This window comes from Gordonia polyisoprenivorans NBRC 16320 = JCM 10675 (assembly GCF_000241325.1).
In the GTDB taxonomy this organism is placed as follows: Bacteria; Actinomycetota; Actinomycetes; order Mycobacteriales; family Mycobacteriaceae; genus Gordonia; species Gordonia polyisoprenivorans.
Genome location: NZ_BAEI01000087.1, coordinates 1 through 57,129, shown reverse-complemented (window position 1 = coordinate 57,129; position 57,129 = coordinate 1). Strand labels below are relative to the sequence as shown.

The following is a 57,129-nucleotide window of genomic DNA, read 5'->3' as shown; positions in this document are numbered from 1 at the left end:
GTAGTTCTACAATCTTTGTATGTCCACAAGCATCTCCGCGGCGGAGCTGACCCCGCGCCACAAGATGATCATCCTGGCGACCTGTTGCATGAGCCTGCTGATCGTCTCGATGGACGCGACGATCGTGAACGTCGCGCTCCCGTCGATCCGCACCGAATTGCATGCGTCGGTGTCGTCACTGCAATGGGTCATCGACATCTACACGCTGGTCCTGGCCGCCCTGCTGATGCTCTCGGGCGCGACGGCCGACCGCTACGGACGCAAACGCATGTTCCAGATCGGGCTGACGATCTTCGCACTGGGCTCACTGGCCTGCAGTCTGGCACCCTCGGTGGCGGTGCTCGTCGTCGCCCGCGCACTGCAGGCCATCGGCGGGTCCATGCTCAACCCGGTCGCGATGTCGATCATCACGCAGGTCTTCGTCGAGCCCAAGGAACGTGCTCGCGCCATCGGCATGTGGGGCGCGGTGGTCGGCATCTCGATGGCGCTCGGCCCGATGATCGGCGGCGTGCTCATCGATCTCATCGACTGGCGTGCGGTCTTCTGGGTGAACCTGCCGATCTGCGCCGCAGCGATCGCGCTGACCGCGATCTACGTGCCCGAATCACGCTCGCCGGTGATGCGGACCCTCGACCCGATCGGGCAGGTGCTCGCGGTGATCACCCTGGCCGCGGTGGTCTACGGATTGATCGAGGGGCCGGTCCAGGGGTGGGGCTCTCCCGCGACCATCGCCGTGTTCATCGTTGCCGCACTGGCTTTCGTCGGGTTCCTGATCGCCGAACGGCACCACATCGACCCCTTCATCGATCTGCGGTTCTTCCGTAGTGTGCCGTTCTCCTCGGCCACGCTGATCGCGGTCTGCGCATTCGCGAGTTGGGGTGCGTTCCTGTTCCTGATGTCGCTGTACCTGCAGGACGTGCGCGGTCTGTCGGCGATCCAGACCGGCGCCATGCTGCTGCCGCCCGCAGTGGCGGTGTTGATCCTCTCGCCGCTGTCCGGACGTGCCGTCGGCCGCTTCGGCACCCGACCGTCTCTGGTGCTGGCCGGGATCGCCATGTTGATCAGTTCGGCGCTGATGACGACCATCGAGCGGGACACCTCGCTGGTGACGATCGGAATCATCTTCGCCGTCTTCGGCATCGGCTTCGGTGCGATCAACGCGCCGATCACCAACTCCGCGGTCAGCGGGATGCCGCGCCATCGCGCCGGCGCCGCGTCGGCGGTCGCCTCCACCAGCCGGCAAGTCGGAGTGAGCATCGGAGTCGCGCTGGCCGGCAGCATCACCGGCGTCGCCGCGTCCGGGATCGGGCCGGAGTTCACCGCCGACATGCACCCCATGTGGATCCTGGTGGTCATCTTCAGCGCGATCATCCTCGTCCTGGGTCTGGTGTCGACGACACGCTGGGGACAGAACACCGCCGCCGACGTCTCGGCACGCCTCATCGAACCGGAGACCGCCGATGTCTGACCACGACACCGATGCGACGACGACCGACAGTCTCGTCGACGACGTCTGGCAGGCGATGATCACCCTCGTCTTCGACTCCCGCGACCCGTGGCGGCGCGACGTGGTCGCGGCAACCGGCTTGCCGTTCAGCCGAATCCGGGTGCTCCGACGGGTGGCACAGGGACCGACGCCGCTCAAGGAACTCGCCCGCGCCGCCACCATGGATCCGCCCGCGGTCTCGGTGGCGGTCTCCGACCTCGAGTCGGCGGGCTACGTCGTCCGCAAGGTCACCGAGCAGGATCGACGGTGCAAGTACGTGCACCTGACCGATGCCGGGCGCGCGGTGCTCGACGTCGTGGCGGCCGTCCCCGATCCGGCTCCGCCACAACTGCGTTCACTCGACGCCGATCAGCTCCGCCGCCTGCGTGCGGCGTTGGGTCAGGGAGTCGAACCCGCGTCGCCCGCCTGATCGCCTGCCGCACGATCGTCGAGGTCGGGCCGGTGCATCCGGTGACCGACCCCCACGATCGCCAGGCACACCAGTGCCGCCCCCACCCCGAACAGGAACATCTCCGGATAGGTCAGGGCGCCGAATGTCTGTGAGAGCCAGGCCAACACGGCCGGGACCGCGAAACCCAGATAGGTGACGCCGTAGAACACCGCGCTCAGACCCGCCAGGTCCTCGGGACCGGATATCCTCTGGACCTCCAACAGCCCCGCGATCATCGCCATGCCGTATCCACAGCCCAGCACGGTCGCGGCGACGAGGGACAGCCAGATCGTCAACACGTGAGCGGCCAACGCCGCCAAGCCCATTCCGATCGCGAGCACCACCAGGGCGCTGACGACCCCGCGGACACCGTCGGGGTCGTCGATGCGGCGCCCCACCGACTGGATACCGAAACCGGCGGCCAGTCCGAGGACACAGCACAGCGCGGCGAAGGCGATTGGCGCACCGGACGTGCGCACCGACATCAACGCCGGGATCACCGCATATGCCGTGGCACACGCACCGAACACCCACGGCGCCACCGGTAACACGACGAGCAGAAACCGTCGGTGCCCGGCCGACGGGATCTTCAGATCGTCGACGAGCCGCCCCGGATTCTGTTGTCGCTCGCGGGTTTCGGGAACCCGCAGGATCAGCAGCACGGCGATGGCGGCGATCGAGATGTTCACCGCATAGGCCAGCACGTGCGGCCACGGTGCCCATTGGGCGAGTGCACCGGCGACGCCCGCGCCAACGCCGAAGCCCGCGGTCAGGCTCATGGCGCCGCGTCGAGCGCCTGCGGCCGCACGGTCACCGGCGCGGACGCTGAGCTCGGTGATCCAGCTTCCGCCGACCGCCATCGAAAGTCCCAGGGCCACACCGCTGAACACCCGCCCCACCGACAGCAGCGCGATCGAATGGGCGCCGAACGCCAGGAGCAGCGAGCCGAGTGCGGCGAAGATCGGTGCGGGCAACATCAGTGGTCGGCGACCGAGTCGATCCGAGAGCGGTCCGCCGATGAGTAACGCGGGCACGATGCCGAGGACATAGAGGAACAGCAGCGCATCCACGGCCACGGCCGAGAACTCGCCGCTCTGGCGGTACATCACCAGCAGTGGCGTGAATTCGTTTCCGCCCCAGGCGGAGGCGAACACCGCGAGTGCGACGGCCGGCCAGGTGGCGCGGCGTGCGATGCCCTCGGGAGCGGTGGTCGATGTGGTCGTCAGGGTCATCGCGGATCCCCCGGCAGGTCGTGGACGTCACTGAGGTGACGGCGCAGCGCGGCGTCGAAGCCGTCGGCGTCGCGGCGTTCGATGAGAACGAGGAGTTCGGCGTGGTCGGCGAGGATGCTCTGCGCGATCGCCGGGTCGCGGCGCACGCTCGTGGTGGTCATCCGGCGATGGCGTTCGCCGAGGCCGGTGAAGAAGCCGGCGAGCAGCGCGTTGTCACCGGCGGCCACGATGTGCTGATGGAATTCGGCGTCGACCCGCGAGAACCGGGCGATGTCGTCGTGTTCGACGAGCCGGTGCTCCTCGAGATTGCGGCGCAGCGACTCGACGAGTCGTGTCGTCGCCGAATCGGCGGCGACCACCGCACGCACCGCATGGCCCTCGAGAAGTTGGCGGGCGTCGACGACGTCGCGGGCATCGCGGTCGGTCACCGGGACAACGAGGGCCCCACGTTTGGGATAGAGGCGCATCCACCCCTCGGCCTGCAGACGCAGGAAGGCCTCGCGGACCGGGGTGCGACTGACCTCGCAGCGCTGGGCGACCTCTCCCTCGCTGATCAGCTCGCCGCCGGAGATCTCGTTGGTCAGGATCAGTTCCTTGACCTCGTCATATACCCGATCGGAGGCCGAGGCAGCAGACGAATACAACATAGACACAAGTTGCATGCTAGCCGCCGGACCACAGCAGCCACCACCGATTTGTTGCCTGGATCACCGCACCCGGACCACTGTGACCGGGGAGTGATGCGCGAGTGGGAGACTTTCAGTCATCCCGCGGCCGGTCCACACGACCGCGCGGTCCACGCGCCGGATCGTCATCGTCGCCGATTCGCGCTCACAGCCGGTGGCGTCGTCGCCACCCGAGCAGGAGGACATGACCGTGACGAGCACGGAAGACAACACCGCACACCGCATCGGCGAACCGACCATCGCCGATCATCCGATCACCGACGAGGAGATCTTCCTGGCCCACGTGGGCGGCAAACTCTCGGTGGAACTGCGCTCCCCGATCCAGACCCAACGAGATCTGTCGATCGCCTACACCCCCGGCGTGGCCCAGGTCTCGCGCGCGATCGACACCGAAGCCGAGCTGGTCAACAAATACACCTGGACCGATCGACTCGTCGCCGTGGTCAGCGACGGCTCGGCGGTCCTGGGGCTCGGCGACATCGGTCCGCGCGCATCGCTGCCGGTGATGGAGGGCAAGTCGGCGCTGTTCCGGACGTTCGCCGGGCTCAACTCGATCCCGATCGTCCTCGACACCAAGGACCCCGACGAGATCGTCGAGACGCTGGTGCGTCTGCGCCCGAGCTTCGGTGCGGTGAACCTCGAGGACATCTCCGCGCCGCGCTGCTTCGAGATCGAACGACGCGTCATCGAGGCCCTCGACTGCCCGGTCATGCACGACGACCAGCACGGCACCGCGATCGTCGTGCTCGCCGCGCTCAAGGGCGCGGTCCGTTTGCTCGACCGCGGGCTCACCGACCTGCGGGTGGTGATCTCCGGTGCCGGCGCCGCCGGCGTCGCGTGCGCCAACATCCTTCTCGCATCCGGGATCTCCGACGTCGTCGTGCTCGACTCGAAGGGCATCGTGTCGGAGGGCCGCGACGGTCTCAACGAGTTCAAGGAGGATCTCGCCGCGCGCACCAACCCACGCGGACTCGTCGGCGGTGCGGCCGAGGCGCTCGCCGACGCGGACGTGTTCATCGGGGTGTCGGCGGGCACGATCGACGAGAGTGTGATCGCGTCGATGAACGACGACGCCATCATCTTCGCGCTGTCCAACCCGGACCCGGAGATCCACCCGGAGATCGCCGCCAAGCACGCCGCGGTCGTCGCCACCGGGCGCAGCGACTTCCCGAATCAGATCAACAACGTGCTCGCCTTCCCCGGGGTGTTCGCCGGGGCGCTCGACGCCGGTGCCACCCGCATCACCGAGAGTATGAAACTGGCTGCCGCAGAGGCGATTCTGTCGGTTGTTGCCGAGGACCTCGCGGTGGACAAGATCGTGCCGAGCCCGCTCGACCCGCGGGTCGCACCGGCAGTGGCCGCGGCCGTCGCGGCAGTGGCGAACGCCGAGGACTGACCCACCGCACCGGCAACTCGCCTGTTTTCAGTCATTTCGAAAGTAGCCTCGGCCCAAAACCCCAGGTCGCGGGTCATGAGCTACTCGGCAGATGACTGAAAACAGGCGACCGCGCGTGATTCAACGGCGAACGCCGGCCGATCAGTCGGATTTTTCGCGGTCCTGCCACGTGCACAGGCAGATCTCGTTGCCCTCGGCGTCGGCGAGCACCCAGAACGACGGAGCGTAGGCGTCGGTGACCAGGTGTCCGCCGGCGTCGATGGCCGCAGCCATCCGTTCCTGCACCGCATCGTGCGGAAGCCATAGGTCGACGTGCATCCGACTGCGTTGCGGCCGTGGCGAATCCATCTGCTGGAACCAGACCGCGGGAAGAATGCCGGTGGGGTCGACGAGGTCGAGCGTGTCGTCGGGGTCGTCGTCGTAGCCGAGGATCGTCTTCCAGAACGAACGGATCGCGGTGATGTCCAGAGCGTCGATCGCGAGTTCGAAACGCGCGGGCGGAGCGGCGAACGGTTCGAGATCCATCTCGCGGGCGATGTCGGCGATCCGGTTCGCCAATGCGACGTCGGCATCGGTCATCCGATGCTCAGTGTGCGTGGTGAGGGACAGGTGCACCGACCCGTAGCGCAGATCGATGTCGGGATGGTGGTTGGCCTCCTCGGCGGCGTCGATGATGCGCGCGACGAATCGCCCGCCGGTCACCATGTTCCGGGTCCGGTAAGCCACCTGCAGGGCGTTGGCGATGACCCGCCACGGGTCGGCGACGGCGGCGGTGACCTCGGCGGCGGTCAGTGGGGTGTAGGAGTTGTCGCTCATTACCCGACCATACGGCCGATCACCGTTGACGAACACCGTCGTTTCGGGCATCGCCGGGATTACGCTGCTCTCATGCTGATCCCGGCCCGGCTGATGCCACGGATCGTCGAGGGAGAGGTCGACCTGGCCTTCCGTCGGTGGTCGGCGCCGCGTCTGCATCCCGGTTCGCGTTTCGTCAGTCAGGGTGAACTCATCGAGGTCACGTCGGTCGAGCAGGTCACCGATTCCGAGATCTCCGACGCCGACGCACACCGCGCCGGTTTCGACACCGCCGAACAGGCACGTAAGGCCTTGCGCCGCACCGATGATCCCGTCTTCCGCATCGGCTTGCGGCACGCCGGTCCCGACCCACGGATCGCCTTGCGCAACGATGCCGCGCTCTCCGCGGCCGATCTCGCCGATCTGCGCACCCGCCTGGATCGGCTCGATTCCCGCGCACCGCACGGCCCGTGGACGCGAGAAGTACTGACGCTCATCGCCCGTCGACCGGGAGTCGTGTCCACCGAACTGGCCGCCGAGGTGGGCCGTCCGCGGCCGGATTTCAAGCTCGACGTGCGCAAACTCAAGAAGCTCGGACTCACCCACAGCCTCGAGGTCGGCTACGAGTTGTCACCGCGGGGTGAGGAATTCCTTCGTCGCGAGTCCCCCAGCGAGTAGGTGTCGAGCCCATAATCGGATCCATGCCCTCGCCGCCGCCGGCCCGCTACCTCCTGCGTGCCAAGGAACTCGTCGACGCGCGGTTCGCCGAGCCGCTGACCGTCGACGACATGGCAGCCGCCGCCCGACTCTCACGCGCACACTTCTCCCGCGCATTCACCTCGGCCTACGGCGAGACCCCGCACGCCTATCTGCAGACCCGACGACTCGAACGCGCGGCGTCGATGCTGCGCAACACCGATCGCAGTGTCACCGACATCTGCATCGCCGTCGGGGTCCGCAGTGTCGGTTCGTTCACGACGAGCTTCGCCCGCGCCTACGGCAAGACCCCGACCGCCTATCGCGCGTCGTTCCCGCCCGCGGGCGATCAAGCCCATGTGCCGGCATGTGTCCTGCGCGTGTTCACCCGGCCGGCGCCCACCTCCCGCACGGCCGACCCGAACACAGCACAGGGGAAGAAGACCACGCACACCGCGGACTCCTAGGCTGAGATCACTCGAGAACCACCTCTCGACGAGCACCAACCAGGAAGGCTCACATCATGATTCGCATCGCCAGCGCTCAGCTCTGGGTGCACGACCAGGACGCCGCACTCGACTTCTGGACCGGCAAGGTCGGCCTCGAGGTCCGCCAGGACGTGACGATGCCCGAGATGGGCGGCTTCCGGTGGCTGACCGTCGGCCCGCCCGGACAGGACGACGTGTCGATCGTCCTGATGGCCATCCCTGGTCCGCCGATGATCGACGGCACCACGCAGACCGAGATCGCCGATCTCACCGCCAAGGGCTTCGCCGGCACCATCTTCCTCACCACCGACAACTGCCAGGCCGCCTACGAGGATCTGTCGGCACGCGGCGTCGAATTCACCGAGGCACCGGAGTCGCGGCCGTACGGCATCGATGCGGGCTTCCGTGATCCGTCGGGCAACAGCGTGCGGTTGACCCAGATTTCCGAGCAATTCGCGGCGTCGTAGGCGTCATACTCACACGATGACCACACGTCATCGGGCGCGGATGCGGACCCTGATCGTCGCGGCGGCGGCACTTCTGGCGGCAGTGGGCGGGGGCGTCCTCGGCGCCACCGCGGCATCGGCCGCCCCGTTTCCGGTGACCACCGACGTCATCGCCGCACAGGCCGCGGGCTATCTACGTCCGGCGACCACCTCACCCCCGGGCGCCGGCCTCGACCACTGCACCGACCGCCACGGCCGAGATCCGGTGATCCTGCTGCACGGCACCGCGTCGAACCAGCTCTCGGCGTGGGCCTATCTCGCTCCGACGCTGGCCAACGCCGGTTTCTGCGTGTTCAGTCTGACCTACGGACAGACGCCGTGGAGCGCGAACATCGGGGCGCTGGCCGACAAGTCCGAGTCGACGCGCGAGGTGGCGTCGTTCATCGACGCGGTGCGCGCACGGACCGGCGCGACGAAGGTCGACCTCGTCGGGCACTCGCAAGGTGGGGCGATCGCGCAACTGGTCACCCAGGTGCCCGGCAAGACCGATCAGATCGCGACGATCGTCGACGTGTCGGCGCCCAACCGCGGGTATTCGAACTCTCCATGGGCGCCCCGGACCGCCCCGCCGCCGACCGGCCAGGGCGACAACGGGCCCCTGCACCCGGGAATCCGCTACGTCAACCTCGCCAGCACCCACGACGAGGTGGTGTTTCCGCTGGCCAACGCACTGATGGACCCGGCGCCCAATGTCACCAACATCGTCGTCGAGTCGGTATGTCCGCACTCGGTGGTCGGGCATCTGGGGATGATCTACTCCCCGACCGTCGGCGCCCTGGTGCAGGGCGCCCTCGATCCGCGGCGTCCGGTGCCCGTGCCGTGCGGCGCGGACTTTCCCGCCTGATCCGAGGCGGTTTTTGTTCGGCGCCCGCGACTCGCTACACTCGTCAGCGCTGCCTTGCGCAGCATGCCGCCCTAGCTCAGTCGGTAGAGCAATTCACTCGTAATGAATAGGTCAGGGGTTCGATTCCCCTGGGCGGCTCCACAACCAGCGGTGTTTACCGATTCGGCTCCCCCGGATCGGCACTGACCCACCCTTTACCCACCCGGAACCGTGCCCGACCGGGATCTTTTGCGAGCCGCTACCGAGAGCGTCCGCGTGCTCATGCGCCGGCGCCAGGCGAACGCGATGGCCACCAATCCGGCGTGGGTGCCACCGGACCCCGAACTGATGGCTCTCGCCGTCGAGGTCGACGACCGATGACCACCACACCCAGGCTCGTCCCCGTCAGTGAGGCGAAGGGCAAGCTCTCCGAGCTTGTGCGTGATGCCGATGACGAGAACGTGCTCATCATGAACTACGGTCGGCCGGCGACTCTACTCATCTCGGTCCGTCGATTCGACGATCTCATGGAGTCACGATGCCCCTGGACACGGTGATTGCCGAGCTCGGCCTGAACGACTGACCGAACGAAAAGAGCGTCCCACCTCAATCGAGGTGGGACGCTCTGAACCTTTGTCGACCCACCGTTTACCCACGGAAACGAGCAGAAACGCCGGAGCGCCGGGATTACGTGGTGTCGAGGGCGACCGCCACCGGGAACGGTGATTCCACCGTCACCTCGCCGCTGTGCTGGTCACCGACATACCCATTGGGGCCCAGCGTGAGAACGGTGATGGTGGCCGGGGAATCAAGGTCGACGATCCAATAGTGGGCAATGCCGGCGTCGGCGTATTCACTGCGCTTCATCACGTGATCGGTGCGTCGCGAGCCCGGCGAGACAACCTCAACGGCCAACATCACCTGGTCAGCGGTAATCATCGAGTCATCGGCATCGGTGCGCCGGACAATCACATCAGGAATCCGCACCGTTGCCGGCGTGGCCGCGTCGATGACCACCTCGACCTCTTGCAACGCCTCGAAGCCGTCCGGAAGCTGCGCGGCCAACTGCTGCCACAACCGGGACGCCGCGCGGGAATGTGCGGGGGTGGGACGGGGAGACGCGCCCGCCAGGCCTTCCTGAAGCTCGACCCGCCGCTCGGGTGTCTCCGGCAACGCACGCCACTGCTTCAGCGACATCAGCTGGGGATACGCGGAAGCGGTCATACCCAACGATTCTAGGCACGGCAGCGGCTCTCCGAGGCCCCTCACTACAAGCTCTCATTGGCCGCTTCGTCGGCGCGTCGCGCAAGCGATTCATCGCCGTTATCCCGTCGAGCGCGTCCGAGGCGGGCTCGCGGACGTAGGCCGATTCCCGGGCCAGTGCGCCGTTGAACCGCTCCACCTTCCCGTTCGTGCGAAGCGTGTAGGGCTTGGTCGGGCTGTGCCGGGACCGACGTCGCGTCAACTCCACCAGTGCCGAGTCGCCACGTCGACCGCCAGCAGGACGATCAACGCGGCGAGCACGATGAGGATCGGCCACAGCGGACCTTCGTCGCCACTCTGGGATGCCAGGGGTCGGTCGTCCGGCCGCCAGGGCGGCGGGGGCGGGAAGGTGGACATGTCCACGGCGATGGCCGCCCCAGCCGTTCCGCGATGAACCCGACATCTGTCAGTCATGGTGTCCTCCTTACCTTCTCGTCGTGACGATGTTCGCCATATCTTCTAGCATTCGTTGGCGAAGATCGCTAGCACTATTCGGTCCGTGGTGCTATTTTGGTGTCGACAGCATCCTTTGCCGCCGGAGGTGAACGATGACAACTGTTGTAGGAGAGCAACTCTCGACCGACTTCGACGCGGGCGAGAGCATCCGGACTGCGACCAACGCCCGTCCGGCCGCAGGCTTTTGCCGTCCAATTCTCGACGAGAGCATCGCCTGGTCGGCAGCGGATCGGACGTGGTTGGTGCGGCACGGAATCGAGGTCTGTGAACTCCCTCGTCCACGTCGGCTCGACCGGTCGGTGCACGCAGAACAGCGCGTCGTCCGGTCGCGTTCAGGCGAAGCAAGTCACGAACTCGCCGGTCTTGGCGATGGGCGCAGGCCCGACCGGCCGTCACCACATCAACGTGACCCTCCGCGCCGACCGCACACCACGACAACCGTTGTCCGACAGAGGAGGTGGTTATCGAACAAGGTCCGAGACGAACACATCAACCAAACATGACGCGCGACGACCGGGTCGCTCACGACACACTGTTTCCGACACGGCTCCGACCACTCCCCCACGGAGTTGGCGGGCACCGCCCTGATGGGCGAGCAGGACACGGACGTGACCGATCCGGTCGTCGCCTTTGTGTTCGGCGGGGTCATGTGTACCGGGCGGGGTCGTGGTCCGATCGCACGCCGGGCCTCGCCCGAATCCGGGCGCGGTGCACTACGCTTCGGCTCATGCGACACGTCGAATCGCCGGTTACGCCGACCACGGAGTGTGCGTGGACATCGTCGCGATAATCCTGTCGCTCGCCGCGGCACTGCTGTTCGCGATCGCATCGGTGCTCCAGGCCGCCGGCACCCGAGGGCTGCCCGACGACGGCGCCGTCGGTGCCGGTTTCTTCGTCGCCCTCTTCCGACGCAAGACGTGGCTGGCGGGTATCGCCGCCGACATCCTCGGATTCGTCGTCCAGGCCTGGGCCTTGGCGGTCGGCAGCCTGATGCTGGTGCAGCCGTTGCTGGTCACCGCGTTACTGTTCGCCCTGCCGATGGGCGCCTACTCCGAACGTCGGATGCTCACCGCGCGCGAATGGACGTGGGCTGCACTGTTGACCGCATCACTGGTGGTGTTCATGCTGCTCGGGCAACCCACCGAGGGCATCGACGATCCGCCGTTCGGCGACTGGATCATCCCGCTCGCCGTGATGATCCCCGTCGTGATCGTCTGCGTGGCAGGCGGCTCACGACTGCCACACGGCACATGGCGATCACTCACACTGGCCATCGGCGCCGGCGTCCTCCTCGGCCTCTCGGCACCGCTCACCAAGACCGGGATCGCCGCATTCCGCGACGGGCTACTCGACGGACTCGCCAGTTGGGAGTTCTGGGCGATGGCGGTCACCGCGACGCTCGGCACCCTGTGGCAGCAATCCAGCTATCAGGCCGGCGACGTCCAGACCAGCCTGCCCGCGGTCACCGTCCTCAAACCGATCATCGCAATGTCGTTGGGACTGACCATCTATGACGAGGCCCTCCGCGTCGGAAACGCGGGCGACATCGCGATCTTCGTCGCCCTCGGCGTGATGCTGCTGTCGACGATCATGCTGGGTCGGCTCTCGGCTCCACCCGAGGCCGCACCGTCAGAGGTCGAGTACCGGCCGGCCCAGTGAGCGCAACCCTTATCGACTGTCGGTACAGCCGTGCGTGTCGCCCCGCCGACGCGCACGGAACGCCGAACTCGCCAAGTCCCACACCACGTACACGACCATCGCGATGATGGCGAAGACCAACCCGTCCTTCACCGACTCCCAGAAGGCCTGATGGGTGAACGTCAGATCGATGATCGTCACCGCGACGAATAACAGCAGCGCCGCCTCGACGATTCTTCGAAGATCCCCCGCGTTGGTCATGCGGCGATCGTAAGGCACCGCATGGGCGATCAGGCTGCGGGCTGCTGCTGATCGCTCACAGTGGAGGCACCGGTGCCGCCAGTCGTCGCGGACCCTACCGCCGGTGAGCTCGACGGCGTCGACGAGGACGAGTCGTCGGTGATCGGTGCCGTGTTCGCGGCACCCTGGTCACCCGTGGCACCGCCGGCCTGATCACCGGCGTCGGCCTGCCCGGACGGGGTCGTCACGACCGGCGCGGGTGCCGGCGTGTCTTGGTGCGGTGCAGTCTGATCCGTATCCGTCGAGCCGGTGGCACGAGTGGTTTCGCCGGCCGCGGGAGCGGCCGCCGGGATGGTCGAGGTGGGCGTCCCTGCGGTCTGTCCACCATCCCCGGCATCGCTTGTCGCGGTATTCGCGGTGGACGCGTCATTGGTCGGAGAGTCGCCGGCCGACACGCTCATCAGCTCGGGCTGCACCGACCGCAACGCCGACACCGGGACCGTCGCGCTCGTCGGCGACGCAGAGATCAGGTTGCCGGTGTTGAACGCCGGGATGGTGAACAGATCGAAGAAGTTGAACGACGAGACGTCGAAGGTCGGGATGATCTGCTGAAGCGACGTCGGGGCGCCGAGCGTCAGGGTGGGCAGGCTCAGGTAGTTGACGTAGTCGGGGCCGTTGGTGCCGTGTGCTTTGAACGTTCCAGGGAACAACACGAGCGACGAACCCAGCCAGGAAATCTGTATCGGGCCGGTGTATCCGTAGTCGCTGGTCAAGGCGAGGTTGGCGCCAGAACCGTTCAGCGTCAGACGCAGAAAATCGTCGGCGAGGTAAATCGGATTGCCGGTCAGAGCGTCGACCACGACCTGACCCAGCCGCGAGCTGTCAGACAGGAGGGTGAGCAGCGAGGCCGGGTTGGTCAGAGCGAGCTCTACGCGACCGTCAGGCTTGTCGTACCGAAGGTCCACCGTCGCTGCGATGTTCGCACATGACCCTGCGGTTGAGGAGTTGGCCACTGCGAGGCCGCCGAAGCAGAGAATCACGTCTTGAGGCAAAAGGCTCTCAACAGAGTCAGCCAGATTCAGTTCCTCAAGGAGATCGTAGATAAAGTCAGGCAGGTAGTTCTCGAGATCGTGCACACCTGCCGTAGCCACCGCTATCCCGAGCACCGCCAGGGCGAACGTACTGTTACTACCACCGAGCGCTGCTCCCGCTGCCAGACCCGGGCCTATTGCAATCGTGGTCGAGTTGCCCACTCTGGAGTCGTACCACTCGAGGAACTGCTCAGTGAGTCCCTCTGTCAGGATAGTGCTGTTCAGCAATGCTTCAATCGCATCCCGGATCTCGCCGGCTGGGTCCAGGGAGACCCCACCAAGAGCGCTCGTCGACTCGATCCCCAGCGCCGCGATCACCTCATCCAGGGTCGCGGTCGACCAGTCGTGGATGCTCGCCAGGCCGCTGGTCACCTGCGGAATCGAGGCCTGTGCCTGGCCGTCACCGAAGGCCAGACCGGCTGTCAGGGTGGCCGACGCCGCAAGGGCGGTGGCACCCAAAGCCACACGGCGGGTGGCGGGTTCGCGTACGAGGCTGTGTCTTCCCATGGATCGGCTCCTTCAATCCGGTGTGCGGTTGGAGAAGGAGCCCCCCGACTTCCCCGTCGTGCACCGGCGACATTAATCCAGACAAACCACCCTCAAGCGTCAAATGGCAAAATCTCTCTCAGGATCGTCTGGCCGGGCGACAGATCGAAACCCGCTGGGGACAGCCGACTGTGGCAGGATTACCTCGGGAATCCGGCCACAGATGATTCAGTTTTCTCTCAGTTTATTCACAGGTATGTGGACGTCAGGCAGCGAACACCTCCAAGCGCCGGGACTGCTCCACCGACGAGTAGTGCGACGCGTCGCCCTGGAGAATCCGGCTGCTCTGGCCGTGGATGTCGACGGGTACGTCACCGGCGAGTGTGATCCGATGCAGTTGACGTTTCTGGTCACCGAAGTCGGAGATCCCGTAGTGCTGGGTGGCGCGGTTGTCCCAGATGACCAGGTCACCGTAGCTCCAGTTCCATCGGAAGGTGTTCTCCAGCTTGGTGATCCGATCCTGCAGTAAGTGGTAGAGGTTCGCGAACTCCGAGGCCTTGAGTCCACGGAACTCCTTGGCGAAATGCCCCAGGAGGAGACTGCGCTCACCGGTTTCGGGATGCACGCGCACCACGGGATGCAGGGTCTCGTACTCGGTACTGGTGAACTCGGCGTAGTGCTCCTGCTTCTGGACGACGTCGATACCGCCCGACGGCTCCTTCTGGCTGACGTAATCGTAGAGGTTGGAGTGAGTGGCCCAGAGATTCTCGACGAGCGCCCGCAGCGGCGTGGGCAACTGCTCGTAGGCGGCGACCGTGGAAGCCCATGTGGTCGCACCGCCGTAGGTCGGCAGCACGATCGGGCGCAGCAGCGACGCCTTGGGGATGCGGTCGACGAAGGTGACGTCGGAGTGCCAGCTGTTGGCGGCTCCCTCGATCGTCAGCAACTGGTCGCCGCGAGAGGTGACCGTCGGATGCGGCGCGGTCGGCTCACCGAGCAGCGAGGCGAACGCATACTGACTTGCATCGTCGAGATGTTCCTGCCCCGAGAACGCCACCACCTTGTTCACGGCGAGAGCGGTGCGGATGGCCTCGACCTGCTCGGTCGAGACGTCCCCACCGAGGCGCACACCGTCGATCTTGGCGCCGATATGCTCCCCCAGCTTGGTGACAGTGATGCCTGCGTCCTGGTAGAGCTGTTCGGCGGCGGCCGCGCGGTCGGTGCGGGCATCGATTTGAGCCAATGTCATTGCGATCACCTTTCGTTCGTCGCCACCCACTCTCCGTGGACGCGCGGCGAACACGCATGATCTGGCTCAGGGTGATTCCAACCTTCATGGCCGCCGACGGATCACACCCGCGGAGTCAGCTCGACAATCGCGATGGGACGCGTGGTCTTGCTCTGATACTGCGCGTAGCGCCCGTTGTTGACGTCGTCGACGAGGTCCCAGCGTCGGGCGTAGTCGGGGTCGTCCGGATAGGTGGCGCGGGCGGTGACCGGAACATGACGACGGCCGACCTGGATCTCGACGTCCGGGATGGCCTTCAGGTTGGCGAGCCATGCGGGCGGGCGCGGTGATCCGCCGTTGGAGGCGACGACGAGATAGGTCTCGTCGTCACGGGCATAGGTCAACGCCGTCGTCCGTGGCTGCCCGCTCTTGCGTCCGGTCATGTGCAGCAGCAGGGTCGGGTTACCCATCAGCAGACGGCGCCCGATCAGACCATGACTGTGCTGGTAGATCCACTGATGCGCCTTGAGCACGGTGACGAACAGGTCGGTCGACACCGACACGAGGGCGCTACCTACTTCGGCTCGTCGACCGGCGAGCCGCCACCCTCGGTGTCGTCGCTGGCGGTCGCGCTGGCGTCGTCGGACTCGTCCTCGTCCTTGGCCAGCGGGTCATAGCCGGGGACGCCCTCGAGCACGGTGAGTTCGTTGTCGATCGCGGCCTCGACCGCCTTGGCCTCGTCCTTGATCTTCTTGATGAACTCGGACATGTCGTCACTCCTCGTCACAGTTCGCCCGGGCCGCGGTGCACCGGGCAGACCTTCAGCGTATCGGAGCACGCCCGGTGGGCGGATTGTGACGCCCGGTCGACGGGATATGGCGCCCGGTCGATGGTCGTTGATGGTGCGGCGTGGCGGATGCGGAGGCGGCTGGTCTCGAGACCTGTTGCGGTGGTGATGATTCCGGTGCCCGTGGGACCGGATACTCACCGGTGCAACGGGTCTCGAGGCTCCGTCGCTATCGCTCCTCCGCACCTCGACCATCGGAGTGGGATGGTCGGGTGTCGGGCAGGAGTGATCGACCATCAGGGCGGGATGGTCGGGTGTCGGGCGGGATCGAGCGGGGGGATCAGGCCCGCTTCAGGGTCGGGTCCTCCTCGTAGACCTCCTTGATGAGCGACATGTCGAAGATCTGCTCGGGCTTGATCTGGTAGCCGGCCTTGGCAAGGGCTTCGATGTTCTCGGCGATCAGCGCGTCGGTCATGGTGAGCAACCCGTTGGCCTTGGTGTCGTCGGAGACGACGAGGGTGTTCTGGGCGGTCGCTTCCTTGACCTGTTCGGCCTCATCGAGACCAAGATCCTTGCCGTACTTGGTGACGGCGAGTTTCGCCGAGCCCGCGGGATCGGCGATGGCGTCGTACCACCCCTGGATATCAGCCTTGAGGAAGGCTTTCAGCTTGTCGCGCTCGTTGTCGATGGTCTCCTGGCGCACGACGAGGGTTTCGGCGACGAGCGGTAGGTTGAAGTCCGCGAAGAGGAACGCCTTGTTCTCGAAACCCTGCTCGGCCAACGTGATCGGCTCGTTGGTGATGTAGGCGACCCAGCCGTCGACCTCACCCTTGGTCAGCGGGGTGGGATCGTATTGCACGGTGATCTTCTGGACGTCGGATTCGGTCAGCCCGTTCGCGGTGAGCAGCGCCTTGAAGACGTTCTCGTTGGAGGCCTGCACACCGATCTTCTTACCCTTCATCTCCTGCGGGGTGTTGATGGGCTTGGCCGCCGAGGAGACGATGCAGAATGGATTCTTCTGGAAGGTCGCCGCAACGGTTTTCAGCTTCGCCCCCTGCAGGATGACCGGAGCGGTGAGCTGTGGGGCGGTCATGCCGATCCACACCTTGTTCGACGTCAGACCCGTCTCCACCCCGGTACCCGCACCACCGCCGGTGAGCAGTTCCGGCGTGCCGACGCCCGCCTTCTGGTAGTAACCCTTCTCCAATGCCCAGTATTCGCCGGCGAATTCGATGTTCTTCTGCCACGACAGCTGCACCTTCGGGTTGGTCGACGACGCGCCGCTGCCGCCCGAGCTGCCGCTGCTACAGGCCGACAGCACACCGGCGGCGCCGAGCGCACCCGCTGCCCCACCCGCCATCAGCGTGTAACGAAGAAAGGATCGGCGGTCGAATCCGGCGCTACGACCGGCGGTTCCGCGCTGAGGTGTGTGGTGCTGATTCATGGTGTGGTGTCCCCTCTTTCCGGGCTGTCCCGGGTCTTTTACCTGTTGGTTACTCCCGGGGCGGCAATGGCCCGGGACGGTGGTTCGATCAGTTCTCGCTCATGCCCATCTGCCGCAGCACCACCGTCTCGATCACGCCGACGACGGCGTAGACGACGATCGACGACACCGTGATCACCACGACCGATGCCCACAACTGGTCGTAGGCTGCGGCCGGAAGGGCTTGCTGCAGAGTGGCTCCCAGACCCTTGTTGGTTCCGAGCCACTCGGCGACGGTCGCGCCGATGAACGCGCCGGGCACCGACACCTTGGCCGCGCTGAACAGTGCGGGCACCGCCGACGGCACGGCTGAGCGCCGCAGCGCGGTCCATCGACCACCGCCGTAGACGGCGATGACGTCGTCGAGGTGCCTGGGCGCGTTGGCGAGCCCGGTCATGATCATGACCAGTGCCGGGAAGAATACGACGATTCCACCCATCACCGCGACGACCGCGACACCGCGTCCGACGACGAGCGTGATCAGCGGGGTCATCGCGACCAGCGGCACCGACCGCAGGAGCATCGCTATCGGCATGAATGTCTGTGCGGCCGGACGATATACGACGAACAGTGCGGCGGCGAGCACGGCGGCGATCATGCCGGTGACAAAACCCACCGCCGCATCCTTGAGGGTGATCCACAGGTCGGCGAGGATCTGGTGACGCGAATCCGCCGCGTCGGGTGCGGTGAAGAGATATGCGTAGACGTCGGCCGGCGTGCGTCCGATGATGGGCCCGATGTCGGGGAATGCCAAGAGGAACAACCACCAGATCACCAGGATCAGGATCAGCGAGGCGAGCAGCGACCCGAGGAATCTCGCGACCGCCCACAGACTTCCCGCTCCGGCGCTCATCCGAGCACCGCCAGACCCGTCGACCACCGCGTGACGAACCGCGCCACCACCGCGACGATCGCGTAACCGATGCCTGCCACCAGCCCGGCGAGCAACGCGATCGCCCACACCTGTGGGATGTCACCGGCCTGCTGGGCGATGATCATTGCCGGTCCGGCACCTTGCTCGGGCATAGCGAGGAACTCACCGAGCACCGCGCCCAGCACGGCGGCAGGGGCGGCGATCTTGATGGCGGCCAACGTATTCGGGAGCGCGGCGACCGAGCGGACCCGCCACAGCTGCACGAGACGTCCGCCGCCATAGACCCGAACCAGATCAAGACTGCCCTTGTGCGGCGAACGCAACCCCGACAGGGTGCCGATCATCGTCGTGAAGAACACCGAGATCGCCGCGAGGAACACGATCATCGTCTGCACCTGCGCGAAGGCCACCTGAACGATCGGCGCGACGGCGATGATCGGCGTGCAGTAGGAGATGATCGCGAGTTGGGTGGCGAGACCCTCGACCGGCGGCACGACGATCACCAGCACCGCGAGCGCGATCGCCAGCGCGTTGCCCCAGAGGAATCCGCGTAACGCGAGCGAGATGGTCGCCGAGAAATTGTCGACGTAGAACGCAGAACCCTTGTCGCCGATGGCCGTACACACCGCCCACGGGGTGGGGATGGTGCCGTGGAACCACTGCAGGGCACCCGCCATCCACCACAGGAGAATCAGACCGACGATGCCGATCGCGCCCGCGGCCCACCGGTCGGCACCCGCGCGCGACGCCGAGATGCTAGCCACCCACAGCCTCCGTGGCATCGACGGCCGAATCGGCGTCCTTCGCGCCGAACAGCAAGCCCGAGAGGTGATCGTGAATCGCGTGGAACTCGGGTGTGCGCATCATCTCCGGGGTCCGGGGGCGCGGCAGATCGATGCGCACCGTCTCGATGACGCGTCCGGGCCGTGGACTCATCACCGCGACCACGTCGGAAAGGAACACCGCCTCGGCGATCCCATGGGTGACCATCAGTGTGGTGGCGGGCTTCTCGGTCCAGATCCGCAGCAATTCGATGTTGAGTCGTTGGCGGGTCATGTCGTCGAGCGCACCGAACGGCTCGTCGAGCAACAACGCGGTGGGGCGCACGACCAGCGCGCGGGCGATCGAAACCCGTTGGCGCATACCGCCGGAGAGCACCGCGGGTTTGGCCTTCTCGAATCCCGTGAGCCCGACGAGTTCGATGAGGTCGGCGACGAGACCGTCGGCGGCGGGCATGCGACCCACCTGCAATGGCAGCTTGATGTTCGACTCCACCGACCGCCACGGCAGCAGCGCCGAGTCCTGGAAGGCGATGCCGAGCTCGTGATTGCGTTGCAACTCCTTCGGGCTCTGCCCGTTCATCAGTACCGTCCCCGACGTCGGGGACTCCAGCCCCGCGAGGATGCGCAGAACCGTGGATTTTCCGCAGCCCGAGGGCCCCAGGAGAGACAGGAACTCCCCTTCCGAGGTCTTGAGGTCGACCTCGGCGAGCGCGGTCACCGTCGACGATCCGCGGATCGTCCGAGTGGTGAATTCCTTGGTGAGTCCGGTGATGTCGAGTCCGGTGCCGGGTGGGCGCGGCGTGGCGGGAACCATGCGACGCCACATTAGGAGGGCGTCGTTTCTGTCGGGTTACCGACGCGTAACCGAGTTCGTCCACCTGAACGACGCACGCCCCGTATTCAGGTCCCCGTGCCCTAGCGTGTGAGCCGTCGCAGTAGGAGGGGAATCAGCAGGAGGGGAACGATGAACGCACCGCAGCACCATCCGGGCCAGCCGTATCCGCAACAGCCGTACGCGGGTCCGCCACAGCCGTACCCGCAACCACAGCCATACCCGCAGCAACCGTATGCCGGGCCGTACGCGGGTCAGCCCCACCCGCCGGGCGCGTACCTCGCTACACCGCCGGGCGCGCACCGCGCTACACCAACGGACGCGTACCGCGCTACACCAACGGACGCGTACCGCGCTGCACCAACGGGCGCGTACCGCGCGGTCTTCAAGCGGCACACCGGGATGGTGGTCTTGGCGCTGACCAGCCCCACACAGACGGTCGGCACCTGGCCCGAGATCCGCAAGGCCTTCTGGGCGGCACAGACGCACTGCCTCACGCTGGGCTGGTGGGGCATCATCTCGTGTCTCGCCTACAACTGGATCGCGATCTTCGGCAACATCTCCGAACTCAACCGGGTCCGCGAACTCGCCAAGCGCAACGGCGACGTCTGAGCGAGGGCCCGATCGCGCGGACTCACACCCGTTCGGTCGCACGCATCGCCAGCCCGATCCGTGCGACCATCGCATCGACGGCGAACTTGGGTTTGACGTTGACGTCGAGCGCCTCGCGGCATTCGAGCACCGCCTCCACGCATCGCAACAACTGTTCGGGACTGGCATACGAGGCCATCGGCCGCGTGGTGTCGTCGGTCTTGTCGGGGTGCATCGCGGTCACCTGGGCGCCCATCGACAGCACCAGAGCGTCGCGATAGAGGGCGGCAAGGTCGACCAGAGCCCGATCGAGGACGTCACGACCGACCCGTGTGGCGCGTGACTTCTGGCGCCTCTCCAGTTCTTTCAGTGCCCCGGCGCTCCCGCGTGGCGCACGGGCGGTGCCCTTGCCGGTTCCGCCGGCACCGAGGGCGGTCTTGAGTTCCTCGGTCTCGGCCTCGTCGAGTTCGGCACTGATCGCCTTGGCCGCGGTCTCGGCCGAGCGCACGAGATCCTCGGCCGCCTTGTACGCCGTCGAGTCTCGGGTGGCCGCCCGCGCGATCCCGAGCGCCGATTCCCGTTGTGCGCGGGCGTCGGGGTCGGTGGCCAGGCGCTTCGCGCGCCCGATGTGGCCGCCACAGACCGACGCCGCCCAGCGGGCCGCCTCGGCGTCGATGCCGTCGCGATCGACGAGCACGCGCTCGATGTCGGCGGTCGACGGCGTGGTCAAGGCGACGTGACGGCACCGCGAGCGCAACGTGACCGAGATGTCCTCGGGATCGACCGACGGGGCGCACAGCAGGAATACCGTCCGCGACGGCGGTTCCTCGACAACCTTCAGCAGCGCATTCGCGGCCTGCTCGGTGAGCCGATCGGCGTCCTCGACGATCACGATCTGCCAGCGGCCCGTGCCCGGACGACGCGAGGCGACCTGCACGATCTCACGCATCGAGTCCACCGACAGGCTCAACCCCTGCGGCACGATGTTGCGCACGTCGGCGTGGGTCTGCGCCATCACCGTCGAACAGGCGCGGCACTCGCCGCAGCCGATGACCTCGGGGTCCTGACATTGCAGTGCCGCGGCGAAACAGGTCGCGGCCACCGACCGGCCGCTGCCGGGCGGTCCGGTGAACAACCAGGCGTGGGTCATCGACGACCGCGCCGGATCGCCGAGATCCTCGTTGCCGTCGGCCTCGCCGAACATCGACACGGCGCCGGCGGCGTGCTCGTCGAGTCGATTCGCCAGGCCACGTGCCGCGCGGGCGGCGTCACCCAGGTCGGCGATCACCGCCTTTTGCCCGATCATCCGGTCGAAGACATTTGTCACACCCTCACCCTAAACCGCACGTCGGACACGTCCGATTCGTCGACCGCGTTTAACAATTGCAAGCAGCCAGCTACCGTGGTTGACGTGATTGAGCGTCGGTCGTGGGTGTCAAAAGCCCTGCACACGGGGAAGTGGCTGATCCGCACCCCGTGGCCGATTCTTGCGCTCGACATGCTGCGTGCCAACCTGGTCGGCGCGTTGTTCACCTTCGCGTTCCTGCGGTTCGGGATGCCCGCGAGCGACTCGTTCCGCTTCGACGAGATCACCACCCTCAATCAGGCGATCTTCGCCGCCTACCTCGTGGTCGCCATGATCGTCGGCGCGGTCTTCAGTATCCAACTGTCGTTGCCGGTGCTGATCTGGCATCGGCGCCGCACCCGCCTGGACAACGAGGGCGCCCGGCGGCGGGCGTTACAACTGCCGATGCTGCTCTCGGCGGTCAACGTCGGCATGTGGCTGGTCGGCGGCATTCTGTTCACCTGCGTGAATCTGACTGTCTCGCACCGGGATGCGTTCATCGTCGCGATGGCCAGCTTCATCGGCGCACTGGTGACCTGCGTGCTGAGCTTCCTGCAGTTCGAGAAGGTGCTGCGGCCGATCACCGTCGCGGCGATGGCCAACAACCCCGACAACGCGATCGCACCGGGGGTCACCACCCGCATCACCGTGTTCTGGGTGATCAGTGTGGTCGCCCCGATGCTGGTCATCGTCGGCCTGATCACGATGCAGCGGCTGAACTTCATCGAGACCGACGCCGCCGGGCTGCAACGGCCGATCCTGTGGATGGCGTTGGCGTCGTTGGCTTTCAGCCTGCTCGCGATCGTGCGGGTGGTCGCGGCGATCAACGACCCGATCAAACAATTGCGCCGTGCACAGTCGAAGGTGTCCGCGGGCGATCTCAACGCCGCGGTGAAGATCTACGACGGATCCGACCTCGGCCTGCTGCAGGCCGGTTTCAACGACATGGTGGCCGACCTGCGCGAACGCCAGCAGTTGCGCAACCTGTTCGGCCGCTACGTCGGTGAGGACGTCGCGCGCCGGGCCATCGAGATCGGCACCGAACTCGGCGGCGAGGAACGCTATGTGGGAGTGCTGTTCGTCGACATCGTCGGCTCGACGCGCCTGGCGGTGAACCGGCCCCCGCGGGAGGTCGTCGACATGCTCAACGAGTTCTTCCGCGTCGTGGTGGCGGTGGTCGGTAGGCACGGCGGCTTCGTCAACAAATTCCAGGGTGATGCCGCGCTCGCGATCTTCGGTGCGCCCCTGGACCTCGAGGACTTCGCCGGTCGCGCACTGGCATCGGCACGCGAGCTGCGCATCGAGCTCTACCGGACCCTCGGCGACACCGACATCGGCATCGGGGTGTCGGCGGGCAAAGCGATCGCCGGGCACATCGGGTCCGAACAGCGCCTGGAGTACACCGTCATCGGCGACCCGGTCAACGAGGCGGCCCGGCTGACCGAACTCGCCAAGGACGAGCCCACCCGTGTCCTCGGCTCGGCGCGTGCGGTGTTCCTGGCCTCGCACGAGGAGGCCGAGTACTGGGAGATCGGCGAAGGCGTCGAGCTGCGCGGCCGCGGCATCGAGACGCTCCTCGCCCGGCCGCGGGTGGACCCGATGAACACGAGTCCGATCCCGGTCACCGAGGTTCGCTAGCCGGCTCCCGGCCACGCCCGGCCCGTCGTCCGGGGCGGCCGGTCAGGTGGCCTCGGCGATGGCTTCCAGATAGCGGGCCACGATGGCGAGTTCGTCGCCGTCGAAGCGCTGGTTGAACTCACGCATCTGTGCGGTGATCCCTTCGTAGTGACTCACCACCTCCGGGACCCGCTCGGCAATCGCCGCGATCTCCACCCGACGACGATCCGTTTCGCTGGGTGTGCGCCGGACGAAACCAGCGTCGACCAGACGGTCGATCACCCGGGTGACCGTGCTGCCCGGCAAGCCGGCCGCCCGGACCACCTCGCCCGGCGACATCGGGCCGTCGTGGCGGGCGATGAGTCCGAAGGTCTGCAGGTCCACCACGTTGAGGCCGAGTTCGCGGGCGACCCGCTCGTTGCGCAGCACGGCTCCGCCGATCAGCACCTGGAGCGCCGTGTTGATGCGTCGCTCGATGACCTCTTGTGCTTCCTTCGGCATCGACCTACTCTTTCCGTATCAGAATATTTCCGCTTCGGAATAATCTCCGTGTGGTAGCTACTACTCGAGGACGGTCACCATGCTCTCTCACGTTTCCCCGGAGCCGTCGACGACCATCTCCCCGCGACGACGCACCCTCGCGATGGCCGTGCTCATCGGTGCCTCCTTCATGGACCTGTTCGACGTCACCATCATGCAGGTCGCACTGCCCTCCATCCGCAACGACCTGCACGCCGACGCCGCACAACTCGAATGGATCATCGCCGGCTACATGCTCGCGTTCGCCTCGATGCTGATCACCGGCGGCCGACTCGGCGACGCCATCGGGCGACGACGAGCCTTCCTCATCGGGGTCGCCGGGTTCACCCTCGCGTCGCTGGCCGGGGCATGCAGCCCTGATGCCGATCTGCTCATCGTCGCCCGCGTCGCCCAGGGACTCTTCGCCGCGGTGATGGTCCCGCAGGGCCTCTCGACGCTGCAGGCGCTCTATCGGCCGCGCGAGCGTGCCCGCGTCTACGGCATGTTCGGGGCGATCTCGGGGATGGCCGCGGTCGCGGGTCCGATCCTGGGCGGGGTCCTGGTCAGCGGCGACGTCGCGGGACTCGGCTGGCGGTCGGTGCTGCTGATCAACGTGCCGGTCGGCATCGTGCTGCTGGTCCTCGGTCGCGCGTACATCCCGGACACCCGCGACACCGAGCCGGCCGATCGTGACCTGATCGCCGTCGCGCTCTCCGCGGGCGGCGTCGTCGCGGTGCTCTACCCGATCGTCGAGGGACACACGCTGGGCTGGCCGGCGTGGTCGTGGGCGGTGATGGCCGGTGGCGTGGTGTTGCTCGCGCTATTCGTCGTCCGCCAGCGAGCCGTCGCGCGGGCCGGCCGGGCACCACTGCTCCCGGGACGTCTGTTCGCCAACCGGGGCTTCTCGGTCGGCCTGGTGGTGCAGACGGTGTTCCAGGGCTCGATGAACATCGTGACCCTCACCTTGATGCTCTACGTGCAGTCGACGCTGGGCTATTCGGCGCTGAAGGCCGGGATGACGATCTTGGCATTCGCCCTCGGCGCCTTCGCCGGGTTCGCGATCGCCGGCCCGTTCGCCCGCTTCGGCCGGCACCTGATGTTCGTCGGTGCGCTCCTGCAGTCGACCGGCACCTTCGTCACGCTCCTGATCGTGCTGCACGAGGGCGCTGCGCTGACTCCGTGGGACATCGTCGCACCACTCGCGGTGATGGGCGCCGGTCTGAGCATGCTGGTGATGCCGCTGGTCGAGGTCGCACTGGCCCTGGTACCTGTCCGGTGGGCCGGGGCCGCGTCGGGTGTCTTCGCGACCTTCCAACAGCTCGGCGCCGCCGTCGGGATCGCGGTGGCCGGCACCACCTACTTCGCCGTGCTCGGAACGGATCTCGCGGTGCCGCACGCGGCGCACGCCTTCGCGGTGACCGCGGCGCTCGGCGCGGCCGGCTACCTGATCGCGGCATTCGCCTCACTCGCACTGCCCAACCGGGAGCAGGTCCTGGCCCACGAGGAGGCTGTCCGGGCGGCGATCGAAGCCGAAGAGGAAGGGCTCTCCGCGATCTGACGACGGATCAGGTTGCGCACGAGACCAATTCACCGCACCGCGCGGGTCGCGGCCCGGCTGATCCACCGGATCGCGACCCGGTGAGACCGGATCAGTCGTCCTGTGTGGTCTTGTTGGCAGTCGTCTTCTTCGCCGCAGCCTTCTTGGCGGGCGCCTTTTTCGCCGCGGTCTTCTTCGCGACGGTCTTCTTGGCGGCCGCCTTCTTCGCCGGGGTTTTCTTCTTGGTGGCCTTCTTCACCGGGCCGCGGGCACGACGTTCGGCCAGCAACTCCATCGCCCGTTCCGGCGTGATGCTGGCGACCTCGTCACCCTTGCGCAGGCTGGCGTTGGTTTCGCCGTCGGTGACGTACGGGCCGAAACGGCCGTCCTTGATCACCATCGGCTGTCCGCTGACCTCGTCGTTCTTGCCGAGTTCACGCAGCGGCGGAGCGGCAGCGGCCCGGCCTCGACGCTTGGGCTCGGAGTAGATCTTGAGGGCCTCGTCGAGGGTGATGCTGAACAACTGATCCTCGCTGGTCAGCGACCGCGAGTCGGTGCCCTTCTTCAAATACGGGCCGTAGCGGCCGTTCTGGGCGGTGATCTCCTCGTTCGTCGCCGGATCGACGCCGACCACGCGCGGCAACGACAGCAGCTTCAGCGCGTCGTCGAGCGTGACGGTGGAGATGTCCATGGTCTTGAACAGCGATCCGGTCCGCGGCTTGGGGCCCGCGGCCTTCTTGGCGGTCTTCTTCGCAGCGGCCTTCTTGGCGACCGCCTTCTTGGCAGCGGTCTTGGTGGCCGTCGAACCGCCGGAGGTCGACCCGCCCGTGTCCGCCGGGGTGTCGTCGAGCGGGACGACCTCACCGTCACCGGCGCCACCACCGTCACGCGGGGTGGGCCCGGCCGGGATCGTCGCCGGCGCGCCGGCCGAGCCGGAATCGTCACCGTCTTCCTCGGCGGGCAGGATCTCGGTCACGTACGGACCGAATCTGCCCTCCTTGACCACGATTTCGTGCCCGGTCACCGGATCGGTGCCGAGTGTGCGTCCCTCCTGCGGGGTGGAGAACAGCTTCTCCGCCACGGCGAGGGTGAGCTCGTCAGGGGTCATGTCGGCGGGCAGGTTGGCCCGCTGCAGGTCCGGTTCGGCGTCGGCGCTCGCGGCGACGTTACGTTCGAGGTACGGACCGAATCGTCCGACGCGCACGTAGACCGGTCGGCCCTGCTCATCGTCGAACAGGCGGATCGAGTTGACCTCGCGGGCGTCGATCTCCTCGAGATTGACCCCGACGAGCTTCTTCAACCCCCCGTGCTTGGCGATTTCCGAGCCGGCTATTTCCGCGTCATGCTCGGCATTCGCGGCCGAATCACCGAAGTAGAACTCGGTGAGCCACCGGGTGCGGTTCTCCTGACCATTGGCGATCTGATCGAGATCATCCTCGAGCGACGCGGTGAAGTCGTAGTCGACGAGGCTCTCGAAGTAGGCCTCCAGCAAGCCGACGACGGCGAACGCGATCCATGAGGGCACCAGCGCGTTGCCCTTCTTGACCACATAACCGCGGTCCTGGATGGTGCCGATGATCGAGGCATAGGTCGACGGGCGACCGATGCCGAGCTCCTCGAGCACCTTCACCAGCGACGCCTCGGTGAAGCGGGCGGGCGGGTTGGTGGAGTGGCCGTCGGCACGCAGCTCCGAGGCGGTCAACGACTGGCCCTCGGTCAGCTGCGGCAGGCGGTTCTCGGCGTCGTCGGCCTGGCCACCCGCCTGATCGTCAACGGTCTCGACGTAGGCCGACAAGAAGCCCGGGAAGGTGATCGTGCGCCCGGACGCGGCGAAGGTGCATTCCTCGCCGCTGGTGGCGGTTCCGGTGATGCGCAGGCTCAGGGTGGTGCCCTTGGCGTCGGCCATCTGGCTGGCCACCGTGCGCTGCCAGATCAGTTCGTAGAGACGGAATTCGTCGGTCTCGAGCTGCCCGGCGACCTGGCCGGGCGTGCGAAATGTCTCGCCGGCCGGGCGGATCGCCTCGTGAGCTTCCTGGGCGTTTTTGACCTTTCGCGTGTACTGCCGCGGGGTCGGGTGAACGAAGTTGTCGCCGTACAGCTCTCGCGCCTGCGTGCGAGCGGCGTTGATGGCCGACTCGCTCAGCGTCGTCGAGTCGGTACGCATGTAGGTGATGAAGCCGTTCTCGTACAGGCGCTGCGCGATGCGCATGGTGCGGTCGGAGGAGAACCGCAGCTTGCGGCCGGCTTCCTGCTGCAGCGTCGAGGTCATGAACGGCGCGTACGGACGTCGGGTGTAGGGCTTCTCCTCGACCGAGGTGACGGTCATGTCGGCGCCGTCGAGGGCGCCGGCCAGCGCGGTGGCCCGGGACTCGTCGAGGACGATGACGCCGTCGGCCTTCTTCAGCACGCCCTTCGGGGTGAAATCACGGCCGGTCGCGACGCGCGCGTCGTCGACGTTGACCAGGCGCGCGGAGAAGCTGCGCGGATTGGATTTGTCCTCCTGCGACCCGCCGGCGTTCATGGTGGCGTCGATGTCCCAGTACTCCGCGGAGACGAACGCCATGCGCTCTCGTTCACGCTCGACGATGATGCGGGTGGCCACCGACTGCACACGGCCCGCCGACAGCTTCGGCATGACCTTCTTCCACAGCACCGGGGAGACCTCGTAGCCGTAGAGACGGTCGAGGATGCGGCGGGTCTCCTGGGCATCGACGAGATCGATGTCGAGGTCGCGGGGGTTCTCCGCGGCCGCCCGGATGGCCGGCTCGGTGATCTCGTGGAACACCATCCGCTTGACCGGGATCTTCGGCTTGAGCGTCTCGAGCAGGTGCCAGGCGATCGCCTCCCCCTCGCGGTCACCGTCGGTGGCGAGATAGAGCTCGTCGACATCGCGCATCAGCGACTTGAGTTCGGTGACCGTCGACTTCTTGTCGGGCGAGACCACATAGAGCGGCTCGAAGTTCTCGTCGACGTTCACACCGAGCCGCGCCCAGGACTGGCCCTTGTACTTGGCCGGGACGTCAGCGGCGCCGCGCGGCAGGTCCCGGATGTGTCCACGGGAGGACTCGACCACATAGTTCGACCCCAGGTACCCGGCGATCTTGCGCGCCTTGGTGGGCGACTCGACGATCACGAGTCGTCGGATCGCTTTGCCGCTCGTGGGGCTTGTGGTGCTGGTCTCGGCCAACGGGGGTCCTTCGCTATCGAGTCGGTCTTCGGGCGGATGATTGTGCCCGGAGCCGCTCTTGTTCGTTCAGTGGGTTTGTACCTTATAGATAGCGCCTATTGCACATCCGAATTCCCGGCAAGGTATACCCGAAGGACCGGACATCTCGAATTCTTTCGATGAATCAGCTGGTCAGACGGCTGTGAAGCATGCATCACATTTCGGCGTCATCGGTGTCACCCGATACGAGGACGCGACGGTCGCGGGCACCTCGGCGATCAGCCGGCACCGGGCCACTCGCGAGCCGTCGCACCGGGTGGCGGCGGGCCGACGTACTCGGCCAACCGCGCCAGCCGGCGACGCCCCACACGGAGCGCAGGCGCCCCGATCCGGTTGCCGACGAGGGTCGGCGCGATACCCACGCGCATCAACGCGGTGGCGAGCACCGGATGCGATTCCGGGCAGTGCGCATCGAGCCCGAGGAGGTACTGTCCGGTCGGATCGGTGCGGCCGGCTGCCAGCACCCAGAACCGCAACGCATGCGGTGTCGGGACCCACGCGGTGGGCATCGTCTTGACCGCGCCCGTCGACCAGCGGCGGTGCAGTTCGTCGAGACGCGGGCTCGGCGCGGTGCGCGCCAAGGGATTGCCCTCTTCGGAGGTGATGACCTCGGCGTCGAGCCCGATCGTCCGCACCTGCGCGACGATGGCATCGGCGCGCCACCGATCGCCGACGACGACCGACACGCGCGTACCGATCACGTCCGCCCCGGCATACACCGGCGCCGACTGCCCGGGACCGGCGAGCAGACCCGCCAGGTCGTCGATCGCCGGTTCGTCGGTCTCCGCCGAGAAAAACGCCAACTGACCCACGGTTATGAGACTACTGCGCCGCGCAGTACCAGTGGCCTCGCCCGTCACACGGGTCGCAGGACACCCCGGCCGGGCAGAGAAAACCGCTCCCGGTCTGGATGACCAGACCGGGAGCGGTTAAGACAAACCTCTTCGCGTTGCCGCGAGGTCGCCTATCAGACGGCGCGGACGCCCGTCGCCTGTGGGCCCTTCGTGCCCTGCCCGACCTCGAACTCGACACGCTGGTTCTCTTCGAGGGTGCGGAAACCGGATCCCTGGATCTCGGAGTAGTGGACGAACACGTCGTCGGACCCCTCGTCAGGAGCGATGAAGCCGAAGCCCTTTTCCGCGTTGAACCACTTCACAGTTCCCTGTGCCATTACTGCAATCCTTCACATTCATTCGATCTGACTCCGATACGAGATGTACTCGCACCGTGGCCGGTTCTGACCGCCATACCTCGAAGAAACCCCGGTGAACCGTGGACGCGGTTCGGTGAGGGAATAACTCAGTACCACGGCTGCAACCCGATTCCCCCGATCACCGCAGTGACGATGCATCGGAAGAAGCTGCGGCCGCACATAGTCAATCACGTCTGGCACCGATGCGATAGTCACAGGAACCAGTGGGAACGAAAATGTGGACGATTTCAGCTGATTGACATCAGGCAGTAACATCTGCACGGACGTCGCGCCAGAGCGCCACATATCGATCCGGTCTCGAATTCCCGTCGCAGAGCACGAGAACCACATTCGACACCGCGCGACACAGAAGACAACAAAGAGTTATGAGCCTGCACACCTTCGGAACCGAACTCCTCCGCCGCTCCCTCGCCGGTACCGAAGCGGACTCTGGTCCTATCACGCACCTGTCCGTCATCCCGTCGCGCACAGCGACTTTCACTGACTGGCCGGAATGGGTCGACGAGAACGTGCGAGAGGCATTCGAGGCGGACGGCATCACGAAACCATGGATTCATCAGGCAGCCGCAGCCGAACATGCACACTCGGGTCGGCATGTGTCCATATCCACGGGCACCGCATCGGGAAAGTCGTTGGCCTACCAATTACCGATCCTGAATGCACTGCTCACCGAACCACATTCCACCGCACTGTATTTGGCGCCCACCAAAGCGCTCGGCGCCGACCAGATCCGGGCGGTCTCCACACTGACCGCCGGACGCGGACCCTTTGCACACCTCGCGCCGTGCGCCTACGACGGCGACACCGATCCGAACATACGACATTGGGCACGCACGCATTCCCGGTGGATCTTCACCAATCCCGACATGCTGCACATCGGGATACTCACCGGCGTGCTCTCCGGTGGCGGCGGCTCGTCGGCGGGCCCGGTGCGCGGGCAGTGGCGGCAATTCTTCCGGCACCTGCGATACATCGTGATCGACGAATGTCACCACTACCGTGGGGTGTTCGGGTCACACACGGCGCTGGTCCTGCGACGGTTGTTGCGACTGGCACGAGCGTGCGGATCGAATCCGACGGTGATCGCCGCGAGCGCGACCGTCGCCGACCCGGCCGCCGCGCTGTCCCGGCTCATCGGCGAACCGGCGGTCGGGGTGACCGAGGACGGATCACCGCGTGGCGAACGCACCATCGCCCTGTGGGAGCCCGATTTCGTGCCGGGAATCAGCGGCGAGAACGACGCGCCCGTCCGCCGATCCGCAGGTGCCGAATCCTCAAGACTACTGGCCGATTTCGTCATCGAAGGCGCACGCACACTGTGCTTCGGGCGCAGTCGGCGCGGCGTGGAGATCACTGCACTCGGCGCCCGTGATCTGTTGGCGCACAGCGCTCCCGAGCTCGTCGACAAGGTCGCGGCGTATCGTGCCGGGTATCTTGCCGACGACCGACGCAAACTCGAACAGGCCATCTCCTCCGGCGAACTCGTCGGCGTGGCGACCACCAACGCACTCGAGCTCGGCGTGGACATCAGCGGCCTCGACGCGGTCATCATCGCCGGGTACCCGGGCACCGTCGCATCCTTCTGGCAGCAGGCCGGGCGCGCCGGTCGTCAGCGCACCTCGGGCGACGCGCTCGTGGTGCTCGTCGCCCGTGACGATCCGCTCGACACCTATCTGGTCCATCACCCGCAGGCACTGCTGGGCACACCGGTCGAGGCGCCGGTCATCGACCCGACCAACCGCTATATCCTTGGCCCCCACCTACTCTGTGCGGCAACCGAATTCCCGTTGCAGGACGCCGAGATCGAGCAATGGCGCGCCGGCGAGCTGGTCGCCGACCTCGCTGCGCAGGGGCTGCTGCGCAGGCGCAAGGCCGGTTGGTATGCCGCGCCCGGGGTGGATCCGCACGGCGACATCGACATTCGCGGTGGCATCGGCGGACAGGTCCTGATCGTCGACGCGACCACCTCGGAGTTGCTCGGCACCGTCGACGCCGGACGCGCCCCGGCCACCGTGCATCCCGGTGCCGTGCACATCCATCAGGGCCGCACCTACGTCGTCGACGAACTCGACCTCGACGATGGACTGGCGCTCGCCCACCCGGAGGAGCCGGACTGGACGACCTCGGCCCGGGAAACCACCGAGATCACCATCACCGACGTCATCGCCGCCACCGATCACGGGGCGCTGCACACCGCGTTGGTCGACGTCGACGTCACCCACCAGGTCGTCGGCTATCTGCGCACGCTGCTCTCCGGCGAGGTGCTCGACGCCGTCGAACTCGACATGCCACGTCAGACACTGCACACCCGCGCGGTGATGTACACGCTGCCGCCGGAGGTACTCGCTGCCGAGGGGATCGACGCGACCCGACTGCCCGGCTCGCTGCACGCCGCCGAACACGCCGCCATCGGTCTCCTGCCGCTGATCGCGACGTGCGACCGCTGGGACATCGGCGGGCTCTCGACCAACCTGCACCCCGACACCGGATTGCCCACGGTGTTCGTATACGACGGCTATCTGGGCGGCGCGGGGTTCGCCGAACGCGGCTACACCGAATTCGCCGCCTGGATCGCCGCCACCCGCGACGCCGTCGCCGACTGCGGCTGCGAGAGCGGCTGCCCGTCCTGTGTGCAGTCCCCCAAGTGCGGGAACGGAAACGACCCCCTCGACAAGGCCGGAGCGATCACCACCTTGTCGCTGCTGTCCGCGTTGCTCGTAGGCTGAGGTGAGCCCGGGTGGGCGAGCAGCAAGAACGGGGGTGCGCCATGCCCACGACCTCGGCCCACGGATCGGCCCGGGATATCCTCTCGGGGTTGCGCGCCCGGGAATTCGTCTCGGCACTCATACTCACCGACGACAGCCACGGCGATGAGGTGCTCGACGCCGTACACGCACACGCCGCCGCCGACGGCCTGCCGGTCGTACGCCTGAGCGCAGAGCCCACGACCGGTACCGCTGCGTCGGCGCCCCGCCCGGGTGACATGTCGGCGCTGCGTGGGCTGGTGGACCAGGTACTGGCCTCGGCCGAATCGATCACCACCGAGCAGCGCAGCGCACTACGCGTCGCCTTCGGCATCGAAATGGGCCCGCCGCCGACCCGACTGATGCTGTGCACCGTCATCGTGTCGTTGTTACATGCCTGGGCAGGTGAGCATCCCGGCGCACTGCTGTTGATCGATCGCGCCGACCGCCTCGACCCGTCCAGCGCGGACATCCTCGCGCCGGTGATCCGACGACTCCGCCATACCGGTGTGCAGGCCGTCTTCTCCTCCGCCCCCGGCGACACGGTCTTCGACGATCGCCTCGCCGAACGGATCTGGCCCGATGAGCCCCTGCCGCCTCCTGCCGATGCCGAGAACCGCACCGCGCGAACAGGTGTGGACTTCGACGAGTCCGTCGTGGCCGCCCGTGCCGCAGCGTCCGACGATTCGGCGAGCACCACCGCGTTACTCGCGCCAACTCCCGCGCACAGCCCGTCGGGGCTGGAACATGCGGTGGCCGAAGCATTCTCGTCATTCGCGCAAGGCCACCCGACAGGACCGGTGTATGCAGCCCTATTGTCTGCGGTGACCGCGCATCACGATCACACGGATCGACGTCTCGTCGATGACGCGGTGTGGTTGCTGACCTTCCTCGAACAATGCACCGGCGACGGAGCCCGCGACGGCCTTCGCGCGGTGCTGAGATCACTGCCCAATGCGCCGGTCTGGACACGGATCGACGGGCGCATGCAGCTCGCCGAGTCGCCCGACGCTGCGGTCGATCAGGCCGATCGTCTCGTCGATGATCTCGCGGTGGCCTCCGACCCGACCACCGTCCTGCGGACCGCGTTCGTCACCCGGACACGCCATCATCGCTTCTGGTGGCGGGATTCGCTCGTGCGGGTGCTCTCCGATCCCACCGCCACACCCCCCACCATCGCGGCGGCCGCCGCCCTACTGAGCACCGAGCGTCTCACGGCCGGCGACTGGACCGTCGCAAAGGATCTCGTCGCGCGGACCCGGCAGATCGCGGACGGACTCGGATATCGCATCCCTGGCACCGAATGGGCCGACCACACCGACGCGCTGCTGGCCGCCTACCGTGGAGACGCCGACGCCGTCGATGTCGCCGTCTACCGGATGTCGCTGTGGGACAATCCCTCCGGGATCTTCATCCGGGGTCGAGCCGCCCAGGCCCGAGCGGTGCTTGCCCTGGGTGCCGGCGCCGGACAACGCGCCCATCGACTCTTCGGTCAGGTCGCTGCAGACGGGAACCACACGGCACTGATCGACTCCGATGCGCGGATGGTCCTCGACGTTGCCCAAGCCGCGGTCGCGGCATCGGCCACCGCCGACGTCGCCGCCCTCATCGAGCGACTCACCGGCGACGACAAGGGTATGCCGCTGCGGCGGCTGGAGCCGTTGCTGCGCGCCGGGGCGCTGGCCGTACTGACTTGTCGGCGTAGCGATTTCGAGCAAGCGCTCGCCGTACCCGACGCCGACCGACGTCCGTTCGATCTCGCGCGTATCCGCCTGTCCTACGGCGTCATGCTGCGCAGCCGCGGTGATCGCGCGGCGGCCCGCCACGAACTGCGCAGTGCGGCATCGATCTTCCGCGGGTTACGAGCGCGCCCGTGGCTGGCACAGGCGGAGGAGGAACTCCGCCGGCTCGGCGATGCGCCCGGCGCACGGGCGACCCTGACCGACCTCACCCCCATCGGCCTGCGCGTTGCCGAACTCGCCGCGTCCGGACTGAGCAACCGGCAGATCGGCGAACTGCTGCACCTCTCGCCGAGTACAGTCGGCACCCACCTGTCCTCGGTCTACGCCACCCTGGGGGTGACATCTCGTGCGGCGCTGCGCGATTCACTCGGTCGGGATGCGGGCCCGGGCGGCTGAGGCACCGATTCCGAGCGCTTGCAAGGCATCACGCAGCCCGCCACGTGAACCAATACCCAGCTTGACGTACGCATGGTGCAGATGATTACCGACCGTACGCGCGGAGATCCCCATCTGCACAGCGATCGCCTTGTTGCTCATGCCCGATGCCGCGGCCTCGGCGATGCGCAGCTCCCGATGGGTCAACCCACCCGCGATGGGTCCACCCAGAACCTCACGCGCGACGATCGTCGTATCGAGTTCGGCCCGCACCAGCTCGACCCACTCCTGACACCCCAGCTCGTCGAAGAGACGCACCGCGTGCGTCAGGGGCTCCCGCGCGTGGGCGACGGCATGGTTGCGGCGCAGATGGGCCCCGAAGGAGTACTGGATTCGGGCGACATCCATCGGCCACTGTGACGCTTCGGGCACCGCCAACGCCGCCTCGAACAGGTACCGCGCGGCCGCACCGGTGAGCACCAGCGCTTGCGCGGCGAGGTGGATCATCCGGCAGCGGGGGGAGATCACGCCGAATCCGTTGCGCGTCATGGCCTCAACGTGCACTCGCGCCAGATCAGGTCGTCCGACCTGCCGCGCGGCAAGGACGACGTCGAGGTGCGCCGACCGCGACGTACGCCAACCGGCACCGAACTCACCGATCGGGCCGATCGCATTCGCGCGCTCGAGGACCACGGTGGCATCGGAACGTGAGGCAGCAGAGGCCAGCTCGGCACGTGCCGCCTGCTCCACGACGCGGTGCGCACGGCGCGGGATGGCCCATGCCGTCATGCGGCGGACGCATTCAGAGATCACCACTGCCTCACCGACACCCGCGGCACACCGGGCCCGCTGCGCATCCACACCCCATGACAGGAGATTGAAACCCGCAGACCCCCAGCGTGTTATCGCGTGATCGAGACGCTGCTCGGCACGGGCGAAGTCACCGCGGCCGACGTCGTCGTCGGCGAGCATCAGCGTTGCCCAGATGGCCGGCACGACCGGCCCCCGATCGTCGGCGAGTTCGATCAGGCGCTCGAGGTGATGTGTCATCGAGGCCACCCGATCCACCGTGGCCGCAGCCTCGGCGACGAGGATGATCGCCGTGGGATCGGTGTGGTCGTCGACCATGCCGATGGCCGCCTCAACCTCGTCGGCACGCACCTCGCCGTCGAGTAGCCCGAAGGCGGCGCGGCGTGTGAGGCGCCCAGCCCGCGGGGCGCCGCCCACCGCGTGCAATGTGCGCCGGTATGCGCGCAACCAATCGTCACGCCCGGAAAGCCAACAGACCCAGCGCAGTTCACCGATCGCCTCGGCGAGCAGCGGGTCGTCGGGGGTGCCGTGGCCGTGGTCGACGATGGCCTCCTCGAGGAGCCGATGGGCCATGTCGAGGTCGGTGAGCATCCCTCGGGAGGCGACGGCGGCGATGGCGAGAGCACCGTCGAGAGTGCCGGCCACCGTCGGATCATGTAGGCGCATCTCGGTGACGAGCCGCGACGCGACGGCGAGATCGACCGATGCCGCCAGATAGGCCGCCCGGGCCAGCCGACGCGCACGCTCGGCGGGTCTGGCGTCGATGGTGGCCGCGGCTTCGAGACCGTCGATCGCGCCGCGCCAATCCCCCAGGTGCCGCGTTGCCTCCGCGGACGCCTCCCGCATGGCAGCCCGACGGGGCACCGACGCGATCGCGTCCACCGTTGCCGGTTCGGGTATGCCCTGCACGGCCAGCACCGCGCCGAGCGACCGGTGTGCGAGATCCCGTTCGGCACGGGTGGCGCCGTCGGCGATCATGCCGAGGACCACCGGATGCAGGCATCGCATCCGGGTCGCACCGACGAGTTCGACCAGCCCGTTGCCGAGTGCGGGCAGTGCGGCCACCAGTGCGTCACGTCCACCGAGGACGTCGTCGAAGTCGCCGATCGGGCGGTCGGGATCGATCGCGTGCATCCCGAGCAGCAGCCGGGTATCTGCGGGTAGGTCCGCGATGGTCTCGGCCATATGCCGCGCAAGACGCGAGGTGAGGGCAATCTGTGCCGGTACCGGCTGCAGACCGCGGCGTTGATCTTCGGTGAGGCTGCGTGGGATCTCGCGGACCGCCAACGGATTTCCCAGGGACGCCGCGAGAATCGCGCTCCGCAACCGTGGCTCGAGAGCGGGATGACCGGCGTCGAGCAGGCGACCGGACTCGGCCTCGGTCAACGGTCCCAGTGCCAGTCGGGTGCCCAGGAGCGGCGCCGCGCGCCCCGCTTGCACGGAAGTGATGATGGCCAGTCGTGACAATCGCCGTGCGCCAAGGTCTTCGACGACGCCGGTCGACTCGGCGTCCAGGCGGGTGAGATCGTCGATCACCAGTAGTGTCGGGCGGTGGGCGAGGTGGTCGGCCAGAAGGGCGCTCACGGCATCGGCGACCTGCCGACCGTCCGGCGACGGACCCGGCGCGAATCCGAGAGCGACCCGCACCGCGAGAGACCCCGTCTGCTCACCCGCCCGGGATAGCAGTAGAGGTAACAACAACTGGTGGAGTCCGGCGTAGGGCTCGGCCGATTCGTCGTCGGCGCCCGAAGCGGCCAACACATCCATGTCCAGCGCAGTGGCACGACGTACGGCCACGTCCAGCATCGTCGTTCGGCCGGTGCCGGGGCCGCCCACGATCGTGAGGGCGCGGCCGTCGCCGGAGATGCCCGATGTCGCGGCGAGCAACACATCGTCGATGCGGTCGATCACTCGCCGGCGGCCGACGACTCCGGCGTCCCCCGACAGCGCCGACTCGTCCTCACTCACCGGTCATTCGTAACACGAAGTATCCCGCGTACTGCGCGGATTGCGCGGTGCCGCAAATCCACCGACCGGATGCTCCCGCCCCGGGACACGGGGCGGGAGCACCAGCCGGTCGGGGCGTGTCAGGAGCCCGACGCGCCCTGCGCACTTCCGGCTCCGGCCGGCGACGCCGTCGCACCCGAAGTGGTGTGCGGCCCAGTCTGTTGCGGCCCACTCTGCTGCGGCCCGGTGGTGGCCGTCCCGCCCGATTGTGCGTCGGCGGACGCGGACGGCGTATCCCCGGACCGGGCACCCGCAAACTGGGCACCCTCAGACTGGGCACCCTCAGACTGGGCACCCTCAGACTGGGCGCCCGCGGGCTCGTCACTGCCCGTCTGCGAGTCGGCCGGTCCGCTACCCGTGGCGCCGCCGCTCGACCCGGTGCTCGCGGTCTCCGTTGCCGTGGCCGACTCCGGGGCCGTTGTCGAAGGTGCCGAGGCCGACTCGGACGGGGTGGATGCCGCCGGGGTGGATGCCACCGGGGTGGATGAGGGGTTGGATGACGGGGCGGGTGTGGCGTCCGCGGAATTCGCGCGCGTGTCGAGGGTGACCGCGGTGGTCGACGCCCCAACCGGAGCCCGCACGGCACTGATGTCGGTGGGCGAGGACGACGCGAGCGTGCGGGATACCGCCGATGAGGGTGCCGCCGGCGGGGTCAGTGCCGCAACGATGGTCTGCTGCAACGTTTGCCAGCTCTGCAACGAACCCGGCAGGATGAGCCGTCCGTCGTCGGTGAACGACCCCGGATTCAGCAGGCCGCCGGACTGAACGGTCAACCCGTTCAGTCCCACCAGGGGTGCGAGGCTCATCCCGTATCCGCCGTTGAGGATTCCGTCGAGCACGACCGCCGGTGCGCTGACCACGGCGTCGAGCGCCTTGGCCGGGTCGGCTGCCTGCACCGCGTCGATCACGTTCTGCACTGCCTGCACCAGTGCTCCACCACCGCTGAGCACCGGACTGAGCGGGACGAGTGCACCCGAGAGAATCATGTTCGGTAGCTGGTTGATGACATTCGCGAGGTTCTGCACCGGACCTGCCAGCGCCTGTTGGATCGCCGGGATGATCGGGCCGGACACCAGGTCGATTCCCGCGGTGATCGGCAGGATCGCCGCGGTCAGCACGGCATTGACCGCCGAGACCAGATCACCCTTGGCGAACCCCTCGGCCGCCTGCGCCAAGAGCTGCGGCACCTCGGTCTTGATCACTTCCAGCGCCGCGGGACCGAAAGTCCCCAGCGCCGATCCGAGAGCGGACAGATTGGCCTGCTGATTGCTGAGGATCTGCTCGAGGATCGGGAACGCTCCGGGCACGGCCCACTCTCGGGACGCCTCGAAGTTCGCCACCGCATCGGCAATGACCTGCTGATACATCTCCAATCCGGTCAGCTTGATCGACGTCGCCGCGCTGTCGATCGCATGGTGCACGTCATGGGTGATGGCCGGGGCGCCGGTGATGGCGAGTGGGGTGATCGCGATCGCCGCAGCGCCGACGAGCGCGATGCCGGTGGTCAGTCGTGGGCGCGGTCGCGTCGTCGTGACCTCGGGACTGCTGAGTGCGTGCACTGTCTTCTCCTCTCGGAACTGATGAATCGAAACGGGGTGGAGAACGACCGGAACGTCGTGGCCGACATGGCGACCGCCGTTCTTACCCGCCGGTAGCTTGCGCCGCCTCGCGCTCCGAAGGAAACCCCGATCACGTTTTTGTGGCCATATGACTCATATCTCATAACGGTGGCCACCTGGCGCCGATACATGCGATATCACCGCAGGTCAGCACCCATCGAGCGGTCGACACAGAGCGTGGCGTGCGGTGTGCGGACGAGACACATTCCGGACAAATGACTCATGCGCTCACGGGCTCTGCCGGCCCTCGGAACCGGACTTCGCCCGTGTGAATCATCAAGGCGGCTATCGCAATACCGCGTCGGATCGGTCCACATCATGGTTTTTCGGCGATAATCGGTGGCATGCACGAGAGGGATGGCGAGCCCGACCGCGACGCCCGCGGCCTCGCGTCGGCGCGCACGATCCTGCGGCCGTGCCCGGTGTACTTTCTGCTCGCCCGTCCGACCCGGGAACCCGACCGGATGCCGTCGACGATCGGTGAGAGCGACGTGTTCTTCTCGGAGGCCGAGGCACTCGACGCGCTCGACATCCACTACGCGTGGGCGTCGGTGAGCCTGGAGGACCCGGCCGTGGCCGATACCGCGCAATGGTATCTGCAGAGCGCCATGGTAGGGCCCCGGATCAGCCCGTCACTCGGCGAGGTGTACCTCGCGATCTCCGAGGGCTCCTCGGGTGATACCTGGGCAGCTGCGGGCGGCTTCCTCACCGAGGGTGAGGTGGTGCACTGGGCACCGTTCGTCACCGCGGTGCGCCCGCGAATCCGCACCGCGTACGGCGACGGCGTCCTGGAACTGGCCTACCGCGGCGATACGTCGGTGTATTTCGGTCAGGTGTGGTTCGCGCCGATGCATTCGGTGCGCGTGTACCCGAAGCGGATCATCGTCGGCGACGACGCCATCGGTTAGGGCACTTCGGGGTTGGTTCACTCCGCCGGACCCGCCCGCGCCGCCGCGGACGCGTCGCGAGAACCGAAGAGCCCCAGCGTGATCGGCACGCCAACCTCGACGACGACGTCGGTGCCGTCGGTACGACACCGACGCAGCACCACCGCCGAACGCTGATCGTCGATCACCTCCCGGGCGGTTGCGCACGCATCTGCGTCACCGGAGACGTGATCGATGGCGGCGGCGAGGGCCGCGAGGTCGGCGGCCGACTGCGCCCGGTGTCGGGCGATCACCGCCGCACCGACGTAGACCACCATCACCAGGACCGACACCACCCCGACGATGACGCCGGCCGCGGCGACGGTGGCATAGCCACGATCGTCACGGGCAAGGCGCACTAGCATTTTCACGGCGTCACCCCCGGCGCGATGTCGACTTGATCGGAGCCGTCCGGCTCCTTGGCCGCCACCGCCCGGGCCGACATCGTCAGCCCGGGCAGCGAGAGCACCCGGTCGGTGACCGAGACGACGACCTTGCCGCCCTGCTCGCTCACCGTGATGGTCGCGTCGGCGCCGACCAGCCGGGCTCCGGCGGCCCGCGCCCCCGCGTCACCGGCTGCGGTCAACCGCGCGACCTCACGTGCGGCGTCGGTGCACCGGATCTCGGCGATCACCGCACCGATCGCCCCGATGCCCAGGATCAGGACCGCCACGATCGCCGCAATCGCATACGCCGCCTCGACGGTGACCATGCCCGCGTCATCGTCCACGACATGTCGCAGCACGCCACGTCGCGCCACGCCCCGACGCCGCGCGCCCATCAGCTCACCGAGGTGTTGAGGGCCTTGTTGATGATCCCGGTGAGTGCGGAAACGATGTCGTTGCCGGTGACGACGGTGTAGAGGATCGCACCGAACGCCGCTGCCGCGATGGTGCCGATGGCGTATTCGGCAGTGCTCATCCCCTCCTCGTCGCTGATCAGGCGCAGCGTTTGAGCGTTCAGCCAATCGCCGGCAGCGCGCAAGCCGCGCGGATTCTCGATGGGGTCGGCGTGGTCGGGAGAGCTTTGATTCACGGTGTGTGACATGGTTTTTCCTTTCGGGGTTCGAACGTTGCGGTAATTGGACGCAGCGGGTGGCGATTTGGCTCCCTCCCGGCGCATGTTTTTCTAGAGACCTCCCAGGGTCTGCGACGCGAGGCCGATGACCACGGGAACGATGCCCAGGCAGATGAAGGCCGGCAGGAAGCACAAGCCCAATGGCCCGCTAACCATCACCCCGGCCCGCTCGGCGCGGGCCAGCGCTTCGTCGTGGGCACGCCGGCGGACCTGTTCGGCGAGTTCGCCGACCCCGTCGGCCAGCGCCGACCCGGCTCGCGCCGACCGTCGGGCGAGCATCGTCAGATCCGCGAAACAGTCTGCGCCGAGGTCGGTCGACGGTGCCCGCGGCCGACGTCGCCGGGCATCCGGCGACACCTCGGGAGCAGCCCAGGCCCGGTCCGGGTCGGCGCCGAGTTCGAGGAGCTCGGCGGTCGAGGTCAACGGCCGCGCCAGGGACGGCGGCGCACTCGACGCCGCGACCCGGATCGCCTGCGCCACCGGCAGTCCGGCGCGCAGGCACACCGCGAGCAGGTCCAGTGCGGCCGCGGTGGCGAACGGATCCGCCCCGGGGTCACCCACCCCGAGGAATCGTGGTTCCCGGGTAGGCGGTGCGGGCAGATCGATCACCCGGTGGAGACGCCATCGCGCGGCCGGCCAGATCCAACAGGCGACGGCCACCAGGAGCACGGCCACGGCCTTCACCGGGCCTCCCTCTCGACCAGCGCGCCCTTGCGCAGACCGCCGCTCACGGTGCCACCACCTTCGCGGCGATGCGATCTGCCCAGAGCAGCCCACTCGCGACCAGAGCGGTACCGACGACGAGGAGGATTCCACCGAGCCCACCGCCCAGCAGGGTCGACAACGGTTGCGCACCGGTGGCCTGCCCGAGCGCGATGCCGAGGACCGGGAGTCCGGCGAGGACAGTGGCGGTGGCACGGGGACCGGCCATTCCGGCCCGCGTCCGTTCGACGAAGGCCTTGCGGGCCAACAGATCCGAGCGCACCGAGCCCAGCAGATCGGCCAGCGGCAGCCCGTGAGCCTCCGACGTCTGCCAGGCCACGGCGATACGCTGCCAGGATTCGTCGGCGCCGTGCGCTGCGGTCGGGTCGATCAGGATGCCACCTCCGAGCTCAGCGCGGCCGGCCAGCATCGACAACGCCGAGGCCACCGAATCCGCCTGTCCGGTAACGCCATCCCTGGTAGCGTCGGCCATGGCCGACATCTCCGCCGCAGCGGCCGCACAGGCATGGGCGGGTGGCGCACCGACCGAGAGCTCGGCGATCATCAGCGACAGCGCGGTCAACAGATCATCTCGTCGCGCGTCGGCCTGCTCGGCGGCCCGGCGGCGATGAGCCCGCCATCCGTACACGCCGGCCACGAGTCCCGCAGCGACCGCCGCAGCGATACCGCCGACCAGCAGCGCACCGCAGATCCCGATCGGCACGACGATCCGTCGCAATGTCGGGACTCCCGTGGTGGAGCGGGTGTGCCGCCCGCCCAGTGGCCGGAGCCGGTGGGCGGCGCGCGGTGCGCCCGACCACAGCACCGCACACGCCGAGGCAAGCAGGATCACCGTCATCGGATCGCGACCATCTCGTCGAAAAGCGCTCGGTGCGAAGTGAATCCGACGCTGCGCAACCAGATCGGCACAACGGTGACCAGGCCATCGGCACCGCGACGCAGCACACCGATCTCGGACAGACCACGCGTCCCGTCGACGTTGCGGGCGACGCCGAGGACGATGTGGACGGCTGCGGCGAGCTGGCTGTGCAGGGCGTCGCGGCCCATCCCACCCAAGGCGGCGAGCGCCTCCATCCGCGCGGGCACCTCGGCGGTCGAGTTGGCGTGCAGGGTGCCGCCGCTGCCGTCGTGACCGGTGTTCAGGGCGGTCAGCAGATCGATCACCTCCGCACCCCGGACCTCGCCGAGAATGATCCGGTCGGGCCGCATCCGCAGCGCCTGGCGCACCAGGACCCGTACCGCAACCTCGCCCGCCCCTTCGACATTCGCCGTTCGCGCCACCAGTCGCACCACGTGCGGGTGGGTCGGCGTCAGTTCGAGCGCGTCCTCGACGCACAGGACCCGTTCGGTGGCGCCCATCTGTCCGATCAACGCACCGAGAAGCGTTGTCTTGCCCGACCCGGTGCCGCCGATGATCAGAAACGACAACCGGGCACGCAGCACCTCACCCACGACTTCGGCCGCCTCGGCCGGAATCGCACCGGAGGCCACCATCGCGTCGAAACCCATTCCGGCACTGCGTAGTACGCGCAGCGACAAACATGTGCCGTCGGCGGCCAACGGGGGGATCACCGCGTGCAGGCGGACCGTGTATCCCCGGCGTCCGACATTCGACAACTGCCCGTCGACCCAGGGCTGGGCGTCGTCGAGCCTGCGCCCTGCGCCCAACGCCAGCCGTCCGGCCAGCCTGCGGACCGCCGCGTCGTCGTCGAAGGTGATCCCCGAGAGTTCCAGTCCGGCACCCCGATCCACCCATACCCGGTGCGGGCCGACGACGAGGATGTCGGCGATCCCCGGCTCGGCCAGGAGTTCTTCGAGCCGGCCGGCGCCGGTCAACTCGGTCTGCAGGTACCGCAGCGCGGCGAGGAGATCGGTGTCGCCGAGCACCCCACCCGCCTCGGCGCGTATCGCGTCGGCGATCACCGCCGCCGTCGGCTCCACCGCCTCCGACGCCAACCGCGAACGCACCCGATCCAGCAGCGCCTCGTCGGTGTGCGCGCTCATCCGGCCCGCCCCGTCCCGACGGCCCCGACACCGACACCGACACCGAGGGCCCCGTACACCGCTCGTGCCGCCCGCCCCAGGGGACTGCGCGCACCGATCCCGGGTCGTCCACTCTCCAGCCGCGCCGGCAGTCGCGGGTCCGGCCGGTAGGCGGCCAGCAATCGCAGGTCGGCGGCCTCGGCGATCTGCGGGGCACGCAGCCCGCCCGGCGAGGGACCGCGCACGACGAGCGCGAGATCGGCGGCGTCGGTGAGCAACCGGTCGGCGATCTGGCGGGCGGCGGCACAGCCGACGACGGTCGGTGAGGTCACCAGGACGACGAGATCCACCGACTCGACGACGCCGCGGACGACGGCGGTGTCGGCGCGGGGCAGGTCGACGACCACCAGATCACCGTGCGAGCGGCCGGCGTCGATGGTGGCGAGCACCGCGTCGGCGTGAACCGGGCGGGAATCGTCGCGACGGCCGGTGAGCACCGCGATCCGGTCGTCGACCCGTGGCAGGGCGCGGTGCAGCGCATGTCCGTTGACCGCTCCGCCCTCCAGCGTCAGATCCGGCCATCGCAACCCCGGCCGGTCCTCGATGCCGAGGATGAGGTCGAGACCGCCACCGAGGTCGTCGGCGTCGAGCAGCAGCACCTGCTCACCGGCGTCGCCGGCGGCCGTTGCCACCGCAGCGGCCAGCACCGACGCCCCGGCCCCGCCGTGTGCACTCATCAGCGCGACGCCGCCGCCGGTGGCCCGTCGTGGCGTACGCAGCTCGGTCAGCGTGCGCACCAGATGGCCCTCGTCGGCCGGCAACAGGGCGGCGTCACCGGCGCCGAGGTCCATCGCCGAACGCCAGACGTCGGCCGGGGGCGCGGTGTCGGCGACCAGCAGCACCCCGGCTCGCCGCGGCACCGAGGTGGAGACCAAGGCGGCGACCGCGGGTGGGTCGACGACGACCGCACGAGACCGCAGCCACTCGGCGCGGCAGGTCGCGGGATCGCCGAGAACCAGCCGATAGCCTGCGGCCGCGGCACACCGGGCGACGTCGTCGCGCAGATCGTCGTCGACGAGGGCGAGGAGGGCTTCGGACATGAGCGCCATCGTGGCCGATTCCGGCGTCATCGTTCTGTGTACACGTGCGCGGAGGGTCTCAGCCTGTGGACGCAGCCGGTTCTGTGGAGAACCCACCGCGTCAGCGATAACAGCAACGCGCCTGCGAGAACGGCAATGGCAAGACGGGAATCGGCGAGCTGACTTGCTCCAGATAGAGGACAACCCCGGCCAGGGGGGGAGGAGGCCGGGGTCGTCGCGCTTCAGCCCCGGGGGGTCGGGCTGAAGGGCACCGGTCCGAAGACCGGGTACCCACGACTATACACGTTCGCACGACACTCGCAAACAACTCGCGAAACCCGACACAACATCGCCCATTCGTCTCACTGCCTGCAGGTTTGTTGTCCTGTACGAATGACTCACAGCGGCGATGGCCACCGGCTGCGGCTTGCATCGTGCGAGATAGCCCAAGTCGACTTACAACATCGCAGAACTACAGTACGATGCCCGAAATGAGCGATGATCGCCCGGGTGTCCAGGAGACGCCGCCGGTCGCCGCATTCTTCGACCTCGACAAGACCGTCATCGCGAAATCCTCGGTTCTCGCCTTCAGCCGGCAGTTCTTCACCGAGGGCCTGCTCGACACCCGAACGTTGCTTCGTTCGGCCGTGACACAGTTGAGCTTCGCCCGCTCGGCCGCCGACGCCGACCACGTCGAGCGACTGCGCCGGCACATCACCACGATGTGTCAGGGATGGGATGTCTCGGAGGTTAACCGGATCGTCGCGGAAACCCTCGACGATGTCGTCCGGCCGCTCGTCTACAGCGGTGCGGTCGACCTCATCGACGCACACCGGCAGAAGGGACACGCCGTCGCGTTGGTCTCGGCGTCGGGGCAGGAGATGGTCGAGCCGATCGGCGTGATGTTGGGCGTCGATCACGTGCGTGCGAGCCGGATGCACATCACCGACGGCCACTACACCGGCGACCTCGATTTCTACTGCTACGGCGAGCAGAAGGCCGCGGCCATCCTGCAGATCGCGCAGGAGCACGGTTACGATCTCGACCTCTGTTATGCGTACTCGGATTCGGTGACCGATCTGCCGATGCTCGAGGTCGTCGGGCGGCCCACGGTGGTGAACCCCGACAAGCACTTACGCCGGCACGCCGAGGACAACGGCTGGCCGATCCTCGACTTCGACCGCGAGCCGGACCCCTCGTTCGCCACCGCGCCGGCGCTGGCCGCGGCGGTGGCCCTGGGGATCGGCGCCGCGGTGGGATGTGGCGTCGGAATCCGTCTCACCAGGCCTCGACGCACCGCCACGGCGAGCGTCGGCCTGCACCTCTGAAGCGCCGTAAACCGTTGCACCAGTGCACCAGTCGTCGGTGATGTGAACGCCACCGAACGTTGACACGCTTGAGTCTTGATGTGATTGCGATCACGGTGTACAAAGGTCATACGGAATCTCGGAAGGCAAAGTTCGCCCCGGAAGAGAAGGAGCGGGCCCCCATTCCGAGCACTTCCCAGCACGAGCGGCAAGTACCCACGCGGAGCGCGCCGCATAAGGCACAAGTGTTGTGCGCCTGCGACATCGCGGCCATGTGAACGGCTACCCTCGACGGCAGCGCCCCGACCCTCGGACAGCGCCGACGACATCATTGATGGCGTCGTGATGGGACGAGATTGGCAGCGCCGGAACGGTATCGGACAGATGTCCGTGGTCAATCGCCGAGGCGGTAACCACAACCCACCAAGCACGCTTGGTAGCTTTCGTTCGTGCTATGCGGGCGGCGACCCGGTTTTCGAACCGGATCGCCGCCCGCAGTGTTGTGTGGGCCCAGTGTCGTGTGGGCCCGGTGTTTGTCTGCCCGGTCAGCCGGCCCGTGCGGCGTCGGCGATCGACTTCGCTTCTGCCGCACCGGCGGTGAGCGCCTGGCAACAGAAGACGATCCACTCCCCCAGCGCTTCGGCGCGGCCGGTGCCGAAGGCCTGCGCCAGGACGCGATAGTCGGCGACCCGCCGCAGCCATGTCACCTCGGGGACGCCGAGATTGTGCGGATCGAGACCCGACGACGTGCACACCAGCCGAGACGCAGCACGGGCGACGATCCCGTTGGCGGATCGAAAGGCGTTCAGGCTCAGCAGTTCCCCGTGGACGACGGCGGCGAGGACCGGCGCACCCACCCTGGTGCCGCCGGTGATCAGCTGGCTCAGCAGATCCAGGCGGGTCGCGACGTCGGCATCGGCGCGCGGGCGGCCGAGCTCGTCGGGATCGTCGATGAGATCGGCGGCGGCGAGCATGTGCAGGCGAGCGAAGGCCTGTGCGGGAGCACGCCGGAATACCGAGGTGAGGCTTTCCAGCGAGTCGCCGTCGAGGGCCTGGGCCACGCGCATGGCACCGGCGAGGAGCGGATCGTCGAAGTCGCCGTCGCGACGCAGCTCGACGCTGCCGCCGTCGATGGCCGCCGACGACCGTCCGGCTCGCCAGGACGCCTCGGTGGCCGTCTTGTCCCAGCCACGCAGGTTCGCCGGATGCCGGTGTACCGCGCCCAGGGCGTCGCGCGCGGCGTCGGCCGCGGCGGCCACCCCGGGCAGGTCGGCGAGCGGTGCGAGCGGGTCGGAGGTCATCCGAACACCATAATCCGCACCGCCGGACCGACCCGCCCGGGCTGTCGCGCAGCTGACCGTCGGTGATGGCGACCGTCAGGCCACGCTGCCCCCGAGGGGGATCGACCGGCCGGGGATCGCCTCGAGCAACTTGCGCGTGTATTCCTCGCGCGGCGCGGCGAAGATCGCGTCGGCCGAACTGTGTTCGACGACGCGTCCCTTCTCCATCACCAGCACGTCGTCGGCGATCTGGCGGACCACCGCGAGGTCGTGGGTGATGAACAGGTAGGTCAGCCCCATCTCGTTCTGCAGATGATCGAGCAGGGTCAGGATCTGATCCTGGACCAGCACGTCGAGCGCCGAGACCGCCTCGTCACACACCACGACCTCCGGCTCGAGAGCCAACGCCCGCGCGATCGCCACGCGCTGGCGCTGCCCACCGGAGAGTTCGTTGGGGTAGCGATGCATCGCCGACGCCGGGAGTGCGACCCGGTCGAGCAATTCACGCACCCTCTTCTCCCGCGAGGCCTTGTCGCCGATCTTGTGCACCCGCAACGGCTCCTCGATCACCCGGTAGATCGAGAACATCGGGTCGATGGAGCCGTACGGATTCTGGAACACCGGTTGGATACGACGCCGTAACGCCAGTGCCGACCGGCCGCGGACCGTCGAGACGTCGGTGCCGTCGAACTCGACACGACCCGACGTCGGCGCCAGCAGGCCGAGCACCATCTGCGCCACTGTCGACTTACCCGATCCGGACTCTCCGACGATCGCGGTGGTGGTGCCGCGCGGCACCGAGAATCCGACGTCGTCGACCGCGCGGAACGGGGTCGATTGCCACGGCACCTTGCCGCGCACCGGGAAGTCCTTGACCAGTTTGTCGGCGACGATGAGGGCATCGGAATCGGTTGTCGGCGCGCTGCTCTCGACGACTTCGGCCTCCGCATCCGGCCCGCCGGGGCGCGGTGTCGTCGTCGCCCGCATCCTGCGCCGGGCGGCCAACGAGGGTGCGGCCTGCACGAGCCGCCGGGTGTAGGCGTGCTGCGGATGCTGCAGGATCTCGGTGGCCGGACCCGATTCGACGACCTTGCCGCGGTACATGACGACGATGTGATCGGCGCGCTCGGCGGCCAATCCGAGGTCGTGCGTGATGAGCAGGACCGCGGTGCCGAGTTCGTCGGTGAGCCCGTCGAGGTGATCGAGGATCTGTCGTTGCACCGTCACATCGAGGGCCGAGGTGGGCTCGTCGGCGACCAGGAGTTTCGGGCGGCATGCCAGACCGATCGCGATGAGCGCGCGCTGGCGCATACCCCCGGAGAACTCGTGGGGATACTGATTCATCCGGGATGCGGCGTCGGACATGCCCGCCTCTTCGAGGACCTCAGCGGCACGCTTCTTGGCGGCGGCACCCTTGGCGACCTTGTTGACCTCGATCGCCTCGCGAACCTGGAATCCCACCTTCCACAACGGGTTCAGGTTCGACATCGGGTCCTGTGGGACCAGACCGATTCCGGTGCCGCGCAAGTGGTCGATCTGCTTCTTCGACGCGGTCGTGAGATCCATGCCGTCGAACATGATGGTGCCGCCGGTGATCCGGCCCGTTCCGGGCAACAGGTCGAGCACCGCGTTGGCGGTGGTGGTCTTGCCCGAGCCGGATTCGCCGACCACGGCGACGGTTTGGCCGGGATAGACACGCAGATTCACCCCCGACACCGCGCGCGTCGGGTTCTTCGCGCTCCCGAAGGACACCTCGAGGTCCCGGATCTCCAACAGCGGGGCGACGGCGCCTGCGGTGGCGCCGGTCTCGGCGGTGGTGGGTTGTTCGGTCATCGTGTCCTCGATTTCGGGTCGAGCGAATCGCGCAGGGCATCACCCATGAGCATGAAGCTCAGAACCGTGAGGGCAAGTGCGCCTGCGGGATACAGCAGGATCGGATTGCCCGACCGCAGCAGACTCTGACCGGCGGCGATGTCGATACCCCAGGAGACCGCCGTGGAGGGCAGCCCGATGCCGAGGTAGGACAACGTCGCCTCGGTCACGATGAACACACCGAGGGACACCGTACAGGTGACGATCACCGGGCCGAGTGCATTCGGCACCACGTGCGAGAACACGATGCGCCGCCGAGAGGCTCCCAGTGATGTTGCCGCGGTGATGAATTCGTTGTTCTTGATCGATATGGTCGCGCCGCGGGCGATGCGCGCGATCTGCGGCCAGCCGAAGACGGCGAGGATCGCCACCACCGTCCACACCGTCCGGTGGGTGAACATCTGCATGATCACGATCGCCGCCAGGATCAGCGGCAGCGCGAAGAAGACGTCGGTGACCCGCGACAGCAGTACGTCGAGCCACCCGCCGAGATAGCCGGCGAGGACCCCGATCAGACCACCGACGACGAAGACCAGCAACGTGGTGCACACGCCGACGATCACCGAGTCGCGGGCCCCGAAGATGGTGCGTGCGTATATGTCACAGCCCTGCAGGTCGGTGCCGAACCAATGCGACGAACTCGGCGGCAACAGGCTGTTGCCGCCCTGGCAGTAGCGCGGGTCCTGATGGGCGAACAGCGACGGGAACAGGCAGATCAGGATCACCAGGATGATCATGATGGAGGCGACGATGAAGGTCGGACTGGTCCGCAGCTGCAGCCAGGCGCCCTTCCAGAAACCGGCGGAGGCGCCGGTGTCGCGGACCGGGTCGGCATCGAGGACCTCGACCTCGTCGTCAGGGGCGACGAAGCGGTGTTGGCCCGGCAACGGACGCCCCGAAGGGTCGCTCTCGCCGAGGGTTTCGGCGTCCGAGCGCAGGACCTCGGCCTCGGATTCGGGTGGGAAGAAACTGTCAGGCATAGCGGATCCTCGGATCGATCACGGCGTAGAGTAGGTCGACGACCAGGTTCGCCACGAGGTAGATGAGTACGAGCACGGTGACGATCGACACCACCGTGGGTGCCTCACCGAGACTCACACTGCGGAAGATGGTCTGACCGATCCCGTTGATGTTGAAGATGCCCTCGGTGACCACCGCACCGGCCATCAGGGCGCCGAGATCGACGCCGAGGAAGGTGATCACCGGGATCAGCGAGTTACGCAGGATGTGCACGATCACCACCCGCGGACGGGAGGCACCCTTGGCCGTCGCGGTCCGCACGAAGTCGGCAGAAGAGTTCTCCGCCACCGAATTACGGGTCAATCGTAAGACGTAGGCGAACGACGCCGACGCCAGCACGAAGGCCGGTAGCCACAGGTGTGCGAGGTCGTCGTTGGCCCCGACGGTCACCGGTGCGATCCCCCACTTCACCCCGAAGAGGAACTGGGCGATGAAGCCGATCACGAAGATCGGGACCGCGATGACCACCAGGCTCGCGAACAGCACCGTGGCATCGAACCATCCGCCGCGGCGCAGGCCGGCGATCACGCCGAACAGGATGCCGAACACGGCCTCGATGATCAGCGCGAAGATCGCGAGCCGGATGGTGACCGGAAAGGCCTGGGCCATCACGTCGGCAACGGGTCGTCCGGAGAAGGACAGGCCGAGGTTGCCGGTGAAGATACCGCTCAGATAGTGCCAATATTGTTGGAAGAAGCCGTCGTTGAGGTGATATTGCTCCCGGATCTGTTCGCGGACCGCGGGGGTCAGCGGTTTGCCGCCACCCATCGCCGCGGTCGGATCGCCCGGCAGGCTGAACACCATGAAGTAGAGCAGCAGCGTGGCCCCGAAGAAGACCGGGATCAGCTGGAGAACTCGTCGGATTGTGTACCAGAGCATGTCAATTCGTCTCTCGTGCGCAGCATCGACCCACCCGACGGGGTACCGGTCATCACCGTGCGGTGACGACCGGTACCCGCCGAACGGGTGGGATGCCTCAGCCCTTGGTCAGGTTCGGGTAGTCGGGGAGGTTGTTCCAGGTGATGGTTCCCTTGACCCCCTGGGCCAGACCCATTGTGGAGACGTAGTCGAACAGCGGGATCGCCGGCAGGTCCTGCAGCAGGATCTGCTGAGCGCCGTTGGCCGCCTTGTAGGCCGCCTCGTTGGTCGGCTGCGCGAGCGCGTTGTTGATCGCCGCGTCGAACTGCGGGTTGGAGTAGTCGCCGTCGTTGGCACCGGCCCCGGTCACATAGATCGGGTACAGGAACTCCAGCATCGACGGATAGTCACCCTGCCAGCCGGTACGGAAGGCGGTCTTGATGGTCCGTGCGTTGATCTCCGAGCGCAGCTGCTTGAAGGTCGGCACCGACTCACCGTGGGCGTCGATACCCAGCGTGTTCTTGATGTCGTTGGAGGCCGCGTCGATCCACTCCTTGTGGCCGCCATCGTAATTGGAGGCGATCACGAAGCTCCCCGACCACGGGGCGATGGCGTTGGCCTGCGCCCACAACTGCTTGGCCTTGGCGGCGTTGTAGTCGAGCACGTCGGAGCCGGGGATGTTGGCGTCGTATCCCGGCAGCGACGACGAGGTGAAGTCATGGGCCGGGGCCCGGGTACCGGCGAAGATGTTCTCGGAGATCTGCGGACGGTTGATGGACATCGAGATCGCCTGTCGCCGTAGGCGGCCCTCCTCACCGGAGAAGTGCGGCAGGGTCTCCGGGATGGTCATCGTCAGGCTGTAGGCGACGGGCTTGTTGACGACCTGCGACTCGCCGAGATCCTTCTTGTAGGTACGCAACGCCGAGGTGGGGATGATCTCGAGGGCGTCGAGGTTGCCCGACTGCAGGTCGCTGTATGCGGCGTCGGGATCCTGGTAGGCGACGAAGGTGATGCCCTTGTTTTTCGCCTTGTCGGGACCGGGATAGTCCGCCTTGGCCTCGACGTCGATCTTCTGGTTGTGCTGCCAGTCGACGAACTTGTAGGGGCCGTTGCCAATCGGCTTCTGACCGAAGGCGTTGATGTCCTTGAAGGCGACATCGGGCAGCGGCTTGAACGGGGTGAATCCGAGGCCGAGCTTGAAGTCGATGTTGGGCTGCTTGAGGGCCACGGTGAAGGTGTAGTCGTCGACGACCTTCAGTCCGGACATGGTCTTGGCCGTCGGCTTCTCCGCGGCGACCTGGTCATAGCCCTCGATGGGCTCGAAGAAGCTCTGCTGCTTCTGGGCGTTGGGCGTGTAGGCACCGAAGTTCCAGGCGTCGACGAAGTTGTGCGCCTTCACCTCGGTACCGTCGTCGAACTTCCACCCCTTCTTGATGGTGATGGTGTAGTTCTTGTTGTCGGCGGTCTCCAGCTTGTCGACCATCGCCGGGCGCGGATTGCCTTGTGCGTCATAGGCATACAGGCCGGTGAAGAGTGCGTCGACGACGCGGCCGCCGATGTTCTCGTTGGTCGTGGTGGTGATCAGACCGGTTTCCGGCTCACCGCCGTACACCCGGATGTAACCGTTGGAGTCGTCCGACGAACTCCCGCATGCGGATAAGACGCCGGCGGCCACCACGGCCGCACCCAACGCCACCCAGATCTTCCTCAGTTTCACTCGCTATCGCCCTCCGAGGCACGCCGGTGGTAACCGGCAATATTCGACGCCGGAAGGCGCTGTACTACACCTCCGGCCGGACTTCTGCATTGCACGCGCAGCATCGTGGACCGCGCGTGGACGTGGACGTACCCGATCCTGACGGGATCGTGGCCGGAAGCTGTCAACAACCTGACCGGGAGGTAACCATACCCACGAGTCATCGGGCCGTCTCGGCGAACGGCCATTTTTCTTCGCACTGCAAACAGGCACTCCGGCAAAACGCGCAGAGCCGACGACAGGCCACACCGACCCCCACGAACCGACCGCTCGACGACGAGCGCGCACCTTTCGTCGCCCCGCCACCTGCAACGGGCATCCAACGTGACTACCCTCACAATGAGGATCTCGTGGCAGCCGGCTCACGTGCGGCTGCCACGCGCGATGTTGTTGCCGACCAGTGAAAGGCCAGCTCAGATGACCACTTCCGCTTCCGACACCACTCCCGGTTACCCGCCGTCGGAGGAGTTCGCGGCGCAGGCCAACGGCACCGCCGAACTGTACGACCGGGCCGAGGCCGATCGTCTGGAGTTCTGGGCGGAGCAGGCGCGACGGCTGGAATGGGACACCGATTTCGGGGAGGTCCTCGACTGGTCGGACGCCCCGTTCGCCAAGTGGTTCGTCGGCGGCAAGCTCAATGTCTCGGTCAACTGCGTCGACCGCCATGTCGCCGCGGGCAAGGGCGATCGCGTCGCGATCCACTGGGTCGGCGAGCCCGGTGATCACCGCGACATCACCTACAGCCAGCTCAAGGACGAGGTCAGCCGCGCCGCGAACTACTTCACCGCGATCGGATTGACCGCCGGAGACCGCGTCGCGATCTACATGCCGATGGTCCCTGAGGCACTGATCTCCATGCTCGCCTGCGCGCGACTGGGCCTGACCCACTCGGTCGTGTTCGCCGGATTCTCCTCGGGCGCACTGCGTTCCCGCGTCGACGACGCCCAGGCCAAACTCGTCATCACCACCGACGGCCAGTACCGTCGCGGTAAGCCCGCACCGCTGAAGACCGCCGTCGACGAGGCCCTCGGCACCGGCGACGACGCCGCGGAATCGGTCGAGAAGGTCCTCGTGGTGCGCCGCACCAACCACGACGAGAACCTGCCGTGGGTCGACGGCCGCGACGTCTGGTGGGAGGACACCGTCGCCGAGCAGTCCCCCGAGCACACCCCGGAGGCCTTCGACGCCGAACACCCGCTGTTTCTGCTCTACACCTCGGGCACGACCGGCAAACCCAAGGGCATCGTGCACTCCTCGGGCGGCTACCTCACCCAGGCGTCCTACACCTTTCACTACGTCTTCGACCACAAGGAAGGCCGCGACGTCTTCTGGTGCGGCGCCGACATCGGCTGGGTGACCGGCCACTCCTACCTGGTGTACGGCCCGCTGTCCAACGGCGCCACCGAGGTCGTCTACGAGGGCACCCCCAACTCCCCCAACGAGCACCGCCACTTCGAGATCATCGAAAAATACGGCGTCACCATCTATTACATCGCGCCGACACTGATCCGCACCTTCATGAAGTGGGGCCGGGAGATCCCCGACGCCCACGACCTGAGCTCGGTGCGACTGCTCGGCAGCGTCGGCGAACCGATCAATCCCGAGGCGTGGAAGTGGTACCGCGAGGTCATCGGCGGCAACTCCGCGCCGATCGTCGACACCTGGTGGCAGACCGAGACCGGCGCGATCATGATCAGCCCGCTGCCCGGGGTGACCGTCACCAAACCCGGCTCGGCGATGGCTCCCCTGCCCGGTATCTCGGCGAACATCGTCGACGACGACGCCAAACCGGTCGGCGCGGGTGAACAGGGCTACCTCGTCCTCGACAAGCCGTGGCCGTCGATGCTGCGCGGGATCTGGGGCGACGACGACCGCTACCGCGAGACCTACTGGTCCCGCTTCGCCGAACACGGCTGGTACTTCGCCGGCGACGGCGCCCGCTACGACGAGGACCACGCCCTGTGGGTGCTCGGTCGCGTCGACGACGTCATGAACGTCTCCGGCCACCGGATCTCCACCGCCGAGGTCGAATCCGCCCTCGTCGGGCACTCCGGCGTCGCCGAAGCCGCGGTCATCGGCGCCGCCGACGAGACCACCGGCCAGGGCATCGTCGCCTTCGTCATCCTGCGCGAGGGCATCGAGAACACCGGCGACGAGCTGATCGCCGAACTGCGCCAACAGGTGTCGATCGAGATCTCCCCCATCGCCAAACCCCGCGAGATCAACGTCGTACCCGAACTCCCCAAGACACGCTCGGGCAAGATCATGCGCCGCCTGCTCAAGGACGTCGCCGAGGGACGCGAACTCGGCGACACCTCCACCCTCGTCGACCCCTCGGTCTTCGAGGCGATCCGCGCGAAGAAGGCCTGATCGGGCCGGAGACCGCCTGCGGCGAGAAGCGCTGCACGGCCCGCGAGATGCGCCACCGGGTGCCCCAACCCGGTGGCGCATCTCGCGTGTCGGCACCTGCCCGTCGGTCGGTGACGAGGCCGCGCCCGCGGGCGGCACTGACCACCTCGATCGGCCGACATGGCAACATATGCCCCATACCCCAGATACGGAGGATGCTGTGAGCCGAAACGAGAACGGCCGGTCTGCACCAGGAGGACGTCCGGTCCCCTCGATCCCCCTGTCCGACGCCGACCTCGGGCCCAAGGGCGAGCCGAGCATCGGCAACCTGGTCAAGGACGCGACCGCGAGCGTGTCGACGCTCGTCCGTTCCGAGGTGGCGCTGGCCAAGTCCGAGCTGGTCGCGGAGGCCAAGAAGGCCGGGGCCGGCACCGGCGCGCTCGCCGTGGCCGGGGTGACCGCACTGTATGCGAGTTTCTTCTTTTTCTTCTTCCTCGCCGAACTCCTCAGCGAGTGGCTGCCGCGCTGGGCGGCGTTCCTCATCGTGTTCGGACTGCTGGTCGTCATCACCATCGTGGTCGCGATCGCCGGCTACCTCTTCTTCAAGAAGATCCGCGGACCGAAGAAGACCATCGAGACCGTCAAGGAGATCCCGTCGGTGCTGCCCAAGTCGGGCCCGCCGGCCGCGGATCGTTCCAAGATCGCGGTGCCCGACGACGCTGCCGCCGCGACCGTGTCGGCCACGGCCGAGCATCCACGGATCCCGCCCGCCCGCGAGGGCTGAGCGATGGCCGCGCCCGACCCGTCGAGCGTTCGGCTCCCCGGCGTCTGGCGGCATCTCGACGTCCGCGCGAACGGCCTGCGGTTTCATGCCGTCGAGGTCGACGAGCCGATCGCGGATCGGCCACTGGTGTTGCTGCTGCACGGTTTTGGCGAGTTCTGGTGGAGTTGGCGTCATCAGCTGACCGCGTTGACCGAGGCCGGTCATCGGGCGGTGGCGGTCGACCTGCGCGGATACGGCGACACCGACAAACCGCCGCGCGGCTATGACGGGTGGACGCTGGCCGGTGACACCAACGGCCTCGTCCGCGCACTCGGGCACACCGACGCCACCCTGGTCGGGCACGCCGACGGCGGTCTGGTCTGCTGGGCGACGGCCACCTTGCACCCCCGCGCGGTGTCCCGCATCGCGGTGATCGCCTCACCGCATCCCCGGTCCCTGCGCCACGACGTGTTGCTGCGCGGACCGCAACGCACCGCGTTCCTCCCGAACTTCCTGCGCAATCAGCTCCCCCGGTCGGCCGAGGCGCGCCTGACCCGCCGCGACGGCGCCTTCATCGCTCGGTATTTCGATCAGCGCGCGGGCAGCGCATGGCGCGGCACCGACGACTACGCGCAGACCATCGGTCTCAACCGCTCGGCCATCCAGATTCCCTACGTGGCGCATTCGAGTCTGGAATACCAGCGCTGGGCCTTCCGGTCGCAGTTCCGCCCCGACGGCATCCGGTTCATGCGTCTCATGCACCGCAGACTGCACATCCCGACGATGGCGCTGCGCGGTGCCGACGATCCCTACATCACCGACCATGCGATGCGTGAGAGCCGCGAGTGGGTGGACCATCTCGACGTCAGGGAGATCCCCGCCAGCGGGCACTTCGCGCATCAGGAACAGCCGGACGCGGTCAACGCGGCGCTGCTCGAGTTGCTGGGTTCCTGAGCCCGGCCTCACCGACGGCCGCCGATCACCTGCTGCCGGGCTCACCTACTGCCGGGATCACCTACTGCCGGGATCACCCGGGCCGGCGGTGTGGTCGCGATGTCCGTGTGTGCGCCGT

52 protein-coding genes, 1 tRNA gene and 1 pseudogene are annotated in these 57,129 nt (G+C 67.4%); 20 read left to right on the top strand and 34 right to left on the bottom strand.

Translation table 11 applies throughout. The annotated features are described in order from the left end of the window. The first annotated feature begins 19 nt into the window (after positions 1-19). Complete coding sequence (locus GOPIP_RS23770; RefSeq protein ID WP_006372384.1) at positions 20-1,468, top strand: MFS transporter; 1,449 nt, start codon at positions 20-22, stop codon at positions 1,466-1,468. Continuing rightward, a complete protein-coding gene (locus GOPIP_RS23765; RefSeq protein WP_006372383.1) occupies positions 1,461-1,916 on the top strand; it encodes a MarR family winged helix-turn-helix transcriptional regulator in 456 nt (151 codons plus the stop codon). The genes GOPIP_RS23770 and GOPIP_RS23765 overlap by 8 nt, the downstream gene beginning before the upstream one ends. Here GOPIP_RS23765 and GOPIP_RS23760 read toward each other — a convergent pair. After that, a complete protein-coding gene (locus tag GOPIP_RS23760; protein WP_006372382.1) occupies positions 1,886-3,169 on the bottom strand; it encodes an MFS transporter in 1,284 nt (427 codons plus the stop codon). The two genes, GOPIP_RS23765 and GOPIP_RS23760, sit on opposite strands and share 31 nt — an antisense overlap. After that, entirely contained in the window at positions 3,166-3,816 is a 651-nt protein-coding gene (locus tag GOPIP_RS23755) for a GntR family transcriptional regulator (RefSeq protein WP_006372381.1), read from the bottom strand. Before GOPIP_RS23755 ends, GOPIP_RS23760 begins: the two co-directional genes overlap by 4 nt. Before the next feature lie 223 nt (positions 3,817-4,039). Here GOPIP_RS23755 and GOPIP_RS23745 point away from each other — a divergent pair, with 223 nt between their 5' ends. Next, positions 4,040-5,251 (top strand): NAD(P)-dependent malic enzyme, encoded by a 1,212-nt coding sequence (locus GOPIP_RS23745; RefSeq protein WP_006372379.1) that lies wholly within the window; start codon positions 4,040-4,042, stop codon positions 5,249-5,251. A 141-nt stretch (positions 5,252-5,392) separates the two neighbouring features. Here the strand turns inward: GOPIP_RS23745 and GOPIP_RS23740 are convergent, their stop codons facing one another. Further along, positions 5,393-6,067: a 4a-hydroxytetrahydrobiopterin dehydratase gene (locus GOPIP_RS23740; RefSeq protein WP_035728795.1), complete on the bottom strand. Its 675-nt coding sequence runs from the start codon at positions 6,065-6,067 to the stop codon at positions 5,393-5,395. A 72-nt stretch (positions 6,068-6,139) separates the two neighbouring features. Here GOPIP_RS23740 and GOPIP_RS23735 point away from each other — a divergent pair, with 72 nt between their 5' ends. The 6 genes from GOPIP_RS23735 (at position 6,140) to GOPIP_RS23710 (ending at position 9,116) form a co-directional block, all read left to right on the top strand. Next, positions 6,140-6,724 (top strand): ASCH domain-containing protein, encoded by a 585-nt coding sequence (locus GOPIP_RS23735; protein WP_006372377.1) that lies wholly within the window; start codon positions 6,140-6,142, stop codon positions 6,722-6,724. 23 nt (positions 6,725-6,747) lie between these two features. Then, on the top strand, positions 6,748-7,209 hold the full coding sequence (locus GOPIP_RS23730) for a helix-turn-helix domain-containing protein (RefSeq protein WP_006372376.1): 462 nt from the start codon (positions 6,748-6,750) through the stop codon (positions 7,207-7,209). 56 nt (positions 7,210-7,265) lie between these two features. Then, complete coding sequence (locus GOPIP_RS23725) at positions 7,266-7,697, top strand: VOC family protein (RefSeq protein WP_006372375.1); 432 nt, start codon at positions 7,266-7,268, stop codon at positions 7,695-7,697. A 40-nt stretch (positions 7,698-7,737) separates the two neighbouring features. Beyond that, complete coding sequence (locus GOPIP_RS23720; RefSeq protein WP_035728793.1) at positions 7,738-8,580, top strand: esterase/lipase family protein; 843 nt, start codon at positions 7,738-7,740, stop codon at positions 8,578-8,580. 65 nt (positions 8,581-8,645) lie between these two features. Then, positions 8,646-8,721 (top strand) — tRNA-Thr (locus GOPIP_RS23715). A gap of 215 nt (positions 8,722-8,936) precedes the next feature. Next, positions 8,937-9,116, top strand: coding sequence for a type II toxin-antitoxin system prevent-host-death family antitoxin (locus tag GOPIP_RS23710; protein WP_006372373.1), 180 nt, complete (start codon positions 8,937-8,939; stop codon positions 9,114-9,116). 130 nt (positions 9,117-9,246) lie between these two features. Here GOPIP_RS23710 and GOPIP_RS23705 read toward each other — a convergent pair whose 3' ends face one another. The 3 genes and pseudogenes from GOPIP_RS23705 to GOPIP_RS28075 all read right to left on the bottom strand — a co-directional run bounded on the left by GOPIP_RS23705 (position 9,247) and on the right by GOPIP_RS28075 (position 10,236). After that, positions 9,247-9,783: a Uma2 family endonuclease gene (locus GOPIP_RS23705; protein ID WP_035728791.1), complete on the bottom strand. Its 537-nt coding sequence runs from the start codon at positions 9,781-9,783 to the stop codon at positions 9,247-9,249. Positions 9,784-9,901: 118 nt separating this feature from the next. After that, a pseudogene (locus tag GOPIP_RS29610) lies at positions 9,902-10,006 on the bottom strand (IS481 family transposase); the annotation flags it as partial. Between the two features lie 14 nt (positions 10,007-10,020). Then, positions 10,021-10,236 (bottom strand): hypothetical protein, encoded by a 216-nt coding sequence (locus tag GOPIP_RS28075; protein WP_006372371.1) that lies wholly within the window; start codon positions 10,234-10,236, stop codon positions 10,021-10,023. 813 nt (positions 10,237-11,049) lie between these two features. Here GOPIP_RS28075 and GOPIP_RS23700 point away from each other — a divergent pair. After that, positions 11,050-11,937, top strand: coding sequence for a DMT family transporter (locus GOPIP_RS23700; RefSeq protein ID WP_006372370.1), 888 nt, complete (start codon positions 11,050-11,052; stop codon positions 11,935-11,937). A 9-nt stretch (positions 11,938-11,946) separates the two neighbouring features. Here the strand turns inward: GOPIP_RS23700 and GOPIP_RS23695 are convergent, their stop codons facing one another. From GOPIP_RS23695 to GOPIP_RS23655, 9 genes are all read right to left on the bottom strand, one after another. Then, positions 11,947-12,177 (bottom strand): hypothetical protein, encoded by a 231-nt coding sequence (locus GOPIP_RS23695; RefSeq protein ID WP_006372369.1) that lies wholly within the window; start codon positions 12,175-12,177, stop codon positions 11,947-11,949. 29 nt (positions 12,178-12,206) lie between these two features. Next, positions 12,207-13,712 carry a hypothetical protein gene (locus tag GOPIP_RS23690; RefSeq protein ID WP_240524099.1) on the bottom strand — a complete coding sequence of 502 codons (1,506 nt, stop codon included), beginning with the start codon at positions 13,710-13,712 and terminating at the stop codon, positions 12,207-12,209. Between the two features lie 286 nt (positions 13,713-13,998). Next, on the bottom strand, positions 13,999-14,982 hold the full coding sequence (locus GOPIP_RS23685; RefSeq protein ID WP_006372367.1) for a TauD/TfdA dioxygenase family protein: 984 nt from the start codon (positions 14,980-14,982) through the stop codon (positions 13,999-14,001). A gap of 101 nt (positions 14,983-15,083) precedes the next feature. Then, positions 15,084-15,524 carry a nitroreductase family deazaflavin-dependent oxidoreductase gene (locus GOPIP_RS23680; RefSeq protein ID WP_006372366.1) on the bottom strand — a complete coding sequence of 147 codons (441 nt, stop codon included), beginning with the start codon at positions 15,522-15,524 and terminating at the stop codon, positions 15,084-15,086. An 11-nt stretch (positions 15,525-15,535) separates the two neighbouring features. Beyond that, on the bottom strand, positions 15,536-15,730 hold the full coding sequence (locus GOPIP_RS23675) for a hypothetical protein (RefSeq protein ID WP_006372365.1): 195 nt from the start codon (positions 15,728-15,730) through the stop codon (positions 15,536-15,538). A gap of 358 nt (positions 15,731-16,088) precedes the next feature. After that, positions 16,089-17,192, bottom strand: a complete 1,104-nt coding sequence (locus GOPIP_RS23670) for an ABC transporter substrate-binding protein (RefSeq protein ID WP_006372364.1) — start codon at positions 17,190-17,192, stop codon at positions 16,089-16,091. Between the two features lie 88 nt (positions 17,193-17,280). Beyond that, positions 17,281-18,084 carry an ABC transporter permease gene (locus GOPIP_RS23665; RefSeq protein WP_006372363.1) on the bottom strand — a complete coding sequence of 268 codons (804 nt, stop codon included), beginning with the start codon at positions 18,082-18,084 and terminating at the stop codon, positions 17,281-17,283. Further along, entirely contained in the window at positions 18,081-18,887 is an 807-nt protein-coding gene (locus tag GOPIP_RS23660; RefSeq protein ID WP_170320242.1) for an ABC transporter permease, read from the bottom strand. Before GOPIP_RS23660 ends, GOPIP_RS23665 begins: the two co-directional genes overlap by 4 nt. Beyond that, positions 18,862-19,713: an ABC transporter ATP-binding protein gene (locus GOPIP_RS23655; RefSeq protein WP_006372361.1), complete on the bottom strand. Its 852-nt coding sequence runs from the start codon at positions 19,711-19,713 to the stop codon at positions 18,862-18,864. The genes GOPIP_RS23660 and GOPIP_RS23655 overlap by 26 nt, the downstream gene beginning before the upstream one ends. Positions 19,714-20,121: 408 nt before the next feature. On the opposite strand from GOPIP_RS23655, the gene GOPIP_RS23650 reads away from it, so the two are divergent. Then, positions 20,122-20,331, top strand: coding sequence for a hypothetical protein (locus tag GOPIP_RS23650; RefSeq protein WP_014358789.1), 210 nt, complete (start codon positions 20,122-20,124; stop codon positions 20,329-20,331). Positions 20,332-20,353: 22 nt separating this feature from the next. On the opposite strand, the gene GOPIP_RS23645 is transcribed toward GOPIP_RS23650, so the two are convergent. Beyond that, the gene (locus GOPIP_RS23645; protein ID WP_006372359.1) at positions 20,354-21,637 is read right to left on the bottom strand and encodes a DNA polymerase III subunit delta'; all 1,284 of its coding nucleotides are present in this window, start codon (positions 21,635-21,637) and stop codon (positions 20,354-20,356) included. Positions 21,638-21,712: 75 nt separating this feature from the next. On the opposite strand from GOPIP_RS23645, the gene GOPIP_RS23640 reads away from it, so the two are divergent. After that, positions 21,713-23,293, top strand: coding sequence for an adenylate/guanylate cyclase domain-containing protein (locus tag GOPIP_RS23640; RefSeq protein ID WP_244421209.1), 1,581 nt, complete (start codon positions 21,713-21,715; stop codon positions 23,291-23,293). A 42-nt stretch (positions 23,294-23,335) separates the two neighbouring features. Here GOPIP_RS23640 and GOPIP_RS23635 read toward each other — a convergent pair whose 3' ends face one another. Next, positions 23,336-23,773 (bottom strand): MarR family winged helix-turn-helix transcriptional regulator, encoded by a 438-nt coding sequence (locus GOPIP_RS23635; protein WP_006372357.1) that lies wholly within the window; start codon positions 23,771-23,773, stop codon positions 23,336-23,338. 79 nt (positions 23,774-23,852) lie between these two features. On the opposite strand from GOPIP_RS23635, the gene GOPIP_RS23630 reads away from it, so the two are divergent. Further along, complete coding sequence (locus GOPIP_RS23630) at positions 23,853-25,349, top strand: MFS transporter (protein WP_006372356.1); 1,497 nt, start codon at positions 23,853-23,855, stop codon at positions 25,347-25,349. A 91-nt stretch (positions 25,350-25,440) separates the two neighbouring features. Here GOPIP_RS23630 and topA read toward each other — a convergent pair whose 3' ends face one another. The 3 genes from topA to GOPIP_RS23615 form a co-directional block, all read right to left on the bottom strand. Continuing rightward, positions 25,441-28,515 carry a type I DNA topoisomerase gene (gene topA / locus GOPIP_RS23625; RefSeq protein ID WP_006372355.1) on the bottom strand — a complete coding sequence of 1,025 codons (3,075 nt, stop codon included), beginning with the start codon at positions 28,513-28,515 and terminating at the stop codon, positions 25,441-25,443. A 257-nt stretch (positions 28,516-28,772) separates the two neighbouring features. Next, positions 28,773-29,366: a hypothetical protein gene (locus tag GOPIP_RS23620; protein WP_006372354.1), complete on the bottom strand. Its 594-nt coding sequence runs from the start codon at positions 29,364-29,366 to the stop codon at positions 28,773-28,775. Between the two features lie 155 nt (positions 29,367-29,521). Beyond that, positions 29,522-29,725 carry a cold-shock protein gene (locus GOPIP_RS23615; RefSeq protein WP_004022110.1) on the bottom strand — a complete coding sequence of 68 codons (204 nt, stop codon included), beginning with the start codon at positions 29,723-29,725 and terminating at the stop codon, positions 29,522-29,524. Between the two features lie 407 nt (positions 29,726-30,132). Between GOPIP_RS23615 and sftH the strand changes: the two genes are divergently transcribed. Both sftH and GOPIP_RS23605 read left to right on the top strand, forming a co-directional pair. Continuing rightward, a complete protein-coding gene (sftH, locus tag GOPIP_RS23610; RefSeq protein WP_006372353.1) occupies positions 30,133-32,493 on the top strand; it encodes a DEAD/DEAH box helicase in 2,361 nt (786 codons plus the stop codon). A 41-nt stretch (positions 32,494-32,534) separates the two neighbouring features. Beyond that, a complete protein-coding gene (locus GOPIP_RS23605; RefSeq protein ID WP_006372352.1) occupies positions 32,535-34,649 on the top strand; it encodes a helix-turn-helix transcriptional regulator in 2,115 nt (704 codons plus the stop codon). On the opposite strand, the gene GOPIP_RS23600 is transcribed toward GOPIP_RS23605, so the two are convergent. Together GOPIP_RS23600 and GOPIP_RS23595 are read right to left on the bottom strand one after the other, a co-directional pair. After that, positions 34,617-37,406, bottom strand: a complete 2,790-nt coding sequence (locus GOPIP_RS23600; RefSeq protein ID WP_006372351.1) for a helix-turn-helix transcriptional regulator — start codon at positions 37,404-37,406, stop codon at positions 34,617-34,619. The two genes, GOPIP_RS23605 and GOPIP_RS23600, sit on opposite strands and share 33 nt — an antisense overlap. A gap of 119 nt (positions 37,407-37,525) precedes the next feature. After that, complete coding sequence (locus GOPIP_RS23595) at positions 37,526-39,004, bottom strand: hypothetical protein (RefSeq protein WP_006372350.1); 1,479 nt, start codon at positions 39,002-39,004, stop codon at positions 37,526-37,528. 404 nt (positions 39,005-39,408) lie between these two features. Between GOPIP_RS23595 and GOPIP_RS23590 the strand changes: the two genes are divergently transcribed. Then, the gene (locus tag GOPIP_RS23590) at positions 39,409-39,972 is read left to right on the top strand and encodes a hypothetical protein (protein WP_006372349.1); all 564 of its coding nucleotides are present in this window, start codon (positions 39,409-39,411) and stop codon (positions 39,970-39,972) included. 17 nt (positions 39,973-39,989) lie between these two features. Here the strand turns inward: GOPIP_RS23590 and GOPIP_RS23585 are convergent, their stop codons facing one another. The 7 genes from GOPIP_RS23585 to ssd all read right to left on the bottom strand — a co-directional run bounded on the left by GOPIP_RS23585 (position 39,990) and on the right by ssd (position 44,873). Then, positions 39,990-40,355 carry an Rv3654c family TadE-like protein gene (locus GOPIP_RS23585; protein ID WP_006372348.1) on the bottom strand — a complete coding sequence of 122 codons (366 nt, stop codon included), beginning with the start codon at positions 40,353-40,355 and terminating at the stop codon, positions 39,990-39,992. A gap of 2 nt (positions 40,356-40,357) precedes the next feature. Then, positions 40,358-40,771 carry a TadE family type IV pilus minor pilin gene (locus GOPIP_RS23580; protein WP_006372347.1) on the bottom strand — a complete coding sequence of 138 codons (414 nt, stop codon included), beginning with the start codon at positions 40,769-40,771 and terminating at the stop codon, positions 40,358-40,360. Next, positions 40,771-41,037 (bottom strand): DUF4244 domain-containing protein, encoded by a 267-nt coding sequence (locus GOPIP_RS23575; RefSeq protein WP_006372346.1) that lies wholly within the window; start codon positions 41,035-41,037, stop codon positions 40,771-40,773. Before GOPIP_RS23575 ends, GOPIP_RS23580 begins: the two co-directional genes overlap by 1 nt. Before the next feature lie 81 nt (positions 41,038-41,118). Then, positions 41,119-41,751, bottom strand: coding sequence for a type II secretion system F family protein (locus tag GOPIP_RS23570; RefSeq protein ID WP_006372345.1), 633 nt, complete (start codon positions 41,749-41,751; stop codon positions 41,119-41,121). A gap of 43 nt (positions 41,752-41,794) precedes the next feature. Beyond that, positions 41,795-42,628: a type II secretion system F family protein gene (locus GOPIP_RS23565; RefSeq protein WP_006372344.1), complete on the bottom strand. Its 834-nt coding sequence runs from the start codon at positions 42,626-42,628 to the stop codon at positions 41,795-41,797. Next, complete coding sequence (locus tag GOPIP_RS23560; protein WP_006372343.1) at positions 42,625-43,794, bottom strand: TadA family conjugal transfer-associated ATPase; 1,170 nt, start codon at positions 43,792-43,794, stop codon at positions 42,625-42,627. The genes GOPIP_RS23565 and GOPIP_RS23560 overlap by 4 nt, the downstream gene beginning before the upstream one ends. Beyond that, on the bottom strand, positions 43,791-44,873 hold the full coding sequence (gene ssd / locus GOPIP_RS23555; protein ID WP_035728821.1) for a septum site-determining protein Ssd: 1,083 nt from the start codon (positions 44,871-44,873) through the stop codon (positions 43,791-43,793). Before ssd ends, GOPIP_RS23560 begins: the two co-directional genes overlap by 4 nt. Before the next feature lie 470 nt (positions 44,874-45,343). On the opposite strand from ssd, the gene GOPIP_RS23550 reads away from it, so the two are divergent. Further along, positions 45,344-46,180, top strand: a complete 837-nt coding sequence (locus GOPIP_RS23550) for an HAD family hydrolase (RefSeq protein WP_006372341.1) — start codon at positions 45,344-45,346, stop codon at positions 46,178-46,180. A 524-nt stretch (positions 46,181-46,704) separates the two neighbouring features. Here GOPIP_RS23550 and GOPIP_RS23545 read toward each other — a convergent pair. The 5 genes from GOPIP_RS23545 to GOPIP_RS23525 form a co-directional block, all read right to left on the bottom strand. Then, entirely contained in the window at positions 46,705-47,460 is a 756-nt protein-coding gene (locus GOPIP_RS23545; protein ID WP_006372340.1) for a Fic family protein, read from the bottom strand. A 75-nt stretch (positions 47,461-47,535) separates the two neighbouring features. Then, positions 47,536-49,272 (bottom strand): dipeptide ABC transporter ATP-binding protein, encoded by a 1,737-nt coding sequence (locus GOPIP_RS23540; RefSeq protein WP_006372339.1) that lies wholly within the window; start codon positions 49,270-49,272, stop codon positions 47,536-47,538. Continuing rightward, entirely contained in the window at positions 49,269-50,291 is a 1,023-nt protein-coding gene (locus tag GOPIP_RS23535; RefSeq protein WP_006372338.1) for an ABC transporter permease, read from the bottom strand. Before GOPIP_RS23535 ends, GOPIP_RS23540 begins: the two co-directional genes overlap by 4 nt. After that, complete coding sequence (locus GOPIP_RS23530) at positions 50,284-51,210, bottom strand: ABC transporter permease (RefSeq protein WP_006372337.1); 927 nt, start codon at positions 51,208-51,210, stop codon at positions 50,284-50,286. Before GOPIP_RS23530 ends, GOPIP_RS23535 begins: the two co-directional genes overlap by 8 nt. Positions 51,211-51,307: 97 nt before the next feature. After that, positions 51,308-52,906 carry a peptide ABC transporter substrate-binding protein gene (locus GOPIP_RS23525; protein WP_035728784.1) on the bottom strand — a complete coding sequence of 533 codons (1,599 nt, stop codon included), beginning with the start codon at positions 52,904-52,906 and terminating at the stop codon, positions 51,308-51,310. 456 nt (positions 52,907-53,362) lie between these two features. On the opposite strand from GOPIP_RS23525, the gene acs reads away from it, so the two are divergent. From acs to GOPIP_RS23510, 3 genes are all read left to right on the top strand, one after another. Further along, positions 53,363-55,315 carry an acetate--CoA ligase gene (gene acs, locus GOPIP_RS23520; RefSeq protein WP_006372335.1) on the top strand — a complete coding sequence of 651 codons (1,953 nt, stop codon included), beginning with the start codon at positions 53,363-53,365 and terminating at the stop codon, positions 55,313-55,315. Positions 55,316-55,514: 199 nt separating this feature from the next. Then, positions 55,515-56,078 carry a phage holin family protein gene (locus GOPIP_RS23515; RefSeq protein WP_006372334.1) on the top strand — a complete coding sequence of 188 codons (564 nt, stop codon included), beginning with the start codon at positions 55,515-55,517 and terminating at the stop codon, positions 56,076-56,078. A 3-nt stretch (positions 56,079-56,081) separates the two neighbouring features. Beyond that, the gene (locus GOPIP_RS23510; protein WP_006372333.1) at positions 56,082-57,011 is read left to right on the top strand and encodes an alpha/beta fold hydrolase; all 930 of its coding nucleotides are present in this window, start codon (positions 56,082-56,084) and stop codon (positions 57,009-57,011) included. The last annotated feature ends 118 nt before the right edge of the window (positions 57,012-57,129 follow it).

What these genes read in the sequence shown, in the direction of transcription:
- GOPIP_RS23770 (WP_006372384.1), top strand. Translation starts at nt 20, where the DNA reads ATGTCCACAAGCATCTCCGCGGCGGAGCTGACCCCGCGCCACAAGATG.
- GOPIP_RS23765 (WP_006372383.1), top strand. Translation starts at nt 1,461, where the DNA reads ATGTCTGACCACGACACCGATGCGACGACGACCGACAGTCTCGTCGAC.
- GOPIP_RS23760 (WP_006372382.1), bottom strand. Translation starts at nt 3,169, where the DNA reads ATGACCCTGACGACCACATCGACCACCGCTCCCGAGGGCATCGCACGC.
- GOPIP_RS23755 (WP_006372381.1), bottom strand. Translation starts at nt 3,816, where the DNA reads ATGTTGTATTCGTCTGCTGCCTCGGCCTCCGATCGGGTATATGACGAG.
- GOPIP_RS23745 (WP_006372379.1), top strand. Translation starts at nt 4,040, where the DNA reads ATGACCGTGACGAGCACGGAAGACAACACCGCACACCGCATCGGCGAA.
- GOPIP_RS23740 (WP_035728795.1), bottom strand. Translation starts at nt 6,067, where the DNA reads ATGAGCGACAACTCCTACACCCCACTGACCGCCGCCGAGGTCACCGCC.
- GOPIP_RS23735 (WP_006372377.1), top strand. Translation starts at nt 6,140, where the DNA reads ATGCTGATCCCGGCCCGGCTGATGCCACGGATCGTCGAGGGAGAGGTC.
- GOPIP_RS23730 (WP_006372376.1), top strand. Translation starts at nt 6,748, where the DNA reads ATGCCCTCGCCGCCGCCGGCCCGCTACCTCCTGCGTGCCAAGGAACTC.
- GOPIP_RS23725 (WP_006372375.1), top strand. Translation starts at nt 7,266, where the DNA reads ATGATTCGCATCGCCAGCGCTCAGCTCTGGGTGCACGACCAGGACGCC.
- GOPIP_RS23720 (WP_035728793.1), top strand. Translation starts at nt 7,738, where the DNA reads ATGCGGACCCTGATCGTCGCGGCGGCGGCACTTCTGGCGGCAGTGGGC.
- GOPIP_RS23710 (WP_006372373.1), top strand. Translation starts at nt 8,937, where the DNA reads ATGACCACCACACCCAGGCTCGTCCCCGTCAGTGAGGCGAAGGGCAAG.
- GOPIP_RS23705 (WP_035728791.1), bottom strand. Translation starts at nt 9,783, where the DNA reads ATGACCGCTTCCGCGTATCCCCAGCTGATGTCGCTGAAGCAGTGGCGT.
- GOPIP_RS28075 (WP_006372371.1), bottom strand. Translation starts at nt 10,236, where the DNA reads ATGACTGACAGATGTCGGGTTCATCGCGGAACGGCTGGGGCGGCCATC.
- GOPIP_RS23695 (WP_006372369.1), bottom strand. Translation starts at nt 12,177, where the DNA reads ATGACCAACGCGGGGGATCTTCGAAGAATCGTCGAGGCGGCGCTGCTG.
- GOPIP_RS23685 (WP_006372367.1), bottom strand. Translation starts at nt 14,982, where the DNA reads ATGACATTGGCTCAAATCGATGCCCGCACCGACCGCGCGGCCGCCGCC.
- GOPIP_RS23675 (WP_006372365.1), bottom strand. Translation starts at nt 15,730, where the DNA reads ATGTCCGAGTTCATCAAGAAGATCAAGGACGAGGCCAAGGCGGTCGAG.
- GOPIP_RS23670 (WP_006372364.1), bottom strand. Translation starts at nt 17,192, where the DNA reads ATGAATCAGCACCACACACCTCAGCGCGGAACCGCCGGTCGTAGCGCC.
- GOPIP_RS23665 (WP_006372363.1), bottom strand. Translation starts at nt 18,084, where the DNA reads ATGAGCGCCGGAGCGGGAAGTCTGTGGGCGGTCGCGAGATTCCTCGGG.
- GOPIP_RS23660 (WP_170320242.1), bottom strand. Translation starts at nt 18,887, where the DNA reads ATGCCACGGAGGCTGTGGGTGGCTAGCATCTCGGCGTCGCGCGCGGGT.
- GOPIP_RS23655 (WP_006372361.1), bottom strand. Translation starts at nt 19,713, where the DNA reads ATGTGGCGTCGCATGGTTCCCGCCACGCCGCGCCCACCCGGCACCGGA.
- GOPIP_RS23650 (WP_014358789.1), top strand. Translation starts at nt 20,122, where the DNA reads ATGGTGGTCTTGGCGCTGACCAGCCCCACACAGACGGTCGGCACCTGG.
- GOPIP_RS23635 (WP_006372357.1), bottom strand. Translation starts at nt 23,773, where the DNA reads ATGCCGAAGGAAGCACAAGAGGTCATCGAGCGACGCATCAACACGGCG.
- GOPIP_RS23630 (WP_006372356.1), top strand. Translation starts at nt 23,853, where the DNA reads ATGCTCTCTCACGTTTCCCCGGAGCCGTCGACGACCATCTCCCCGCGA.
- GOPIP_RS23615 (WP_004022110.1), bottom strand. Translation starts at nt 29,725, where the DNA reads ATGGCACAGGGAACTGTGAAGTGGTTCAACGCGGAAAAGGGCTTCGGC.
- sftH (WP_006372353.1), top strand. Translation starts at nt 30,133, where the DNA reads ATGAGCCTGCACACCTTCGGAACCGAACTCCTCCGCCGCTCCCTCGCC.
- GOPIP_RS23605 (WP_006372352.1), top strand. Translation starts at nt 32,535, where the DNA reads ATGCCCACGACCTCGGCCCACGGATCGGCCCGGGATATCCTCTCGGGG.
- GOPIP_RS23590 (WP_006372349.1), top strand. Translation starts at nt 39,409, where the DNA reads ATGCACGAGAGGGATGGCGAGCCCGACCGCGACGCCCGCGGCCTCGCG.
- GOPIP_RS23585 (WP_006372348.1), bottom strand. Translation starts at nt 40,355, where the DNA reads ATGCTAGTGCGCCTTGCCCGTGACGATCGTGGCTATGCCACCGTCGCC.
- GOPIP_RS23580 (WP_006372347.1), bottom strand. Translation starts at nt 40,771, where the DNA reads ATGGGCGCGCGGCGTCGGGGCGTGGCGCGACGTGGCGTGCTGCGACAT.
- GOPIP_RS23575 (WP_006372346.1), bottom strand. Translation starts at nt 41,037, where the DNA reads ATGTCACACACCGTGAATCAAAGCTCTCCCGACCACGCCGACCCCATC.
- GOPIP_RS23565 (WP_006372344.1), bottom strand. Translation starts at nt 42,628, where the DNA reads ATGACGGTGATCCTGCTTGCCTCGGCGTGTGCGGTGCTGTGGTCGGGC.
- GOPIP_RS23560 (WP_006372343.1), bottom strand. Translation starts at nt 43,794, where the DNA reads ATGAGCGCGCACACCGACGAGGCGCTGCTGGATCGGGTGCGTTCGCGG.
- ssd (WP_035728821.1), bottom strand. Translation starts at nt 44,873, where the DNA reads ATGTCCGAAGCCCTCCTCGCCCTCGTCGACGACGATCTGCGCGACGAC.
- GOPIP_RS23550 (WP_006372341.1), top strand. Translation starts at nt 45,344, where the DNA reads ATGAGCGATGATCGCCCGGGTGTCCAGGAGACGCCGCCGGTCGCCGCA.
- GOPIP_RS23545 (WP_006372340.1), bottom strand. Translation starts at nt 47,460, where the DNA reads ATGACCTCCGACCCGCTCGCACCGCTCGCCGACCTGCCCGGGGTGGCC.
- GOPIP_RS23540 (WP_006372339.1), bottom strand. Translation starts at nt 49,272, where the DNA reads ATGACCGAACAACCCACCACCGCCGAGACCGGCGCCACCGCAGGCGCC.
- GOPIP_RS23535 (WP_006372338.1), bottom strand. Translation starts at nt 50,291, where the DNA reads ATGCCTGACAGTTTCTTCCCACCCGAATCCGAGGCCGAGGTCCTGCGC.
- GOPIP_RS23530 (WP_006372337.1), bottom strand. Translation starts at nt 51,210, where the DNA reads ATGCTCTGGTACACAATCCGACGAGTTCTCCAGCTGATCCCGGTCTTC.
- acs (WP_006372335.1), top strand. Translation starts at nt 53,363, where the DNA reads ATGACCACTTCCGCTTCCGACACCACTCCCGGTTACCCGCCGTCGGAG.
- GOPIP_RS23510 (WP_006372333.1), top strand. Translation starts at nt 56,082, where the DNA reads ATGGCCGCGCCCGACCCGTCGAGCGTTCGGCTCCCCGGCGTCTGGCGG.